Origin of the sequence: Pseudomonas gessardii (assembly GCF_001983165.1) — a bacterium.
GTDB classification, from domain to species: domain Bacteria; phylum Pseudomonadota; class Gammaproteobacteria; order Pseudomonadales; family Pseudomonadaceae; genus Aquipseudomonas; species Aquipseudomonas gessardii.
On the sequence record NZ_MNPU01000022.1, the window covers coordinates 1 to 57,671 of the forward strand.

Annotated in this window: 47 protein-coding genes, 1 other RNA gene and 1 pseudogene (1 of these 49 running past the window's edge); 16 read left to right on the forward strand and 33 right to left on the reverse strand. The window is 62.0% G+C overall.

Features of this window, described 5'->3' with window-relative positions:
- Both ssp4 and BLL38_RS16265 read left to right on the forward strand, forming a co-directional pair.
- The coding region (gene ssp4, locus BLL38_RS16260) for an Ssp4 family T6SS effector (RefSeq protein WP_341274194.1) at positions 1–1,115 on the forward strand (1,115 nt) is incomplete at its 5' end.
- Complete coding sequence (locus BLL38_RS16265; protein ID WP_242627615.1) at positions 1,105–1,566, forward strand: hypothetical protein; 462 nt, start codon at positions 1,105–1,107, stop codon at positions 1,564–1,566. The genes ssp4 and BLL38_RS16265, both read left to right, overlap by 11 nt.
- On the opposite strand, the gene BLL38_RS16270 is transcribed toward BLL38_RS16265, so the two are convergent.
- From BLL38_RS16270 to BLL38_RS16285, 4 genes are read right to left on the reverse strand one after another with little or no spacing between them, the layout of a single operon-like run.
- Entirely contained in the window at positions 1,563–2,423 is an 861-nt protein-coding gene (locus BLL38_RS16270; RefSeq protein WP_076963480.1) for an efflux RND transporter periplasmic adaptor subunit, read from the reverse strand. The genes BLL38_RS16265 and BLL38_RS16270 overlap by 4 nt on opposite strands.
- A gap of 10 nt (positions 2,424–2,433) precedes the next feature.
- Positions 2,434–2,634 (reverse strand): DUF1656 domain-containing protein, encoded by a 201-nt coding sequence (locus tag BLL38_RS16275; protein WP_076963481.1) that lies wholly within the window; start codon positions 2,632–2,634, stop codon positions 2,434–2,436.
- Positions 2,624–4,807, reverse strand: a complete 2,184-nt coding sequence (locus BLL38_RS16280; RefSeq protein ID WP_076963482.1) for an FUSC family protein — start codon at positions 4,805–4,807, stop codon at positions 2,624–2,626. Before BLL38_RS16280 ends, BLL38_RS16275 begins: the two co-directional genes overlap by 11 nt.
- Before the next feature lie 11 nt (positions 4,808–4,818).
- Positions 4,819–6,330, reverse strand: coding sequence for an efflux transporter outer membrane subunit (locus tag BLL38_RS16285; RefSeq protein ID WP_076963483.1), 1,512 nt, complete (start codon positions 6,328–6,330; stop codon positions 4,819–4,821).
- 181 nt (positions 6,331–6,511) lie between these two features.
- On the opposite strand from BLL38_RS16285, the gene BLL38_RS16290 reads away from it, so the two are divergent.
- From BLL38_RS16290 to BLL38_RS16310, 5 genes are all read left to right on the forward strand, one after another.
- Complete coding sequence (locus tag BLL38_RS16290) at positions 6,512–7,480, forward strand: LysR family transcriptional regulator (RefSeq protein WP_076963484.1); 969 nt, start codon at positions 6,512–6,514, stop codon at positions 7,478–7,480.
- Positions 7,481–7,624: 144 nt separating this feature from the next.
- Positions 7,625–8,599, forward strand: coding sequence for a 2-hydroxyacid dehydrogenase (locus tag BLL38_RS16295; RefSeq protein WP_076963485.1), 975 nt, complete (start codon positions 7,625–7,627; stop codon positions 8,597–8,599).
- A 96-nt stretch (positions 8,600–8,695) separates the two neighbouring features.
- Entirely contained in the window at positions 8,696–9,598 is a 903-nt protein-coding gene (locus tag BLL38_RS16300; RefSeq protein ID WP_076963486.1) for a chemotaxis protein CheV, read from the forward strand.
- Positions 9,599–9,604: 6 nt separating this feature from the next.
- Entirely contained in the window at positions 9,605–10,087 is a 483-nt protein-coding gene (locus BLL38_RS16305; protein ID WP_076963487.1) for a GNAT family N-acetyltransferase, read from the forward strand.
- Between the two features lie 108 nt (positions 10,088–10,195).
- Positions 10,196–10,939 (forward strand): YkgJ family cysteine cluster protein, encoded by a 744-nt coding sequence (locus BLL38_RS16310; protein ID WP_076963488.1) that lies wholly within the window; start codon positions 10,196–10,198, stop codon positions 10,937–10,939.
- Here the strand turns inward: BLL38_RS16310 and BLL38_RS16315 are convergent.
- The 4 genes and pseudogenes from BLL38_RS16315 to BLL38_RS16325 all read right to left on the reverse strand — a co-directional run bounded on the left by BLL38_RS16315 (position 10,936) and on the right by BLL38_RS16325 (position 14,201).
- On the reverse strand, positions 10,936–12,075 hold the full coding sequence (locus BLL38_RS16315) for a methyl-accepting chemotaxis protein (RefSeq protein WP_415640228.1): 1,140 nt from the start codon (positions 12,073–12,075) through the stop codon (positions 10,936–10,938). The two genes, BLL38_RS16310 and BLL38_RS16315, sit on opposite strands and share 4 nt — an antisense overlap.
- A 153-nt stretch (positions 12,076–12,228) precedes the next feature.
- Positions 12,229–12,510, reverse strand: a pseudogene (locus BLL38_RS31930) (PAS domain-containing protein); the annotation flags it as partial.
- A 96-nt stretch (positions 12,511–12,606) separates the two neighbouring features.
- Positions 12,607–13,821: a transporter substrate-binding domain-containing protein gene (locus BLL38_RS16320; RefSeq protein WP_076963490.1), complete on the reverse strand. Its 1,215-nt coding sequence runs from the start codon at positions 13,819–13,821 to the stop codon at positions 12,607–12,609.
- Between the two features lie 146 nt (positions 13,822–13,967).
- Positions 13,968–14,201: a hypothetical protein gene (locus BLL38_RS16325; protein WP_076963491.1), complete on the reverse strand. Its 234-nt coding sequence runs from the start codon at positions 14,199–14,201 to the stop codon at positions 13,968–13,970.
- A 215-nt stretch (positions 14,202–14,416) separates the two neighbouring features.
- Between BLL38_RS16325 and BLL38_RS16330 the strand changes: the two genes are divergently transcribed.
- The 5 genes from BLL38_RS16330 (at position 14,417) to BLL38_RS16350 (ending at position 22,371) form a co-directional block, all read left to right on the forward strand.
- Positions 14,417–15,580 (forward strand): efflux RND transporter periplasmic adaptor subunit, encoded by a 1,164-nt coding sequence (locus BLL38_RS16330; protein WP_076963492.1) that lies wholly within the window; start codon positions 14,417–14,419, stop codon positions 15,578–15,580.
- Entirely contained in the window at positions 15,577–18,669 is a 3,093-nt protein-coding gene (locus BLL38_RS16335; protein ID WP_076963493.1) for a multidrug efflux RND transporter permease subunit, read from the forward strand. Before BLL38_RS16330 ends, BLL38_RS16335 begins: the two co-directional genes overlap by 4 nt.
- Positions 18,670–18,678: 9 nt before the next feature.
- A complete protein-coding gene (locus BLL38_RS16340; protein WP_076963494.1) occupies positions 18,679–19,356 on the forward strand; it encodes a heavy metal response regulator transcription factor in 678 nt (225 codons plus the stop codon).
- On the forward strand, positions 19,346–20,710 hold the full coding sequence (locus tag BLL38_RS16345) for a heavy metal sensor histidine kinase (protein WP_076963495.1): 1,365 nt from the start codon (positions 19,346–19,348) through the stop codon (positions 20,708–20,710). Before BLL38_RS16340 ends, BLL38_RS16345 begins: the two co-directional genes overlap by 11 nt.
- Before the next feature lie 338 nt (positions 20,711–21,048).
- Complete coding sequence (locus BLL38_RS16350; RefSeq protein WP_076963496.1) at positions 21,049–22,371, forward strand: OprD family porin; 1,323 nt, start codon at positions 21,049–21,051, stop codon at positions 22,369–22,371.
- 225 nt (positions 22,372–22,596) lie between these two features.
- Here the strand turns inward: BLL38_RS16350 and lpxC are convergent, their stop codons facing one another.
- From lpxC to rsmI, 18 genes are all read right to left on the reverse strand, one after another.
- Positions 22,597–23,508: a UDP-3-O-acyl-N-acetylglucosamine deacetylase gene (gene lpxC / locus BLL38_RS16355; protein ID WP_029297841.1), complete on the reverse strand. Its 912-nt coding sequence runs from the start codon at positions 23,506–23,508 to the stop codon at positions 22,597–22,599.
- A gap of 112 nt (positions 23,509–23,620) precedes the next feature.
- On the reverse strand, positions 23,621–24,811 hold the full coding sequence (gene ftsZ / locus BLL38_RS16360; protein ID WP_057444456.1) for a cell division protein FtsZ: 1,191 nt from the start codon (positions 24,809–24,811) through the stop codon (positions 23,621–23,623).
- Between the two features lie 64 nt (positions 24,812–24,875).
- Entirely contained in the window at positions 24,876–26,135 is a 1,260-nt protein-coding gene (gene ftsA, locus BLL38_RS16365) for a cell division protein FtsA (RefSeq protein WP_029297837.1), read from the reverse strand.
- Positions 26,136–26,150: 15 nt separating this feature from the next.
- Positions 26,151–27,017 carry a cell division protein FtsQ/DivIB gene (locus BLL38_RS16370; RefSeq protein ID WP_076963497.1) on the reverse strand — a complete coding sequence of 289 codons (867 nt, stop codon included), beginning with the start codon at positions 27,015–27,017 and terminating at the stop codon, positions 26,151–26,153.
- 4 nt (positions 27,018–27,021) lie between these two features.
- On the reverse strand, positions 27,022–27,981 hold the full coding sequence (locus BLL38_RS16375) for a D-alanine--D-alanine ligase (RefSeq protein ID WP_076963498.1): 960 nt from the start codon (positions 27,979–27,981) through the stop codon (positions 27,022–27,024).
- A complete protein-coding gene (gene murC, locus BLL38_RS16380) occupies positions 27,978–29,429 on the reverse strand; it encodes a UDP-N-acetylmuramate--L-alanine ligase (protein ID WP_076963499.1) in 1,452 nt (483 codons plus the stop codon). Before murC ends, BLL38_RS16375 begins: the two co-directional genes overlap by 4 nt.
- Positions 29,422–30,492 carry an undecaprenyldiphospho-muramoylpentapeptide beta-N-acetylglucosaminyltransferase gene (murG, locus tag BLL38_RS16385; RefSeq protein ID WP_076963500.1) on the reverse strand — a complete coding sequence of 357 codons (1,071 nt, stop codon included), beginning with the start codon at positions 30,490–30,492 and terminating at the stop codon, positions 29,422–29,424. Before murG ends, murC begins: the two co-directional genes overlap by 8 nt.
- Positions 30,482–31,705, reverse strand: a complete 1,224-nt coding sequence (gene ftsW, locus BLL38_RS16390) for a putative lipid II flippase FtsW (protein ID WP_057958504.1) — start codon at positions 31,703–31,705, stop codon at positions 30,482–30,484. Before ftsW ends, murG begins: the two co-directional genes overlap by 11 nt.
- Positions 31,702–33,048, reverse strand: a complete 1,347-nt coding sequence (gene murD, locus BLL38_RS16395; RefSeq protein WP_076963501.1) for a UDP-N-acetylmuramoyl-L-alanine--D-glutamate ligase — start codon at positions 33,046–33,048, stop codon at positions 31,702–31,704. The genes ftsW and murD overlap by 4 nt, the downstream gene beginning before the upstream one ends.
- Before the next feature lie 6 nt (positions 33,049–33,054).
- Complete coding sequence (gene mraY / locus BLL38_RS16400; RefSeq protein ID WP_076963502.1) at positions 33,055–34,137, reverse strand: phospho-N-acetylmuramoyl-pentapeptide-transferase; 1,083 nt, start codon at positions 34,135–34,137, stop codon at positions 33,055–33,057.
- Positions 34,137–35,507, reverse strand: coding sequence for a UDP-N-acetylmuramoyl-tripeptide--D-alanyl-D-alanine ligase (locus BLL38_RS16405; protein ID WP_076963503.1), 1,371 nt, complete (start codon positions 35,505–35,507; stop codon positions 34,137–34,139). The genes mraY and BLL38_RS16405 overlap by 1 nt, the downstream gene beginning before the upstream one ends.
- Entirely contained in the window at positions 35,500–36,963 is a 1,464-nt protein-coding gene (locus BLL38_RS16410; protein WP_076963504.1) for a UDP-N-acetylmuramoyl-L-alanyl-D-glutamate--2,6-diaminopimelate ligase, read from the reverse strand. Before BLL38_RS16410 ends, BLL38_RS16405 begins: the two co-directional genes overlap by 8 nt.
- Entirely contained in the window at positions 36,963–38,705 is a 1,743-nt protein-coding gene (locus BLL38_RS16415) for a peptidoglycan D,D-transpeptidase FtsI family protein (protein ID WP_162843722.1), read from the reverse strand. The genes BLL38_RS16410 and BLL38_RS16415 overlap by 1 nt, the downstream gene beginning before the upstream one ends.
- Positions 38,705–38,998: a cell division protein FtsL gene (gene ftsL, locus BLL38_RS16420; RefSeq protein WP_076963506.1), complete on the reverse strand. Its 294-nt coding sequence runs from the start codon at positions 38,996–38,998 to the stop codon at positions 38,705–38,707. The genes BLL38_RS16415 and ftsL overlap by 1 nt, the downstream gene beginning before the upstream one ends.
- Positions 38,995–39,942, reverse strand: a complete 948-nt coding sequence (gene rsmH / locus BLL38_RS16425; RefSeq protein WP_076963507.1) for a 16S rRNA (cytosine(1402)-N(4))-methyltransferase RsmH — start codon at positions 39,940–39,942, stop codon at positions 38,995–38,997. Before rsmH ends, ftsL begins: the two co-directional genes overlap by 4 nt.
- Positions 39,939–40,394: a division/cell wall cluster transcriptional repressor MraZ gene (gene mraZ, locus BLL38_RS16430; protein ID WP_003171868.1), complete on the reverse strand. Its 456-nt coding sequence runs from the start codon at positions 40,392–40,394 to the stop codon at positions 39,939–39,941. Before mraZ ends, rsmH begins: the two co-directional genes overlap by 4 nt.
- A gap of 354 nt (positions 40,395–40,748) precedes the next feature.
- Positions 40,749–41,102: RNase P RNA component class A (gene rnpB, locus BLL38_RS16435), an RNA gene on the reverse strand.
- Between the two features lie 95 nt (positions 41,103–41,197).
- On the reverse strand, positions 41,198–42,070 hold the full coding sequence (rsmI, locus tag BLL38_RS16440; protein ID WP_076963508.1) for a 16S rRNA (cytidine(1402)-2'-O)-methyltransferase: 873 nt from the start codon (positions 42,068–42,070) through the stop codon (positions 41,198–41,200).
- Positions 42,071–42,289: 219 nt separating this feature from the next.
- Here rsmI and BLL38_RS16445 point away from each other — a divergent pair, with 219 nt between their 5' ends.
- From BLL38_RS16445 to BLL38_RS16460, 4 genes are all read left to right on the forward strand, one after another.
- Positions 42,290–44,101, forward strand: coding sequence for a penicillin-binding protein activator (locus tag BLL38_RS16445; protein ID WP_076963509.1), 1,812 nt, complete (start codon positions 42,290–42,292; stop codon positions 44,099–44,101).
- Positions 44,101–44,472, forward strand: coding sequence for a YraN family protein (locus BLL38_RS16450; RefSeq protein WP_076963510.1), 372 nt, complete (start codon positions 44,101–44,103; stop codon positions 44,470–44,472). Before BLL38_RS16445 ends, BLL38_RS16450 begins: the two co-directional genes overlap by 1 nt.
- A 104-nt stretch (positions 44,473–44,576) precedes the next feature.
- Positions 44,577–45,170 (forward strand): phosphoheptose isomerase, encoded by a 594-nt coding sequence (locus tag BLL38_RS16455; RefSeq protein ID WP_003171862.1) that lies wholly within the window; start codon positions 44,577–44,579, stop codon positions 45,168–45,170.
- Positions 45,167–45,748, forward strand: a complete 582-nt coding sequence (locus tag BLL38_RS16460; protein ID WP_076963511.1) for a BON domain-containing protein — start codon at positions 45,167–45,169, stop codon at positions 45,746–45,748. The genes BLL38_RS16455 and BLL38_RS16460 overlap by 4 nt, the downstream gene beginning before the upstream one ends.
- Positions 45,749–45,816: 68 nt before the next feature.
- Here BLL38_RS16460 and BLL38_RS16465 read toward each other — a convergent pair whose 3' ends face one another.
- The 7 genes from BLL38_RS16465 to BLL38_RS16495 form a co-directional block, all read right to left on the reverse strand.
- On the reverse strand, positions 45,817–46,578 hold the full coding sequence (locus BLL38_RS16465; protein ID WP_076963512.1) for a YiaD family glycine zipper/OmpA-like lipoprotein: 762 nt from the start codon (positions 46,576–46,578) through the stop codon (positions 45,817–45,819).
- A 166-nt stretch (positions 46,579–46,744) separates the two neighbouring features.
- A complete protein-coding gene (locus BLL38_RS16470; protein ID WP_076963513.1) occupies positions 46,745–47,389 on the reverse strand; it encodes an MBL fold metallo-hydrolase in 645 nt (214 codons plus the stop codon).
- Between the two features lie 12 nt (positions 47,390–47,401).
- Positions 47,402–49,591: an OsmC domain/YcaO domain-containing protein gene (locus BLL38_RS16475; RefSeq protein ID WP_076963514.1), complete on the reverse strand. Its 2,190-nt coding sequence runs from the start codon at positions 49,589–49,591 to the stop codon at positions 47,402–47,404.
- A 72-nt stretch (positions 49,592–49,663) separates the two neighbouring features.
- Positions 49,664–52,402 carry a winged helix-turn-helix domain-containing protein gene (locus BLL38_RS16480; protein WP_076963515.1) on the reverse strand — a complete coding sequence of 913 codons (2,739 nt, stop codon included), beginning with the start codon at positions 52,400–52,402 and terminating at the stop codon, positions 49,664–49,666.
- A 274-nt stretch (positions 52,403–52,676) separates the two neighbouring features.
- On the reverse strand, positions 52,677–54,041 hold the full coding sequence (locus BLL38_RS16485) for a DUF1329 domain-containing protein (protein ID WP_076963516.1): 1,365 nt from the start codon (positions 54,039–54,041) through the stop codon (positions 52,677–52,679).
- A 42-nt stretch (positions 54,042–54,083) separates the two neighbouring features.
- The gene (locus tag BLL38_RS16490; protein ID WP_076963517.1) at positions 54,084–55,955 is read right to left on the reverse strand and encodes a DUF1302 domain-containing protein; all 1,872 of its coding nucleotides are present in this window, start codon (positions 55,953–55,955) and stop codon (positions 54,084–54,086) included.
- 335 nt (positions 55,956–56,290) lie between these two features.
- Positions 56,291–57,671: the 3' portion of a fatty acid--CoA ligase gene (locus tag BLL38_RS16495; RefSeq protein WP_076963518.1), read on the reverse strand. Its footprint extends 302 nt past the window's final position; only the last 1,381 of its 1,683 coding nucleotides appear in the window; its start codon lies beyond the right edge, outside the window; the stop codon is at positions 56,291–56,293.

Below are 57,671 nucleotides of genomic sequence, written 5' to 3' on the forward strand. Positions count from 1 at the left end.
GAACGCCTGCCTCAGGCCAATTGCATCGAAGGCTACGAAGCGCTGCTGCCGTGGAACTGCAAACCCACAACGCCACTTTAAAACGCAAAACCCCACCAGCGGGAGGTGGGGTTTATGGAGCGCTTACACATCATTCGCCGGGCTCAGTCTTCAGGCTCTTTCCCCTCTGCCCAGGGGAAGGTGAATGGATGCTCACGGATGTTCTCAACAGCGGCGTGCCCGGCGCCCACACCGCAACCCGCCAGCGACTGACCAGCCTGCTGGATTTGCCAAAACTCTATCGAACCATTGACGCCAACCCCGCCATCGTCGGGGCTGGGGTGGTGCATATCAGCAGTGATTATCAGGTGACGGTACTGCGCGAGTTTGTGCCGTTGTGCAGTATCACGCCCAAGCGGGTGATTTTGCGGGAAGTAACCGGACCAATAATGACTGCCGATGAATATGCGCACTTGGCTGTGAACTCGTCTCGTGAATCACAGCTGTGGCAGGAGGCATCGGGGATGGCATTTTCCTGTGTAGGCGCTGTGATTGGAGTCGTTGTTGCAAAATTAGGTATTGCAGCAGCGCCCTTCAGTGCAGGAGCAAGCCTTGCACTAACCTCCATCGCGTATACAGGTACTGCTGCCAGCGGCGCACAGTGCTTGAATGGTGTATGGCGGACCCGCAACGAGTTGGATAACCCAGCCAAAAATGATCAATACGACAAGCTAAGTTGGTACCAGACAATGACCGTTGCCTTGGACGGTATTTCATTAGTAGGCGCAGGCACCACTATGTTTGCCAGCGTCAAGACAGTGACGACAATCAAGGGGGCAACCGGCCGCAACATGACGGATATTTTGCGGCGTATGAGCCGTCAAGAACGAGCAAAATTGACCGATGAAGTCCTACGACTGAAGAACCCTCGCCACCCCCGCGAGATAATCCGTCTGAAGCAGTTAGCCGGGCAATTACCCAAACGCTACAGCAATCCCCAGTTACGTCTGGACATACTCACCCAAATTACCGATCAGGTTGGAGCAGCCTTGGCAGTAACAGGTAGTGCGACATCTGGAAACATCAATCACATAGTCATAGGGCTATATGAGGAGTTCGACAACAATGACTTATAGCGTCGACCCGTTACGTGAACATCTAATCTGGCGCCGTTACGCCTATCGTTTTCTACCATCATTTGGCGGCGCCATGCTGCTTAGTCTATTCAGCATTGGAAGTAACACAGCGACAAGCCTTTCTTATTTCGCACAAATCTCACACCTCTCGGATGAAATTGCTTTCGCGGCCGGAATAACCCTGTACTTATTTTTTCACGTCGGGCAAGTAATGTTATCCGAGGGGATTCGTTACGCCCCTCGAATACTAATACCCACGGCGGTTTTAAATATATTGCTCGCGGCAGGTTATTTGAGCAGCCATCCAGCTACGCTATTTAATTTAATGACTCTGTTCACCTCTCTGCTTTATCTCCTGGTGCTCAACTCGAAAAACCACCGCCGCTACACCAGCATGCTAAGGGTCAAACGTCGGCGTAAAACCACGGCAAAAATGCCAACCGCTCTTTAGTCTTGCGCCGGGTTGACGATCACGGTGCACGTAATCCCCGCCGCCAATAACACCCCCGGCGGCACTTCATCAATATGAATGCGCACCGGCACCCGCTGGGCCAGGCGTACCCAGTTAAACGTCGGGTTCACGTCGGCGATCAGTTCGCGGCTCTCGGGGTTGTCGCGGTCGTAGATGCCGCGGGAGATGCTTTCCACATGGCCCTTGAGGGTCTCGCCGCTCATCAGTTGCATGTCGGCTTTATCACCGACTTTCACATGGGGCAGCTTGGTTTCTTCAAAGAAGCCGTAGACCCAGAACGAGTGCCTATCGACTACCGCCATCTTCGCCTCGCCAATACGCGCATAGTCACCGCGATGCACGTTGAGGTTGGTGACATAGCCGTCGACGGCGGACACGACTTGCGTGCGTTTCAAATTCAGCTCGGCCGCCTCCAGTTGCGCCAGGGCGTGTTGGTAGTCGGCCAGGGCCGAGTCGGCGATGTTGCTGGCGTCGTCGCGGTTCTCTTTGGAGATCACCAGGGCATCAAGGTCGGCGCGGCGGTGGGCGTTGACCTTGCGCATCTCCCAGGTGGCCTTGCGTGAGGCGACCACAGACTGCGCCTGCTTGACCGCAATGCGGTAGTGCTCGGGGTCGATCTGCATCAACAGGTCGCCCTTTTTCACCCGTTGGTTGTCACGCACCGGCACGTCCACCACTTCGCCGGTGACGTCGGCGGCCACGTTGATGATATCGGCGCGCACCCGGCCATCGCGGGTCCATGGGGTCTGCATGTAATGGACCCACAAGGTGCGGCCAATCCAGATCGCCAGGGCCAGAACCAGCAGGGTTGCGAGCAGGCTGAAAAACTTTTTCATCGGGGCATTCTCAACGGTAGACGGTCAGCGCCATGGCGCCGAAAAGACAGGTGAACAGGCTCAGGCGCAGCAGCGCCGGGTGCCAGAAAAAACGGTACAGGTCATAACCCGCCAGGCAGCGATCCAGGGCCCAGGCCAGTGCGGCGGCGATAAAAAACATCAGGGTCATGGTTGGCATGTAGATGCCGTGGAACGCGATTTCACGAGGCATGGGCGACTCCGGAAGGCTTGAAGGCAGCCAGGGGCGATTGCGGGTCCAGCAGGGAGGTGCGGATAAAGTGCAGGTAGCTTTTCACCCGGCGCAGGGCCGAGGTGTCGAAGTGCGGGGCGAAGGGTTCGTCGGTGGCCTGCACGCGGCTGATGGCGTGATCGACCGCCACCAGCGCGCGCTCCAGGTTGCTCTGGCTCGGCTGCAAGAACAGCCGCACCAGCGAGCGCCCCATCACCCGGATCGCCTGGCGCCAGGGCTGGGATTGGGCATAGGCCGGGTGCACCGGCAGGATCGCCTGTTCCTTGCGCAATTCGATGATCGCGTGGCCGACCTCCAGCACCACGAACATCCAGCGCAACAGGTTGCGTTGCACCTGCGGCTGGCCGGCCGCCAGGCCATAGGCCTGGTGCAGCAGGTCGCGGGTGCGGCTTTCAAACCCCGAGGCCAGGCCCTTGAGCTTGCCACTGATGGCATACACCACTTGCTCGCGCAGGTCGCGCTCCAGACGGCGCCATAGCCACGGGCTGTTGGGCGGCAGGATGATCGCTCCCGCTGCGGCACACACCAGCATGCCGATGATCATGGCGATGTAGTCGTTGATAAAGGTGTAGGGGTTGTAGATCGTCAGGTTATCCGGCACCGAACCGGTGCTGAAGAAAATCAACAGGCCCAGGCCGACCCCGGCGTATTGCGGGCGCGATGAGAGGAACGCGCCAAGCACGATCACCGGGGCGAGCATCACGCAGAGCAAGGGGAAACCGTCGATCCAGGGAAACACGAAGAACATTTCCACAAACCCCACCAGCGCGCCGATCAAAGTCCCGCAGGCCATCTGGAAGGCCATGCGCTTGGGGTTTGGCGTGGCGGCCGACAAGCCGACAGTGGCCGCCGCGATCAGGGTCATGGTCGCGCCGCTGGGCCAGGCCGTGGCCACCCAGTAACTGCCCAGTACCAGCAGAATGAATGAGGCGCGAATCCCCGACGCGGCGCAGGCCAGCCAGTTGGTTTTCGGCGTGTAGGACTCGTCCCAGTGCTCCCGTGCGTGACTGTGCTCGGCCAGGGAGGCGTGGGTCTGTGCGTAGTTGTGCAGGTCATCGACAAAGCGGTACAGCAGCTCATAAGCGGTGTGAAAATCCAACTGCTCGGCATCGCTGGGGCCGCTCTCCTGGAACAACGCCCGCAGGCTGCGGACCTTGGCGGGCAGGCTCTCCTTATAGGCCGCCAGTTGGCTCACCAGGCGCGCGGCATCGGGGCTGGTCAGGGCGCGCCCGCTGAAGCCATCGAGCAACTCGGCCAAGTCCTGCAGGCCGGGCTTGATCGCGGCCACCACGTGGTCGGCGGCATCGCTGCGCAGGCGTTCGAGCAACTGGTGCAGGGCGTTGAAGCGCGTGGTGATGCCCATGAACTCGCTGTTCAAGCGGCTGAGCCGGCCATTGCGCCGACGCATATGCGGGTCTTCAAAGACGGTGACGCTGCGCAGCCCCTCCAGGCCCACGGCTTCGGCGATAAAGCGCACGTTGCTGCTTTCAAACCCTTCACGCTGGCTACGACCACGCAGGCCATCGGTCACGAACAGGGCAAAGGTGCCGAAGCGCTGGTACAAGGCGTTGCGCATGGCCGCACTGCTGGTTTGCGGCAGGATCGCGGCGCTGACCAGGGTCGCACACAGAATCCCCAGGGAGATTTCCAGCACCCGCCACACCGCCGCCATAAACGCGCCGTCCGGGTGGGCCAGCGCCGGCAGACCGACCATCGCCGCCGTATAACCGGCCAGTACAAAACCATAGGCGCGAAAGTTACGGTTGCGCGTGGCGCCGGCCGTGCACACCCCCACCCAGATCGCCAGCGCGCCCAGGAACAGCTCGGTGTTTTGCGCAAACAGGGCGATCAGCAACACCATCACCGCCGACCCCGCCAAGGTGCCGAGGAAGCGGTAGAAACTCTTGGCGAACACCTGGCCGCTTTGCGGTTGCATCACGATAAACACGGTGATCATCGCGGTACGCGGTTGTGGCAATTCCAGGCGCATGGCCAGCCACAGGGTGAGAAAGGCGGCGATCAGTACTTTGAAGATATACACCCAGGTCACGCCATCACTGCGCGCCCAGTCGAAAAAGCCACGGCGCCATTCCAGGGAATGCAGCCAACGCAGCGGTGCAGGCAAGGGAGTCATGGGCAACCTGATCAGTGATCGAACACGGCCAAGGCCGCCGGGGTCTTGCTCGGGAGTGTCTTATCGGGTGCCGGCGCATCGTTGCCCGCGCCCAGGCCGCCGCCCAGGGCGGTGACCAGTTCGGCATGGGCGCTCAGGCGCGCAGCCTGGACCTGTTGCTCGACCTGTTGCTGGCGAAACAGCAGGGTTTGCGCATTAAGCACGTTGAGGTAATCGGTCAGGCCGCGCTGGTAGGCGATCATTGCGATGTCATAGGTTTTCTGCGCCGAGGCCACCGACTCGGCAGCGAAGGTCTGCTGCTTGGCCATGGATTCGCGGCGGATCAGTTGGTCGCTGATGCCTTTGAGCGCATTGACCAGGGTCTGGTTGTAGCGGGCCACGGCAATGTCGTAGCCGGCGCTGGCCTCGCCCAATTGCGCGCGCAGGCGGCCACCGTCGAAGATCGGCAGGGTGATCGCCGGGCCGACGCTGTAGTTGAGCTTCTTGCCGGTAAGAAACTCCAACATGCCGCCGCCGGTGGCGACGTAGCCGAGGCTGCCCACCAGGTCGACGTTGGGGTAGAAACCGGCGTGGGCCACGTCAATCCCCCGGGCCTGGGCCGCGATCTGCCAACGGCTGGCGACCACGTCCGGGCGCTGGCCAAGCAATTGCGCGGGCAGTGCCGAGGGCAATTTCAGCGGTGCGCCAAGGGCCAGGGTCGGCCGCTGCAAGCTTGCGCCCGCCCCCGGGCCCTTGCCGGCCAGGGCGGCCAGTTGGTTGCGGGTCAGGGCGATTGCTTCGTCGAGGGCGTCCAGTTGCCGATGGGTTTCGGGCAATGGGGTCTGGGCCTGGCTGACTTCAAAGTGCGTGCCGATGCCACCGTCCAGGCGTTTTTGCGCCAGGTCGAGGATCTGCTGTTGCTGGGCCAGGGTGGCGGCGACGATATCGCGCTGGGCGTAATGCAACGACAGCTGGATATAGGCGCGCACCACGTTGTTCTGCAGTTCCAGCTGGGCCTGGCGCGCCTGGGCGACACTCATATGCGCCAGGTCCACGGCGCGCTCGCTGGCATTGCGCTCGCGGCCCCACAGGTCGAGGGCGTAGCTCAGGCCCAGGGCGGCGTTGTTGTCCCAGGTGGTGGAATTGTCCAATTTACCAGGGCCGTAGAACTGATCGCTGGGCCAGTTGTGGCGCTTGAGGCTGGCGTCGCCGTTGATCTGCACGGCCTCGGCCGACTCGGCCAACCCGGCCATGGCCCGCGCTTCACGCACCCGGGCGGCGGCTTCGGCCATGCTTGGGCTGCCGTATACGGCGAGGTCGATCCAACGATTGAGCTGCGGGTCGCCATAGGCCTGCCACCACTGGGTGGTCGGCCAGTGGGCATCCCGGGTCGCGCTCTGGATGGCCTCGTCGGTGGCCAGGGTGTTGGCGGCGAGGCGCTTGCCTTGGGGGGCAATCCCTCCGGTTCCGATGCAGCCGCTGATTGCTAACGATAAAGCCCAAACACTGAGAGTCTTCAGCTCTCTGCTGATGCGACGCGGCACTGCTGCGAATTCCTGAGGTGGTGTGGCGGGGACGGTGCGGCAATTCTAGGGGGCGCGGGGAATGGCGATAAGGTGGGATTCCTGTGAATCTTTGTTACCGTTCAGGCGATAATCCATTGGTAGGGATCACTGGTAGTCGTAACTTTCTGTCACAATTTGTCATCTCCCTTGAGAGCACCCCATGGACACTTTGCAAAATATGCGCGCCTTCAGTTGTGTCGCCGAAGCCGGCAGCTTCACCGCCGCCGCGGGACAACTGGACACCACCACGGCCAACGTCTCGCGCGCGGTCTCCAATCTGGAGGCCCATCTGCAAACCCGCTTGCTCAACCGCACCACCCGCCGCATCGCCCTGACCGAGGCCGGCAAGCGCTATTTATTGCGCTGCGAGCAGATCCTCGCCTATGTCGAGGAGGCCGAGGCCGAAGCCAGCGACGCCCATGCGCGCCCCGCCGGGCAGCTCAAAGTGCACACCATGACCGGCATCGGCCAGCATTTCGTGATCGATGCGATTGCCCGCTACCGCCGCACCCACCCCGACGTGACCTTCGACCTGACCCTGGCCAACCGCGTACCCGACCTGCTGGACGAGGGCTACGACGTGTCCATCGTGCTCGCCAGCGAGTTGCCGGACTCGGGGTTTGTCTCCCAGCGCCTGGGGATCACCTACAGCATCGTCTGTGCCTCGCCGGCCTACGTTAAAGCCAACGGCTGCGCGCAGCGGCCCAGTGACCTGCTCAACCATGCCTGCCTGCGCCTGGTCAGCCCGGTGATCCAGCTGGACAAATGGGCCTTCAACGGCCCGGATGGCCAGGAAAGCGTGAGCATCAACAGCTCGCCGTTCCTGGTGAACTCCGCCGACGCGATGAAGACCGCGATCATCAGCGGCATGGGCGTCGGCCTGCTGCCGGTGTACGCGGCCATCGAAGGCCTGCGCAACGGCACCCTGGTGCGGATGATGCCGACGTACCGCTCCCAGGAGCTGAACCTGTATGCCATCTACCCATCGCGCCAGTACCTGGATGCGAAGATCAAGACTTGGGTGGAGTACCTGCGCGGCTCGCTGCCGGAGATCCTCGCGGCGCACCAGGCGGAGCTGGTGGCGTATGAGTTAAGTGGCAGTTTGGGTGCGGTGCGCCTTACAACCTGATTTGGAACACGGCCCCCAAATATAGAAAGTCCCCTGTGGGAGCGGGCTTGCCCGCTCCCACATTGGTGATGCGGTGTCCTGACAAGTGTGGGCAGGAATGTTAGCGTGCTTGGCATTCTTCCCCGTCGATGAGCCTCACTTGCGATGAAAAAGACTGTCCTCGCCTTCAGCCGTATCACCCCCGAAATGATCGAACGCCTGCAACAGGACTTCGAGGTCATCGTGCCCAACCCCAGGCAGGGCGATATCAACGCGCAGTTCAATGAAGCCCTGCCCCACGCCCACGGCCTGATCGGCGTTGGCCGCAAGCTCGGGCGCGCGCAGCTCGACGGTGCGGGCAAGCTTGAGGTCGTGTCCAGCGTCTCGGTAGGCTACGACAACTACGACGTGGACTACTTCAACGAACGCGGGATCATGCTCACCAACACCCCCGACGTGCTGACCGAAAGCACCGCCGACCTGGCCTTTGCCCTGCTGATGAGCAGCGCCCGCCGCGTGGCCGAGCTGGACGCCTGGACCAAGGCCGGGCAGTGGAAAGCCAGCGTCGGCGCGCCGTTGTTTGGTTGTGATGTGCACGGCAAGACCCTGGGTATCGTCGGCCTGGGCAATATCGGCGCGGCCATCGCCCGCCGTGGGCGCCTGGGCTTCAATATGCCGATTATCTACAGCGGCAACAGCCGCAAGACCGCACTGGAACAGGAGCTGGGCGCGCAGTTGCGCAGCCTGGACCAACTGCTGGCCGAGGCGGATTTTGTGTGCCTGGTGGTGCCCTTGAGCGAAAAGACCAGGCACCTGATCAGCCATCGTGAGCTAGGCTTGATGAAATCCAGCGCGATCCTGGTGAATATTTCCCGGGGCCCGGTGGTGGACGAGCCGGCACTGATCGAGGCCCTGCAAACCCAGCGTATTCGCGGTGCCGGGCTGGATGTGTATGAGCGCGAGCCCCTGGCCGAGTCGCCGCTGTTCCAACTGAGCAATGCGGTGACCTTGCCCCATATCGGCTCGGCCACCCATGAAACCCGTGAAGCCATGGCCAACCGCGCCCTGGACAACCTGCGCAGCGCCCTGTTGGGCCAGCGCCCGCAGGATCTGGTGAACCCGCAGGTGTGGAAGGGTTGACCTGTTAGTGTGTGTGGCTTGCCAGCCCCTACAGTTTTTGGCGTGAACGTCGATAACCCGCTATAGATTGTTATCCCTGATCCACAGAAGGTTTTTATGTCCACCACCAAAGCCCGCGCAGATTCACTCTCGCTTCTGCTCTTTACCTTGCGCAGCGGCAAGCTGATGGCCATCAACCTGCTGAAAGTCAGCGAAATCATTCCCTGCCCGCCACTGACCAAGCTGCCGGAGTCCCACCCGCACGTCAAAGGCATCGCCACCCTGCGCGGCACGGCCTTGTCGGTGATCGACCTCAGCCGGGCGCTGGGCGAGATGCCCCTGCAAGACCCCGACGGCGGCTGCCTGATCGTCACCGATGTCAGCCGCTCCAAACAGGGCCTGCATGTGCAGGCGGTGAGCCGGATCGTGCATTGCCTGACCACCGATATCCGCCCGCCGCCCTTTGGCTCCGGCGGCAATCGCTCGTTTATCACCGGCGTGACCCAGGTGGACGGGGTGCTGGTGCAGGTGCTGGACATCGAAAAAGTCATCCACGCCATCGCCCCCGCGCAGATCGAAGTGGCACCGACCGACTTGACCATGGCAGAAGCCGAAGTGCTCGGCCATGCGCGCATCCTGGTGGTGGACGACAGCCAGGTGGCCCTGCAGCAATCGGTACACACCCTGCGCAACCTTGGCCTGACCTGCCACACCGCACGCAGCGCCAAGGAAGCCATCGATGTGCTGCTGGAGCTGCAAGGCACCGCCGGGCAGATCAATGTGGTGGTGTCTGACATCGAAATGTCGGAAATGGACGGTTACGCTCTCACCCGTACCCTGCGCGAAACCCCGGATTTCCAGGACCTCTACGTGCTGTTGCACACCTCCCTGGACAGCGCGATGAACAGCGAAAAAGCCCGCCTGGCCGGTGCCAACTCGGTCTTGACCAAGTTCTCGTCGCCCGAGCTGACCAAATGCCTGGTGATCGCGGCCCAGACCGTGGCGCAACAAGGCCGGTAATAAATAGTGACCGCGTATTACCAACTGCTACGCCGCGACCTCACCCGCAGCCTGCCCGCGCCGCAGTGGCCGGCTGACACCCGCCTGGACCATTACCGCGACGAACTGGCCCCGGCGATTCATGCCGTGTTGCGCATGACCCAGGAACAGGGCGGTGGCCGGGTAGCCAACCTGGACACCTGGCGACAACAGTTCATCAGCGATGCCGAATTCGACCCCAGGCTGTGCCTGGTGGCCAGTAACGGCGATGGTATTCTCGGCGTGGCCCAGTGCTGGACCAGCGCCTTTATCAAGCACCTCAGTGTCCACCCCTGCGCCCAGGGCCAGGGGCTGGGGCGCGCCTTGTTGCTGCACAGCTTCCAGGTGTTCAAGCAGCGCGGCGAGCCCTATGTGGACCTCAAGGTGCTGGAGGGCAACCTGCGCGCACGCCAGCTGTATGAGAGTGCCGGCATGGTGTTTGTGCTACGCGACGCGGTCAGCGAAGACTGAGCGGTGCTGGCGCATAATTTGCTTCCAGAGTTCCTGAACGGCAGATAGAGGTCAAAACCCGTCACCGTTCAAGAGAGCCCTCTGACCTGGCCTGGTAGCAGATCCTCCATGAATACTCAGTTTTCCTGCGTTGGTTGCGGCAAATGCTGCACCGACCATCATGTCCCCCTGACCCTCGACGAGGCCCGCCAGTGGGCGGCGGACGGCGGTAATGTCATCGTGCTGGTGGAGGGGTTCCTGGGCAACGGCCTGGGCCTGCCACTGCAACAACGCGAGCATGCCGAACGACGTTCGGTGGTGGTACCCAGCGGCACGACCCAGGCATTTGTGGCAATCACCTTTGCCGCCTACAACGCCGGGCCCTGCCGGAATCTTGACGAAGACAACCGCTGCGGCATCTACGAGCGGCGGCCGCTGGTCTGTCGCATCTACCCGATGGAGATCAACCCGCATATCCCGCTGAACCCGGCCGCCAAGGACTGCCCGCCGCAATCCTGGGAACAGGGCCCGGCGCTGATCGTCGGCGGCGAGCTGGTGGACCGGGAACTGGCCGAGTTGATCCGCCGCTCGCGCCAGGCCGACCGTGACGATGTGCAGACCAAAGAGGCGGTGTGCGCCCTGCTGGGGATTCGCACCACGGCGCTCAAGGGCGATGGCTTTACCGCGTACCTGCCGGACATGGGCGCCTTTGCCCGGGCCATTGCGCTGGCGGTGGAGCAACCGGCCGTGGCCAATGAGTGGGTGTTTCATGTGTCCGGGATGGATATCGCCGAACAGTTGCTCGAGGCCGGGGCGCAGATAGCCACCGAGGTGCCGGCCAACTATGCGTTTATCTCCCTGCGCGCCGCCTAACGGCGCTTGCCCCAGAACTCTTCCGCCAGCCGCCGCAGGTCTTCTGCCAGTGCCGCCACGTCGCCCGAACTGAGCTGGCTCTGCTGGCCGGCGCTGACGGTGGCCTCGCCGGCATCGCGAATGCCGACGATATTGCGATTGATGTCCTCGCTCACCGCGCTCTGCTCCTCCACCGCCGTGGCGATCTGCACACTCATGGCGGTGATCTGGTTGACCCGCTGGCTGATGCCATCCAGGGCCGACGCGGCGCGCTGGGCATGCTCAACACTGGCTTCGACATGCTGGCTGCTTTGCTCCATGACCATCACCGCATCGCGGGCGCCGCCCTGCAGGGTGCTGATCATGCGCTGGATTTCATTGGTCGATTGCTGGGTACGTTGCGCCAGGCCGCGCACTTCGTCAGCCACCACCGCAAAACCACGCCCCTGCTCGCCCGCCCGCGCCGCCTCGATGGCCGCGTTGAGGGCCAGCAGGTTAGTCTGCTCGGCAATCGCCCGGATCACCTCCAGCACGCTGGAAATATCCCCGCTGTGGCTTTCCAATTGATGGATCACGCTGGTGGCCCTGGCCAGTTCCTGGGACAGGCGCAGCACCGCATCACGGCTTTCGTCCACCCGTTGATGGCCTTCGCGGGTCTCGCTGCCGGCCTGGTCCGCCGCCTTCGAGGCTTGTTGGGCATGGCTGGCGACTTGCGCCACGCTGGCCGCCATCTCCTGGATGGCGGTGGCCACTTGGTCGGTCTGACTCTGCTGGCCCAGGGTGCTGGCGTGGCTGCTGTCCAGTTGCTGGACCAGGGCCGCCGCGTGCCCGGATAAACGCTGCGACGCATCGCCAATCCGGCCGACCACCGCGCCCACCTGGGCTTCGAGCATCTGCATGGCGAATTCGATTTGCCCCAGTTCATCCGCACGCCCGGTATAGATCGCCTGGCTGACGGGGTTGTCGGCAATCTGCCGCGCCCGCTCGCTCAATTGCCTCAGGGGGCGCAACAGCAGATTGATGCCCAATACGCCCGCCGCACCCACCGCCGCCAGGCCCAGCACTTGCAACGCCCACGAATAACTGGCCAACCCGGCCCCCACGCCCCAGGTCAGGGCGCCTGTGGCGCCGGTGACCAGCGACAGCTTCAAGGGCATCTCCAGCACTGGCCGCACGCGCCGAGTCCCCGCGCGCAGGCGGGCATAAGCGCGCTCTGCCGCCAACACCCGCCGTGCATCGGGCTTGGTGCGCACCGACTGGTATTCCACCGCCACGCCATCACGGGTAACCGGCGAGGCATAGGCGCTGACCCAATAGTGATCGCCGTTTTTGCAGCGGTTCTTCACCATGCCCATCCACGAGTGGCCGCTTTTGAGGGTCTGCCACATATGGGCAAAGGCCGCCGACGGCATGTCTGGATGGCGTAGCAGATTATGTGGCGCGCCCAGCAGTTCCTCGCGGCTGTAGCCGCTGACGTCGATAAAATCCTGGTTGGCGTAGGTAATCGAACTGCCTAAATCAGTGGTCGAGAGGATGTTGGCGTCTTGGGCAATGTCCACACTTCGACCCGTGACCGGGAGATTGATCTTCATGAAAAGCGCGCTCGGGGTTGTTGAGGGAGTCGGCAGGGGCACCGACTCTAAGCGCACCGGTTGAGCAAATACTGATCCAGCTCATGTTCCACGCATTTAGTTGCCCACGCCCCGCCGCATCGCAGGCCCAAGGGGCTCCTCGGTCAGGGCCACGCACTCCATCGCCACCCGCGCCCCGTGTGGCAGCCTACGGATGGCCAGTACGCTGCGGGCCGGCAACCGGCTACGGGCGAAGTAGCCCAGGTACACCTGGTTGACCAGGGCCAGGTCATCCAGGTCGACCAGCATCAAGGTGCACTTGACCACCCGGTCCAGCGACGACTGATGGCGTTCCAACAGGTCGTGCAGGGTGGTCATCACCTGTGTCATCTGCGCGCCCGTGCCCCCTTTCACCAGGTTGCGGTTCACGTCCACGCCCAAAATAGTCGAGATATACAGCATGCTCCCCACCCGCACGGCCTCGGAAAAGGGCAGCTCCAGCTCACTGGGATAAAATTGCGGCCCGTGCGTGTCTTGCACAGTGGCGGCCTCGGGTTCTTCCTGCTGATAGCTCTGGAGAATGCGCTGGTGCTCGCCACTCTGCTTGAGCTGCTCCAGTGCCCGGTTAAGGTCACGGCGCAACTCGGGGTCGGACTTGCGCACGCCAATGGCCACGGCGGTGCCCAGTTGTTGGCCGGTGACCGGCGGGCCGACGAAATCGAAAGATTGCCCCTGCTCGGTGTCGAGCAGTTCCTGGCGGATTTCTGCGGTGCCTTGCAGCGTTGCATCGATATCACCGGCCACCAGGCTGCGGATCAACTGGTCGTTGAGCCAGAAACTCTTGATGATCACACCGGCCGGCGCCCATTGCGCCAGGGCGAAGGCTTCGCGATTGCTGCCGGTCAACACCCCCACGCGCTTGCCCTTGAGGGCACGTACCGTGGGCATCAGCCCGGAATACCGGCGTGCCACCAAGTGAGTGGTCAGGGGGTACAGATCATCGCTGAAGTCGATCAACTGCCGGCGTTGTGGGGTAGACGCCATACCCATGATTGCATCGAAACGCCGGCTTTCAAGGGCGCCGATGCTATGGGTGAACACTTGATCGACCCAGGTGCAGCGAACATCGAGTTGCGCACACAAGGCATTGCCCAGCTCGATGTTCAAGCCAACCAATTGCCCTTGGGCATTGCGGCTTTCATAGGGCGGAAACAACGGGGAGATCGCAAAGCGGATCTCGCTGCGCGGCGCAGCACCTGCCGCCGCCCCTACCAGAAGGCTGCCCGACAGCAGCGACCCAATGGATAAAACGAAGATCTTTGCCCAAGCCATGAAGACATCCCTTTCTTGAAAGACCCACTCCTTCACCCCATGCGGCTGCCAACCAGGCGCGGCGCAGGGGGTATCGAGCAGCTTTCAAGAAAAGGTCATGGGCCGACAAGGCGAAAAGTCAGCAATGGCTGTAGGCACAACTGCCGTCAGCGTTTACCCATCGAACGGCGGGTGCCGGGCGGCGCCATGCCGGGGGTCTTGGTGTGGCCGTTCTTGGCGCCGTTTTTGTACCACGGCTGATTGCTGTCCTTTGCCCCGGCCAATTCACCCGGCTTGAAGGGGAACTTGAAGGCCGGGATCGCCGGCTTGGCTTCACTGTCGAGGCAGTCTGGATCAGCGAGTTCGGCGCTTTCAACAGGCGGTTGGGTCGGGCAATTCATGGAAGCTCCGGGGCGTGCAAAAAATGACGCGGGCCCGACTTGCGGGCCACACTGGCGCGCAGTATACCTGCGCGCCCTGGTTCTTTAACCACTGCCGGTACGAATGGTCGACCTTTGCTGACCGCGCTGTCAGTTAACGGTCACTTTGCTGACCGGGTTTGCAGGCTATAAAGAGCCTCCACTCTTCCCATTCCCTGTCTGGACGCCGCAAGCCCATGCCCATGCATCGCAAAACCACCTGGATTGTGCTCGCCGTCGTGACCCTGGCGGTCGTGGCCTGGGTAGCGACCCGACCGGCCAAGACCAAGCTGGCGGCCTCCAGCGCAGTCCCGGTGCGGGTGGTCAGTGTCGCGCAGCAGGATATCCCGCGGTTTGTCAGCGGCATCGGCTCGGTGCTGTCGCTGCACAGTGTGGTCATTCGCCCACAGGTCGACGGCATCCTCACCAAACTGCTGGTCAAGGAAGGACAATTGGTAAAAGCCGGCGACCTGCTGGCGAGCATCGATGACCGGGCGATCCGCGCCAGCCTCGACCAGGCCAAGGCTCAGTTGGGCGAAAGCCAGGCGCAGTTGCAGGTGGCGCAGGTCAATCTCAAGCGCTACAAGGAACTGAGCATCGACGACGGCGTGTCGAAGCAGACTTACGACCAGCAGCAAGCCCTGGTCAACCAGCTCAAGGCCACGGCCCTGGGCAACCAGGCGGCGATTGATGCGGCCCAGGTACAGCTTTCCTACACACAGATTCGCTCCCCCGTCAGCGGCCGGGTGGGGATTCGTAATGTGGATGAGGGCAACTTCCTGCGCACCACGGATGCCCAGGGCCTGTTCTCGGTGACGCAGATCGATCCCATCGCCGTGGAATTCTCCCTGCCGCAACAGATGCTGCCGACCCTGCAGGGCCTGATCGCCGCGCCACACCCGGCCAGTGTCGATGCGTTTCTCGGCGCCGACACCGATAGCCCGGCGGCGCTCTTGCTCGGCGAAGGCCGCCTGAGCCTGATCGATAACCAGATCAGCGCCAGCACCGGCACCATCCGCGCCAAGGCGGTGTTCAGCAATGCCGCGCAAACGCTGTGGCCGGGGCAACTGGTCACGGTGAAGATCCAGACCGCCCTCGACAAGGCCGCCTTGGTGGTGCCACCCACCGTGGTCCAGCGCGGTATGGACTCGCACTTCGTGTACCGCCTCAGTGGCGACAAGGTGGACGTGGTGCCCGTGCACGTGGCTTACCAGAACAGCGACCTGACGATTGTCACCGGCGTGCAGCCCGGTGATGTGCTGGTCAGCGACGGCCAGTCACGCCTCAAGGCCGGCGCCCGGGTGGAGGTGCTCAAGGAGCCGCCCCGGATCCAGACGGCCCAAGCGCAGGCCCAGCCATGAAGGGCGGCTCGGTATCGGCCTGGTGCGTCGACCACCCGGTCGCCACCCTGCTGCTGACTTTTGCCCTGGTGCTGCTAGGGTTGATCGCCTTCCCGCGCCTGCCCGTCGCGCCCTTGCCGGAGGCCGAGTTCCCGACGATCCAGGTCACCGCCCAACTGCCCGGCGCCAGCCCCGACACCATGGCGTCCTCGGTGGCCACGCCCCTGGAAGTGCAATTCAGCGCCATCCCCGGCATGACCCAGATGACGTCCAGCAGTGCCTTGGGCTCCACCCTGCTGACCCTGCAATTTACCCTCGAAAAAAGCATCGACACCGCCGCCCAGGAAGTACAGGCGGCGATCAACACGGCCGCCGGCAAGTTGCCCAGCGATATGCCCAACCTGCCGACCTGGCGCAAGGTCAACCCGGCGGACAGCCCGGTGCTGATCCTCAGTCTCAGCTCCAACAATATGCCCGGCACCGAACTGAGCGACTACGTGGAAACCCTGCTGGCCCGGCAGATCAGCCAGATCGACGGCGTCGGCCAGATCAGCATCACCGGCCAGCAGCGCCCGGCGATTCGCGTGCAGGCCTCGCCGGACAAACTCGCCGCCATCGGCCTGACCCTGGCCGATATCCGCCTGGTGTTGCAGCAATCGAGCCTGAACCTGGCCAAGGGCGCGCTGTATGGGCGCGACAGCGTGTCGACGCTGTCGACCAACGACCAACTGTTCCACCCCGAGCAATACGGTGAGTTGATCGTCTCCTACAAGGACGGCGCGCCGGTGCAACTGCGCGATGTGGCGCGAGTGGTCAATGGCTCGGAGAACGCCTACGTGCAGGCCTGGTCCGGTGATAGGCCGGGGGTCAACCTGGTGATCTTCCGCCAGCCGGGGGCCAATATCGTCGACACCGTGGACCGCATCCTGGCCGAACTGCCGCGCTTGCAGGCGATGCTGCCGGCGTCGGTGGAGGTCAGCCCGCTGTCGGACCGCACCAAGACCATTCGCGCCTCGCTGCATGAAGTGGAAATCACCCTGTTGATCGCCGTGCTACTGGTGGTGGCGGTGATGGCGCTGTTCCTGCGCCAGTGGTCGGCAACCCTGATTGTCTCCAGTGTGCTGGGGGTGTCGCTGGTGGCCACTTTTGCCTTGATGTACGTGATGGGTTTCAGCTTGAACAACCTGACCCTGGTGGCCATCGTGATCGCCGTGGGGTTTGTGGTGGACGATGCGATTGTGGTGGTGGAGAACATCCATCGTCACCTTGAGGCGGGCCTGGACAAGCGCGAAGCGGCGATCAAGGGCGCCGGCGAGATTGGGTTTACCGTGGTCTCCATCAGCTTCTCGCTGGTGGCCGCGTTTATCCCGCTGCTGTTTATGGGCGGCGTGGTCGGGCGCCTGTTCAAGGAATTTGCCCTGACCGCGACCTCGACCATCCTGATTTCGGTGGTGGTGTCCCTGACCCTGGCGCCGATGCTGGCCGGGCAGTTTATGCGCGCCCCCACCCACCGTCCCCATGACAAGCCGGGCTTTGGCGAACGCCTGCTGGCCGGTTACGCGAGGAACCTGCGCCGGGCCCTGGCCCATCCGCGCACGATGCTTGCTCTCTTCACCGTGACCCTGGGCCTGGCCGTGGCCGGCTACGTGTTTATCCCCAAGGGGTTTTTCCCGGTGCAGGACACCGGTTTTATCCTCGGCACCAGCGAGGCGGCGGCCGATGTGTCCTACCCGGACATGGTGGCCAAGCACCAGGCCCTGGCCGAGATCATCAAGGCCGACCCTGCGGTGGAAAACTTCTCCCACGCCGTGGGCGTGACCGGCAGCAACCAGACCATTGCCAACGGCCGCGTCTGGATTGCCTTGAAGGATCGGGGCGATCGCGATGTGTCCGCCAGCCAGTTTATCGACCGGATCCGCGCCAAACTGGCCCAAGTGCCGGGGATCGTGCTGTACCTGCGCGCCGGCCAGGACATCAACCTCAGCTCCGGGCCCAGCCGCAGCCAGTACCAATACGTGCTCAAGAGCAACGACGGCGCGACCCTGAACACCTGGACCCAACGCCTCACCGAAAAACTGCACGCCAACCCGGCCTTCCGCGATCTGTCCAATGACCTGCAACTGGGCGGCAGCATTACCCACATCAGTATCGACCGCCAGGCCGCCGCGCGTTTTGGCCTGACCGCCACCGATGTCGACCAGGCGCTGTACGATGCGTTCGGCCAACGCCAGGTCAATGAATTCCAGACCGAGACCAACCAATACCAGGTGGTGCTGGAACTGGACAGCCAGCAACGGGGCAAGGCCGAGAGCCTGAACTACTTCTACCTGCGCTCACCCCTGAGCGGCGAGATGGTGCCGTTGTCGGCGCTGGCCAAGGTCGATCCGCCAACCGTCGGGCCGTTGTCGATCAGCCATGACGGCATGTTCCCGGCGGCCAACCTGTCGTTCAACCTGGCGCCGGGCGTGGCCCTGGGGGACGCGGTGATCATGCTCGACCAGGCCAAGAACGAGATCGGCATGCCGAGCACCCTTATCGGCAACTTCCAGGGTGCGGCCCAGGCGTTCCAGAGCTCATTGGCCAGCCAGCCGTGGCTGATCCTCGCGGCGCTGGTGGCGGTCTATATCATCCTCGGCGTGCTGTATGAGAGTTTCGTGCACCCGCTGACCATCATCTCGACCCTGCCCTCCGCCGGCCTGGGTGCGTTGATCATGCTGTGGCTGCTGGGCCAGGACTTTTCCATCATGGCCTTGATCGGCCTGGTGTTGTTGATCGGCATCGTCAAGAAAAACGGCATCCTGATGATCGACTTTGCCCTGGAGGCCCAGCGCGTGCGCGGGCTGGCGCCTAGCGATGCGATTTACGAAGCCTGTATCACGCGTTTTCGGCCGATCATCATGACCACCCTCGCCGCGCTGCTGGGCGCGGTGCCGCTGATGCTCGGCGCAGGCCCCGGCGCGGAGCTGCGCCAGCCCCTGGGGATCGCGGTGGTCGGCGGGTTGCTGGTGAGCCAGGCACTGACGCTGTTCACCACGCCGGTCATATACTTGTACCTTGAGAAACTTTTCCACAGACCCACACCGGCCCTTGGGCTTACGACCACACAGTGAGGCGGGGTCATGCGCGTCCTGATTATTGAAGACGAAGAAAAAACCGCCGACTACCTGCATCGCGGGCTGACGGAGCAAGGCTACACCGTGGACGTGGCCCGCGACGGCATCGAGGGCCTGCACCTGGGCCTGGAAAGCGACTACGCGGTGATCGTGCTCGATGTGATGCTGCCCAGCCTCGACGGTTTTGGCGTGCTGCGCGCGCTGCGGGCGCGCAAGCAGACCCCGGTGATCATGCTCACCGCCCGCGAGCGCGTGGAAGACCGCATCCGCGGCCTGCGCGAAGGCGCCGACGATTACCTGGGCAAGCCGTTTTCCTTCCTCGAACTGGTGGCGCGCCTGCAAGCCCTGACCCGCCGCAGTGGCGGGCATGAGCCGGTGCAGGTGACCATCGCCGACCTGTGGATCGACCTGATCAGCCGCAAGGCCAGCCGCGCCGGCCTGCGCCTGGACCTGACCGCCAAGGAGTTCTCGCTGCTCAGCGTCCTGGCGCGGCGCCAGGGCGAGATCCTGTCCAAGACGGCGATTGCGGAAATGGTCTGGGACATCAACTTCGACAGCGACGCCAATGTGGTCGAAGTGGCGATCAAGCGCCTGCGGGCCAAGCTCGACGGGCCCTTCGAGCATAAGCTGCTGCACACCATCCGTGGCATGGGCTATGTGCTGGAGAACCGCAGTGTCGAGTAACTCGATTGCCCTGCGCCTGAGCGGCATGTTCACCCTGGTGGCGCTGGTGATTTTCCTGCTGATCGGCGGCGCGTTGTACCAGCAAGTGGACCGTGGCCTGGGCTTGTTGCCGGGGGCCGAGCTGGATGCGCGCTACAGTGTGCTGGAGTCGTCGATCAAGCGTTTCGGCACACCGGATCACTGGGTGAAGATGACCAGCAAACTCAAGCTGCTGGGGGAAGAGGACACGCGGATTCGTTTCTGGGTGGTGAGCAGTGACCCGACCTACGAGTACGGCAACCCGGACGCCCGCCTGCGCAAATTCGCCGCCGGGCCCACGGGCATGCGCGACTTGTACCTGCCAGGGCATGCCTACCCGTTCAAGGTGCTGGTCAGCCAGTTTCCGGCCAAGGACCAGCGCCCGCCGCTGCGCTTTATGATCGCTATCGACACCGCCAACTTCCGCACCACCCAGCACCATCTGCTGATGGCCTTGATCAGCCTGGCGTTTGTCGGCGTGGTGCTGGCTTCGCTGCTGGGCTTCTGGGTCGCGCGTATCGGCCTCAAGCCGCTGATCAAACTCTCGGATGAAGCGCAAAAACTGGCACCGCCGAAACTGTCCGGGCGCTTGCAACTGTCGCCACTGCCGCCGGAACTCAAGCAGTTCGTCAATGCCTTCAACTCGACCCTGGAGCGCGTGGAAACCGCCTACTCACGCCTGGAATCCTTCAATGCCGACGTGGCCCACGAACTGCGCTCGCCGCTGACCAACCTGATCGGCCAGACCCAGGTCGCCCTGACCCGTGGCCGCTCGGCCGAGCATTACTTCGAGGTGCTGCAATCGAACCTGGAAGACTTGGAGCGCCTGCGCTCGATCATCAATGACATGCTGTTCCTGGCCAGCGCCGACCAGGGCAGCAAGGCCACCAAGCTGATCGAAAGCTCCCTGGCCGATGAGGTGGCGACCACCCTCGACTACCTGGACTTTATCCTCGAAGACGCCCAGGTGCAGGTGACGGTGAGCGGCGATGCCCAGGTACGGATCGAAAAGGCCCATTTGCGCCGGGCCCTGATCAACCTGCTGAACAATGCCGTGCAGCACACCTCGCCGGGGCAGGTGATCGCGGTGCGGATTGAAGCGCAGGCGCAGCAGGTGCTGATTGGCGTGACCAACCCAGGGGAGATGATCGCCAGCGAGCACCTGCCCCGCTTGTTCGAGCGCTTCTACCGCGTGGACGCCTCACGCAGTAACAGCGGGGCCAATCATGGGCTGGGCCTGGCCATCGTCAAGGCGATCGCGCTGATGCATGGCGGGGATGTGTTTGTGCGCAGTGAGCACGGAGGCAATACCTTTGGTATCACCCTGCCGATCTAAATGTTAAAACCGCCATACCATCAAAATGTGGGCTTGCTCCCACACAAGCCCATCCCCATAGGTGGATCCTCGTTGTCTTGACTGTTGCGATTTGGGCAATAGTTATTATCTTGTTACACTCTGTACCGTACCGCTCGCCTGCGCCACTATGTCGCATCGACGAGCGAGACGGCAAAGACAGCCGACCCGCCCTGCCATTTCCCTCGACTTATTGCCAGGGCTCTATACTGGGAATCTGTCTTAAAGCCGCTGACTTCAGCGGCTTTTTTTTGCCGTAAAAAAAGGCCAGGAACGCCCCACAACATTGGCCATTTAGACTGACCCAAAGGAGCTCCCCGGTGAAAACCGCGCTGACACTCACCCCGCTATTCCTCGCGATTGCAGCAACTATCCCCCCGCTCGCCCATGCAGCAGACGCCCCAGCCGCTGACGGTTTTGTCGAAGGCTCCAGCCTCACGATCAACACCCGCAACTACTACATGAACCGCGACCGTCGTGACACCCACACCGACGACAGCAAAGAGTGGGGCCAGGGTTTGCTCGGGATCTTCGAGTCCGGCTACACCCAGGGCACTGTGGGTTTTGGCCTGGACGCCCATGCCATGCTCGGCCTGAAACTGGACGGCGGCGGCGGCACCGACGGCTCCAGCATCCTGCCGTACGGCAGCGGCAACGGCAAAGCGCCGGGCTCGTTTTCCACCGGTGGCGGCACCCTGAAAATGCGCGCCCTGGATACCGAACTCAAAGCCGGCGACCTGTTCCTCAACAACCCGGTGATTGCCGGTGGCATGACCCGCATGCTGCCCGAGACCTTCCGTGGTGTCAGCCTGACCAACCACAGCCTTGACGGCTGGATGCTCGAAGGCGGCCAGGCCAGTTTTGCCAAGCTCTACAACCAGAGTGGCCACGGGCGCATCGGCACCAGTTATGGCGTGCTGCCCAAGGGCCAGGACAGTCAGCATATGACCTGGGCCGGCGTAGCCTGGAGCGGCCTGCCAGGGCTGACCAGCAACCTGTACGCCGCCGAACTCAAGGACGTGTGGAACCAGTACTACTACGACCTGGACTACACCTACGCACTCAACGACCTGGTCAGCCTCAACCCCGGCCTGCACTTCTACCATACCCAGGACACCGGCCATGCCCTGCTGGGGGATATCGACAACAACACCTACAGCCTGCATTTCACCGTGGGCGTGGGCAATCACAGCGTCACCGCCGCATACCAGCGGGTCAACGGCAACACCCCGTTCGACTACATCGTCCAGGGCGACAGCGTGTACCTGGACAACTCCCAGCAATACTCGGACTTCAACGGCCCCAACGAGCGCTCGTGGAAACTCAAGTACGCCTATGACTTCGCCGGCCTTGGCGTGCCCGGCCTGACCTCGGCGGTGTCCTATATCAGCGGCAAGACCGACCTGACCAAGGTCGATCCCAACAGCCGGGGCTATTCGGCCTGGTACAGCGCCGATGGCAAGAACGCCAAGCACTGGGAACGGGATATCGACCTCAAGTACGTGATACAGGGCGGCAAGGCCAAGGACCTGTCCGTACGCCTGCAATGGGCGACCAACCGTGGCAGCAATGGCTACTCGGCAGTGGACCGCGATGTGGATGAGTACCGGGTGATCGTCGACTACCCGATCAATGTGTTCTGACGGCCCATTATCTTTTTTGCCAGCGCGGGCCGCTTGCCCTTGAAATGGGAGCGCGCCCGCCGCTCGACCGAACCCTGGGCCCTGTTGATGATTGGCACCGATCACTGCAAGGCCTTCACCGACCGCCATGGCCACCAGGGCGGCGGCGAAGCATGGCCAGAACGCAGAAATAAAAAAAGGCCACCCGAAGGCAGCCTTTAAAAACTAAAGAAAGAGAGTGGTTACTTACACCGCCGCAACGGGACGCATGTAAGAGATCGGTGCAGTGCTGGCATCTTCAAAGGTCACGACTTCCCAAGCATCTTTCTGCTCAATCAACTTGCGCAGGAGCTGGTTGTTCAGTGCATGGCCCGACTTGAAGCCTTTGAACTCACCTATCAGGCTATTGCCCAGCAGGTAGAGGTCACCAATTGCATCGAGGATCTTGTGCTTCACGAATTCGTCTTCATAGCGAAGGCCGTCTTCGTTCAGTACACCATCCGCGTCGACCACGATGGCGTTTTCCACGCTGCCGCCGAGTGCGAGGTTGTGCTTGCGCAGGTACTCGATGTCACTCATGAAACCAAAGGTACGGGCGCGGCTGACTTCTTTTACGAACGAAGTGCTGGAAAAATCCACGCTTGCACTTTGGGTGCGGTCACGGAATACCGGGTGATCGAAATCGATCTCAAAGCTCACTTTAAAGCCTTCAAACGGAACGAAGGTGGCGCGCTTGTCGCCGTCTTCTACTGTCACTTCCCGCAGAATGCGAATGAACTTCTTGGCTGCGTCCTGTTCTTCCAGGCCGGCAGATTGAATCAGGAATACGAAAGGTCCAGCGCTACCATCCATGATCGGGACTTCAGACGCGGAGAGCTCGACGTAGGCGTTATCGATGCCCAGGCCAGCCATGGCCGAGAGCAAGTGCTCCACCGTGTCCACTTTGACGTCACCGTTGACCAATGTGGTCGACATGGTGGTTTCGCCAACGTTTTCCGCGCGAGCAGGAATCTGCACCACAGGGTCCAGGTCGGCACGAACAAACACGATGCCGGTGTCGACAGGTGCGGGCTTGAGGGTCAGGTATACCTTCTCCCCGGAGTGCAGACCTACACCTGTGGCACGGATAATATTCTTCAGGGTGCGTTGTTTAATCATGGCTTGGACCGCTTCAGCGCAAATTGCGAACTGGTATCAACAAAGGCTGGCGATAATAACAGACCAGACCTTTGCTGAACACCAATCACCTTCATAGCCCTGATACATTCCATTAATCGGCCTGACGACGCAGGAAAGCCGGGATGTCCAGGTAGTCCAGATCATCTTGCGGATTCGGGCTACGGGACGCCGCAGCACCGGCCTGGGCCTGGTTGCGCATCACGGTCGGACGATCCAGGTCACGGTAGTTCACCGACGGCAGTTCCTGGCGAGCAGGTGCTGGAGCGGCGGCCGAGGCCTGGCTGGTGTGCACGGTATTGTCGATGACCTTCACAGGCTTCTCGATTTTTGCGCCCAGACCCGTGGCAACCACGGTCACATGCAGTTCGTCGCGCATGTCCGGGTCGATAACGGTACCGACCTTGACCATCGCGTGCTCGGAAGCGAAGGCTTCGATGATGCTACCCACGTCGGAGTACTCACCCAGGGACAGGTCGGGACCGGCGGTGATGTTCACCAGGATGCCGCGTGCACCTTGCAGGTTCACGTCTTCGAGCAACGGGTTGCGGATGGCCGCTTCGGTCGCTTCGCGTGCACGGTTAGGACCGCTGGCGCAGCCAGTGCCCATCATCGCCATGCCCATTTCGCTCATGACCGTACGCACGTCGGCAAAGTCGACGTTGATCATGCCCGGACGCTTGATGATGTCGGAGATACCGCGAACGGCACCGGCCAGTACGTCATCGGCCTTGGCGAAAGCCGACAGCAGGCTGGCGTCTTTACCGAGGATGGTCAGCAGTTTCTCGTTGGGGATGGTGATCAACGAGTCCACGCTTTCAGACAGCAGACGGATGCCTTCGTCGGCGATCTGCATGCGCTTGCGGCCCTCGAACGGGAACGGACGGGTCACGACCGCGACCGTCAGGATCCCCATTTCCTTGGCCACTTCGGCAATGATTGGCGCCGCACCGGTACCGGTACCGCCGCCCATGCCGGTGGTGATAAACACCATGTTGGTGCCTTGCAGCACTTCGGCAATACGCTCGCGGTCTTCCAGGGCGGCTTGACGGCCGACTTCTGGATTGGCGCCAGCGCCCAGGCCCTTGGTCACGGCTGTGCCCAATTGCAGGATGGTCCGCGCGCCGATGCTTTTGAGCGCCTGGGCATCAGTGTTGGCGCAGATGAATTCAACGCCTTCAATGTTGCTCTTGACCATATGATTGACAGCGTTGCCGCCGCCACCGCCAACACCGATTACTTTAATAACCGGGCTTGCGGGGATGTTGTCTACGAGTTCGAACATTTTCCCTCTCCTTCATTTCTCTAGTTTTTTCGCCTACTACTTGAAACGGTGTTGCGGTAAATCGTTAGAAATTGCCTTTCACCCAGGCTTGCAGGCGCTCCAGCAACGGCGCTTTGGGCTCGTCACTGCTATAGCTTTCGCGGCTGCCAATGCCCGACAGGGAAATGCCGTCGGTCTGCTTTTGCAGGCCATACAACAGCAAGCCCACACCGGTGGAATAAATCGGGTTGCGCACCACGTCGCCCAGGCCCTTGACGCCATGGGGCACGCCCAGGCGGACCGGCATGTGGAAGATTTCCTCGGCCAGTTCAACCGCGCCTTCCATCTTCGAGGTGCCACCGGTCAGCACGATGCCGGCCGGGATCAAATCTTCGTAGCCGCTGCGGCGTAGTTCAGCCTGGATCAGGGTGAACAGTTCGTCGTAGCGCGGCTCGACCACTTCGGCCAGGGCCTGGCGCGACAGTTCGCGCGGTGGGCGGTCGCCCACGCTCGGCACCTTGATGGTTTCACCGGCACCGGCCAGCTTGGCCAGGGCGCAGGCGTAGCGGATCTTGATTTCTTCGGCGTACTGGGTCGGTGTGCGCAGCGCCATAGCGATGTCGTTGGTCACCTGGTCGCCGGCAATCGGGATCACCGCAGTGTGACGAATCGCACCTTCGGTAAAAATCGCGATATCGGTGGTGCCGCCGCCGATGTCCACCAGGCACACGCCCAGCTCTTTTTCGTCGTCGGTCAGGACCGAATACGCGGAAGCAAGCTGCTCAAGAATGATGTCGTCGATTTCCAGGCCGCAGCGGCGCACGCATTTTTCAATGTTCTGTGCGGCATTCACGGCGCAGGTCACCACGTGGACCTTGGCTTCCAGACGTACGCCCGACATGCCCAGGGGCTCACGCACGCCTTCCTGGTTATCGATCACGTAGTCCTGCGGCAGGGTGTGCAACACACGCTGGTCAGCCGGGATCGCCACGGCCTGGGCGGCGTCGAGGACGCGCTCCAGGTCGGCCGAGCTGACTTCACGGTCGCGGATCGCCACGATGCCGTGGGAGTTCAGGCTGCGGATGTGATTGCCCGCCACACCGACGAACGCCGAGTGAATCCGGCAGCCGGCCATCAGTTGCGCCTCTTCGATGGCGCGCTGGATCGATTGCACGGTGGACTCGATATTGACCACCACGCCCTTCTTCAGGCCCCGGGACGGATGCGTGCCGATTCCGACGATTTCCAGCGTGCCGTCGTCCGCGACCTCGCCTACCAGCGCCACCACTTTGGAGGTGCCGATATCGAGACCGACGATCATTTTGCCGCTTTGCACGTTTGCCATGGGTCCTGCCTCTTCTTAATTCTTCGCGACAGCGGGCTGCGCTGTCGTGGGCGCAGCCGGTTCGCGCCAGCTAACGGCCAGGCCGTTGGCGTAACGCAGGTCGATGCTCGCAATGTTCGTAATCTGTTCTTTCAGGGTTTTGTCGTAGATGGCGATAAAGCGGCGCATCTTTTCCACCAGGTGGTCGCGTCCCAGCAACAACTCGATGCCCGGGCCGGAACTGCCTGCCCCGGTGGTCAAAAACCAGCTGCCCCGCTCGCGCAATTCCAGGCGCGCAATGGAGAAGCCCAGTGGCCGCAGCATCTGGCTCAACGCCTGGTACTGCTGCATCACTTGTTGCTGTGCCCGTTGCGGCCCGAACAACTGCGGCAAATGCTCGTAATTGGCCAGCTCACGCGGGTTGAACGCCTGGCCCTGGTTATTCAACAGCGCTTCGTCGCCCCAGCGGGCCACGGGCAGTTGCTCTTCCAGGCGGATCGTCACTTGATCCGGCCACACGCGCCGTACTTCGGCGTGGGCAATCCACGGCATCTGCTCCAGCTCGGCACGCATGCCTGCCAGGTCGATGGTGAAGAAGCTCGCCGCGACAAAAGGCGCGATCCGCTGCTGCACCGCTTGCTGGCTGATGTAGCTCAAGTCGCCCTGCACGCTGATCTTGCTGATCGGGCGGTCGGCATACGGCAACAGGCGCTGCGCACCTTCATAGGTGCCAAAGCCCAACGCCACCAACAACACCGGCCAGAACAGGGCCTTGAGAAAACCAAAGTTGGCTTTCGGCAGGCGCGCCGACATCGGCTCTTTAGCCACCATTCGACTGGCACCCCGCGGCACCGGCTTGCGGCCGGGAGCGGGTGGCTGATGACGAAGCGATGCGCCTTGCATGGTCTTAACCTCGTGCCTCTATATAGCTAGCCGCCAGAATCGCCAGCACCAACTGCTGGAAGTCCAGGCCGGCTGCGCGTGCAGCCATGGGCACCAGGCTGTGGTCGGTCATGCCCGGTGCGGTGTTGACTTCCAGGAACCAGAAGTTCCCCTGGTCATCCTGCATCACGTCTGCCCGCGCCCAACCGGCGATACCCAACGCCTCACAGGCTTGCGCCGTGAGGTCCATCAATTCCTGCTCTTTGGTTGCATCGAGGCCGCATGGGATCCGGTACTGGGTATCGGAAGCCAGGTACTTGGCGTCGTAGTCATAAAAGGTGTGAGGCGTGCCCAATGCGATGGGCGGCAATACCTGGCCACGCAGGGTGGCGATGGTGTACTCGGGACCCTGGATCCACTGTTCCACCAACACTTGCGAATCGTAGGTACTGGCCGCTTTCCATGCGTCGATCAATTCGGCGGCCGAGTTCACTTTGGCCATGCCGATACTGGAGCCTTCATGGGCTGGTTTGACGATCAAAGGCAGGCCCAGTTCCTTGGCCGCCGAAATACAATCGTCTTCACTGCACAACACGCGGTGACGCGGCGTCGGAATGCCCAGGCTGTGCCACACCTGCTTGGTGCGCAACTTGTCCATGGCCAGGGCCGAGGCGAGGATGCCACTGCCGGTGTAGGGAATGCCGGCGCACTCCAGCAGGCCTTGCATGCTGCCGTCTTCACCGCCACGGCCATGAAGAATGATAAAGGCGCGGTCGATCTTCTCGGCCTGCAGGCGGGCGAGGAAGTCATCGCCCACGTCGATGCCAAAAGCGTTCACCCCGGCGCTTTGCAGCGCCTGGAGCACGGCATTGCCGGACTTGAGCGACACTTCACGCTCAGCGCTCTTGCCGCCGAACAGCACGGCTACGCGGCCGAAGTCGGCAGGCGCGATGGTGGAGAACAGGGAGTCGTAGTTCGTAGTCATTTCGACTTCCCCTGTACAGCGGCGGCAGCAAACAGCGGGCTCGCCAGCAATTTAGGGGCAAGGCCGCCGATATCACCGGCACCCTGGCACAGCAGGATGTCGCCGGCACGCAGCAGCGGCTTGACGATCGGCGCCAGGTCCACACCCCGCTCGATATAGATCGGGTCCAGTTGCCCGCGCTGGCGGATGCTGTTGCACAGCTTGCGGCTGTCGGCGCCGGGGATCGGTTCTTCACCGGCCGGGTAGACTTCCATCAGCAGCAACACGTTGGCATCGGCCAATACATTGACAAAATCGTCGTACAAATCGCGGGTGCGGCTGTAGCGGTGCGGCTGGTAGACCATCACCAGGCGACGCTCCGGCCAGCCACCGCGCACAGCCTTGATCACGGCCGCGACTTCGGTCGGGTGGTGACCGTAGTCGTCCACCAGCATCACGTCGCCGCCGTCTACCGGCAACTGGCCGTAGACCTGGAAGCGCCGGCCCACGCCGGCAAAACCCGACAGGCCTTCGACGATGGCTTCATCGCTGACGCCCTCATCGGTGGCGATGCAGATGGTCGCCAGGGAATTGAGCACATTGTGGTTGCCCGGCATGTTCACCGACACATCCAAGGGTTCACGATCCGGGCGCAGCACGGTAAAGAAGGTCTGCATGCCTTGCTGACGGACATTGATCGCACGTACGTCGGCGTCTTCGCTGAAGCCGTAGGTCACGGTAGGACGCTTGACCAGCGGCAGGATTTCCCGCACCACCGGATCGTCCAGGCACACCACGGCCAAACCGTAGAACGGCAGGTTATGCAGGAACTCGACGAAGGTTTTCTTCAACTTGTTGAAGTCACCGTCGTAGGTCGCCATATGGTCGGCGTCGATGTTGGTGACCACGGCCACCAGCGGCTGCAGGTGCAGGAAGCTGGCATCGCTCTCATCGGCTTCGGCGATCAGATAGCGGCTGGTCCCCAGTTGTGCATTGGTACCTGCTGCATTCAGCCGGCCACCGATCACGAAGGTCGGGTCCAGGCCGCCGGCGGCGAACACCGAGGCGATCAGGCTGGTGGTGGTGGTCTTGCCGTGGGTGCCGGCGACCGCGATACCGTGGCGGTAACGCATCAGCTCGGCCAGCATCTCGGCGCGGGGCACCACGGGAATGCGCCGCTCAAGGGCAGTGGCCACTTCCGGGTTGGTGGTGTTCACGGCACTGGAAACCACCAGTACATCGGCCTGCGCGGCGTTCTCGGCACGGTGGCCGATAAAGATCTGCGCGCCAAACGACTCCAGGCGCTCGGTGACCGGCGAGGTCTTGAGGTCGGAACCGGAGACCTGGTAACCCAGGTTCAGCAACACCTCGGCGATCCCGCACATGCCCACGCCGCCGATACCGACGAAGTGGATGCGCCGGATGCGGCGCATTTCTGGTTGTGGCATGGCTTTTTGATTCTCAACCATGGGCCACCTCCAGGCAGATATCAACCACGCTGCGGGTGGCGTCGGGTTTGGCCAGGCGGCTTGCGGTACTCGCCATGCTGTTCAGTCGTTCGGGTTGCATCAAAACCTCAGTCAGGCGTGCGGCCAGGTCGGCGGCGCCAGTCGTTCTTTGCGGCAGCAGGAAGGCAGCGCCCTCCCCGGCCAAATATTCGGCGTTGCGGGTCTGGTGATCGTCGATGGCATGGGGCAAGGGCACCAGCAAGGACGGCAGACCGGCGGCAGCCAGTTCACTGACGGTCAACGCACCTGCGCGACAGACCACCAGGTCGGCCCAGCCATAGGCATGGGCCATGTCTTTGATAAAGGGCTCGACCGTCGCCTCGACCCCGGCCTCGCGGTAGCGGGCGGCAGTCACTTCATCGTGGTTCTTACCAGCCTGGTGGAAGATCTCGGGACGCAGGTCCACAGGCAGTTGCGCCAGCGCTTCTGGCAGCAATTTGTTCAACGGCTCGGCGCCCAGGCTTCCACCCAGGATCAGCAGGTGCGCCTTGCGCCCGGTCAGGGCCTGGCGGGCAATGTCCATAAACAGTTCGGTACGCACCGGGTTACCGGTGGTGCGGCGCTTGTCCATGGCTGCAAACGTATTCGGGAATGCCTCGCAGACCCGCGCCGCCAATGGCGCCAACAGGCGGTTAGCAGTACCGGCCACAGCGTTTTGCTCGTGGACGATCACCGGCACACCGGCCAACCGCGCGGCCACACCGCCGGGACCGGTGACATAGCCACCAAAGCCCAGCACACACACCGGCTTCAACTCACGGATCACCTTGCGTGCCTGCCATACCGCCTTGAGCAACACCAACGGTGCCTTGAGCAACGACAACTTGCTCTTGCCGCGCAGGCCGCTGACGTTGATCAGGTGCAGGGGCAAACCGGCCGCCGGGACCAATTCATTTTCGATGCCACGGGGCGTCCCCAGCCAATGCACGGTGTAGCCGCGGGCCTGGAACTCACGGGCACAGGCCAGCGCCGGGAACACGTGGCCGCCGGTGCCACCAGCCATGATCAGCACGTTAGCGCCCATGGGTCGGCTCCTCGGCAAAATCGCTCTCGCTAAATTCCATCTCTTCGCTGCCCAAATGGGTTCGACTCTCCCACTCGATACGCAGCAACAAGCCCAGACAGGCACAGCAGATCACCAACGAACTGCCGCCATAGCTGAGGAACGGCAGGGTCAAGCCCTTGGTCGGCAGCAGGCCGACGTTCACGCCAATGTTGATCAGGAACTGGCCGATCCACAGGAAGGCCAGGCCGTACGCCACATAGGCGGCAAAAAACTGTTTGGCTTTCTCGGCCCACAGGCCGATGTACATGGCCCGCACGCAGACGAACACGAACAACCCGACGGTGGCCAGGGAGCCAACCACGCCCAGTTCTTCGGCGAGTACCGAGAACACGAAGTCGGTATGGGCTTCCGGCAGGTAGAACTGCTTCTGCACGCTGTTGCCCAGGCCCACGCCCAGCCACTCGCCGCGACCGAAGGCAATCAGCGCCTGGGTCAACTGGTAGCCGGAGCCGAACTGGTCGGACCACGGGTCGGTAAAGGTGATCAGGCGTGCCATCCGGTAGGGTTGCGCCTGCACCAGGATGGTCACGGCCGCCACCGCCAGGCCAACCATCAGGGCAAAGCGGAACAAGCCAACGCCACCCAAGAACAGCATCGCGGCCGCAGCGCCCATCATCACCACGGTGGCGCCGAAGTCCGGCTCCATCAGCAACAGGCCAGCCATGGGCAGCAGCACGATGAACGGCTTGAAGAAGCCCATCCAGCTTTCCCGCACTTCTTTCTGGCGACGCACCAGGTAACCGGCCAGGTAAATCACCACGAACACCTTGGCGATTTCCGAAGGTTGTACGTTGAACGCGCCGAAGCCGATCCAGCGCATCGAACCGTTCACCTCGCGGCCAATGCCGGGGACGATCACCATCACCAGCAGGCCGAAGGCACCGAGCAGCATCAGCCAACCCAGGCGCTGCCAGGTGGCGATAGGGATCATCATGGTGACGATGCACGCACCGAGGCCAATCACCAGGTAAATCAGGTGGCGGATCATGTGGTACAGGGTGTTGCCCGACTGCACGGCGGCCACTTCCGAGGACGCCGAGGTGATCATCACCAGGCCCAGGCCCAGTAGCGCCAGGCAACCGGCAAGCATCGGGAAGTCGAGGTCGATCCCGCGCCCGGTAATGATCGGCGATGGGTACGGCTTGATGATGTTCTTCAGGTCCAGACTCATGCCAAGCCCTCCACGGCACGGGCGAACAACTGGCCGCGTTCTTCGTAGTTCTTGAACATGTCGAAACTGGCGCACGCCGGCGACAGCAGCACCGCATCACCGGGCTGGGCCAGGGCGCGGCACTGAGCGATGGCATCGTCCAGGGAAGTGGCGCGCACTTGCGGCACCGCGTCGCCCAGGGCGGCGGCGATCAAGTCGCTGTCACGACCCATCAGCACCACGGCACGGCAATGAGCAGCCACCGGGCCCTTGAGGTCCTTGAAGTCGGCACCCTTGCCATCGCCACCGGCGATCAGCAGCAGTTTGCCGTCGATATCGGCACCCAGGCCTTCGATGGCGGCCAGCGCGGCGCCGACATTGGTGGCCTTGGAATCGTTGTAGTAGCTCACGCCATCCAGGTCGCGCACCCACTGGCAGCGGTGTTCGAGGCCGGCGAAGGTGCGCAGGCTCGACAGCATCGCGTCGAACGGCAAGCCGACCGCATGCCCCAACGCCAACGCCGCCAGGGCATTGGACTGGTTGTGGGCGCCACGGATTTTCAGTTCACGCACCGGCATCAGGTTCTGGAATTCGAAGGCCAGGTATTTCTCGCCATTCTCTTCACGGATACCAAAGGCCTTGAAATCGGGTTTGCTCAGGCCGAAGGTCCAGCATGGCAGGCCCTCGCCCATCAACGGACGGCTCAGGGCATCCTGGCGGTTGACCACTACCTGGCGCGCACCACGGAAGATCCGGTGCTTGGCCAGGTGATAAGCCGGCAGGCCACTGTAGCGGTCCATATGGTCTTCGCTGACGTTCAACACGGTGGCCACTTCGGCGCCGAGCTGATCGGTGGTCTCCAACTGGAAGCTCGACAGTTCCATGACGTACAGCTCGATATCGTCGCTGAGCAAATCCAGGGCCGGCGTACCGAGGTTACCGCCCACCGCCACGCGCTTGCCGGCCGCAGCCGCCATTTCGCCGACCAGGGTGGTGACGGTGCTCTTGGCGTTGGAGCCGCTGATCGCCACGATGGGCGCCTTGGCGTTACGCGCAAACAGCTCGATATCGCCGGACAACTTCACGCCACGCGCCGCTGCCGCTTGCAGGGCCGGGGTCGCCAGGGCCAGGCCGGGGCTCACGTAGAGCTCGTCGGCACGGCACAGAAATTCCACATCCAACTCGCCACAACGCACTTCCACGTGCGGGTAGTCACGGCGCAGCGTGACCAGCTCCGGTGGATTTTCCCGCGTATCGGCCACGGCAAACGACGTGCCCCGGTTCGCCAGGAAGCGAACCAGGGACATGCCGCTCTTGCCGAGGCCGACAACGATGCGGAAGTGGTCTGAAGCGATCAGGGACACTCGTTTCTACCTCAGTTTCAGGGTGGCAAGGCCAACCAGCACAAGAATCACGGTGATGATCCAGAAACGGACGATCACCCGTGGCTCCGGCCAGCCCTTGAGTTCAAAGTGGTGATGAATCGGCGCCATGCGAAACACGCGGCGGCCGGTCAACTTGAAGGACGCCACCTGGATCACCACCGACAGGGTTTCCATCACGAACACACCGCCCATGATGAACAGGACGATTTCCTGGCGCACGATCACGGCAATGGTGCCCAGGGCCGCACCCAGCGCCAGGGCGCCGACGTCGCCCATAAACACCTGGGCCGGATAGGTGTTGAACCACAAAAAGCCCAGCCCGGCACCGATCAGCGCGCCGCAGAACACAATCAATTCACCCGCGCCCGGGACATAAGGGATCAGCAGGTATTCGGCGAATTTCACGTTACCCGACAGGTAGCAGAAGATGCCCAGGGCGCCGCCCACCATCACCGTCGGCATGATCGCCAGGCCGTCGAGGCCATCGGTCAGGTTGACCGCGTTGCTGGAGCCGACGATCACAAAGTAGGTCAGCACCACGAAGCCAATGCCCAACGGGATGCTGACATCCTTGAGCATCGGGAAAATCAGGGTGGTTTCCACCGCGCTTGGCGCCGTCATATAAAGGAAGATCGCCGCGCCCAGGCCGAACACCGATTGCCAGAAGTACTTCCAGCGGCTTGGCAGGCCCTTGGAGTTCTTCTCGATCACCTTGCGGTAGTCATCGACCCAGCCGATGGCGCCGAACAGCAGGGTCACCAGCAACACCACCCACACATAGCGGTTGGCCAGGTCGGCCCAGAGCAAGGTGCTGATGCCGATGGACGACAGGATCAACGCGCCGCCCATGGTTGGAGTGCCAGACTTGGACAGGTGCGACTGCGGGCCGTCATTGCGCACGGACTGGCCGATCTGCAGGTTTTGCAGAGTACGGATCATCCATGGCCCGAGGAACAGCGACAAACACAGCGCGGTCAGCACACCCAGAATCCCGCGCAGGGTCAGGTACTGAAAGACCGCGAAGCCTTTGTGGAACTGTTGCAGATACTCAGCCAGCAGCAGCAGCATTAATGTTTCTCCGTACTTGAGCCACACAAGGCCGCGACGACGTTTTCCATCACCGCGCTGCGCGATCCCTTGATCAAAATGGTTGTGTGTTTGTCGTGTTCGGCCGCGCCCAGCGCCTGGATCAATTCGGCCTGGCTCGCGAAATGCCGCGCGCCTGCACCGAACGCAGCGACGGCATGGGCCATGTTCGGGCCGACGGCGTAGAGGGCGTCGACTTTGCCACTGGCGTAGGCACCCACTTCGCGGTGGGACTGTTCGGCCCAGTCGCCCAGTTCGGCGATATCGCCCAGTACCAGGACCTTGCGTCCGGCGAAGCCTTTGAGCAGGTCAATGGCCGCGCAGACCGAGGACTGGTTGGCGTTGTAAGTGTCATCAATCACGCGCATGCCGTTGCTCGCCAGTTGTGCCACGGTGCGGCCCTTGACCGGCTGCACGGCGCCAAGGCCGGTGGCAATGCCGAACAGCGACACGCCCAGAGCGTAGGCGGCAGCCGCAGCAGCCAGGGCGTTGGCAACGTTATGGTTGCCCAGCAGGTTCAGTTGCACGTGCTCGTCACCCTGCGGGCTGTGCAGGGTGAAGGCCGGGCAGCCACGGGCGTCGAGCGTGATGTTCGAGGCATGGAAGTCGGCTGCGGCGTTGTGCACGGCAAAGCTCAAGACCTTGCGCCCGGCGGCACGTCCACGCCAGGTTTCAAAGGCCTTGTCATCGAGGTTCAGGACTGCGGTCCCGGAAGCGTCCAGGCCTTCAAGGATTTCACCCTTGGCCTGGACGATCTTCTCGGGGCCGCCAAACTCGCCAACGTGGGCGGTCCCGGCGTTGTTGATAATGGCGACGTGCGGCCGGGTCATGGCCACGGTGTAGGCAATCTCGCCAATGCGCGACGCGCCCAGCTCGATCACGGCGGCGGTATGTTCCGGGGCCAGTTCCAGCAAGGTCAGCGGTGCGCCAAAATCATTGTTGAGGTTGCCACGGGTGGCCAGCACCGGCCCGCGCGTACGCAGAATACCGGCGAGCAGTTCCTTGACCGTGGTCTTGCCGCTGGAACCGGTGATCGCCGCCACCGGGTTGGTAAATGCAGCACGGTTCAGCGCGCCCAATTGGCCAAGGGCCAGGCGGGTGTCGGCCACCAGCAACTGCGGCAGGGTCGAGTCAGTGACTTCACGCTGCACCAGGGCGCCGACCGCGCCTTTGGCAGCCACCTCATTCAAGTAGTCATGCCCGTCGAAACGCGGGCCGGCCAGGGCGACAAACAGTTGCCCCGACTTGATGTTGCGACTGTCGATACTGACACCGTCGAAGCTGCAATCGCTCGACAACACACGGGCCGACAAAGCCTGGGTCAGTGCGCTGAACGTCATGGCCTTAAGCATGGGCCACCTCCCACGCGGTCAAGGCGCGATCAGCCTCGACCAGATCGGAGAAGGCATGGCGCTCGCCGTTGATTTCCTGGTAGTCCTCATGGCCTTTGCCGGCCAGGACTACCACATCGTCAGCGCTGGCGCTGGCAATCAATTGGGCAATGGCCGCGCCACGACCGGCCACAAACGTCACGTGGGCGGCGTCTTTGAAGCCGGCGCGGATATCCTCGAAAATCTGGCTCGGCGCTTCGCTGCGAGGGTTGTCATCGGTGACCAGCACGCCGTCGGCCAGGCGCTCGACGATCTCGGCCATCAGCGGGCGTTTGCCGCGATCGCGGTCGCCGCCACAGCCGAACAGGCACAGCAACTTGCCCTTGGCATGAGGGCGCAGGGCTTCAAGGACTTTTTCCAGGGCATCCGGGGTGTGGGCGTAGTCGACCACCACCAGTGGCTGCGTCCCGCCCCCCAAGCGCTGCATGCGCCCGGCTGGGCCTTCGAGCTTGGGCAATACACGCAGGATCTCATCCAGGGCGTAATCCAGGCCCAGCAAGGCGCCGATGGCCGCGAGGACGTTGCTCAGGTTGAAGCGACCGAGCAAGGTGCTGCGCAAATGGTGCTCGCCCTGGGGCGTGACCAGCGTAGCGAGTACGCCTTCGTCATTGAACTGGGCTTCGCGGCAATACAGGTAGGCGCTGGCGTCTTCCAGGCTGTAGCTGATCAGGCGCGCTTCGCTTTTTTCGGCGGCCAGTTGGCGACCGAATGCGTCATCGAGGTTCACCACGCGGCACTTCAGGTCAGTCCAGCCGAACAGCTTGGCCTTGGCGGCGGCGTACGCCTGCATGCTGCCGTGGTAATCCAGGTGGTCGCGGGACAGGTTGGTCATCACCGCCACGTCGAACGCCAGGGCACTCACCCGGCCCTGGTCCAGGCCGTGGGACGACACTTCCATGGCCACCGCCTTGGCCCCGGCCTTTTTCAGGTCGGCCAGGGTCGCCTGTACGGCAATCGGGTTCGGCGTGGTGTGCAGGCCGCTTTGCAGCGCGCCATAGAAACCGGTGCCCAGGGTGCCAACGATGCCGCAGTGCTGCCCCAAAAGGTCCAGCGCCTGGGCCACCAGCTGGGTAACGCTGGTCTTGCCGTTGGTGCCGGTGACGCCAATCAGGTTGAGCTGGCGGCTCGGGTCGCCATAAAAACGCCCGGCGATATCCGACAGCTGCGCTGCCAGGCCCTTGACCGGAATCAACGGCACATCGGTCATCGGTAATACAGTGGCGCCTTCGACTTCATAGGCCACGGCCGCCGCACCGCGTTGCAAGGCGTCGGCAATATGGGCCCGGCCATCGAGCTTACCGCCCGGCACGGCCAGGAACAGGTCGCCGGCGCGTACGCTACGGCTGTCCAGGCTCAGTTCGCGAATCAACAGATCGCGGCCAGCGTGGGCGAAAATCTTGTTCAGGCTAAGAGACATCAGCCGCGCCCTCCATTGGCTTTTACAGCAGCAGCCGGTGGTCCGGCGTTGGCTTGTTGAGTCGGCGGCAGGTTATCCGGCGTAATGTTCATCAAACGCAGGGTGCCGGACATGACTTTGCTGAAGACCGGCGCCGAGACCAGGCCACCGAAGTAGCCGGCCTTGCTCGGTTCGTCGATGACCACCACGATGGCGTATCGCGGGTCGCTCATGGGACCGAAGCCGGCGAACAGCGAGCGGTAGGAGTTTTCCGCGTAGCCCTTGGTGCCCACCGAGGTCTTGCGCGCGGTACCAGACTTGCCGGCCACGTGATAGGCCGGCACCTGGGCACGGAACACGCCGCGTGGCGCCTCGATCACTTGTTGCAGCATGGTCTGCATGGTCTTGGCGACGTTTTCCGGGATGACCTGTTCGGATTTCGGCGCTTCGTCCACGTGGATCAGGCTCAACGGCGTCATACGGCCATTGTTGGCCAGCACGGAAAAGGCGTGGGCCAGCTGGATCGCGGTCACCGACAGGCCATAGCCGTAGGACAGGGTCGCGGTCTCGGCCTTGCGCCATTCACGGTAGTTGGGCAGGTTGCCGACGCGCTCGCCCGGGAAGTCCAGGCCCGTGGGCTGGCCCAGGCCGATCTTCTGCGCCAGGTGGTAGATGGTCTCGCCGCCGATATCAAAGGCGACTTTACTCATGCCCACGTTACTGGAGTTGATCAGGATGCCGGTCAGGTCCAGCACCGGGCCTTCGCTACGGGAGACGTCGCGAATGGTGTATTTGCCCAGTTGCAGGGTGCCGGGATAGACCTCGACCTTGTCGGTGGGCTTCCAGCGCCCGGATTCCAGGGCCGCACTCATGGAGATGGCTTTCATGGTCGAACCCGGCTCGAACACGTCGATCATCGCGCGGTTGCGCATCATCGCCGGTTGCAGGTTGCGACGGTTGTTCGGGTTGTAGGTCGGCTGGTTGACCATGGCGAGGATCTCGCCGGTCTTCACGTCCATGATCACCAGGCTGCCGGCCTTGGCGCCGTTCTCAATGATGGCGTTACGCAGCTCGCGGTTGGCCAGGTATTGCAGGCGCAGGTCAATCGACAACGCCAAGGGCTTACCGGCCTTGGCGTTTTTGGTGACCTGGACATCCTTGATCAGTCTGCCGCGCCGATCCTTGATGACCTGCCGCTTGCCGGGAACCCCGGCCAGCCACTCGTCGTAGGCCAGTTCCACCCCTTCGCGGCCATGATCGTCAATGTCGGTGAAGCCCACCATATGGGCAGTGGTCTCGCCGGCCGGGTAGAAACGCCGAAATTCCTCGATGCCGTAGACACCGGGGATTTTCAGGTCGAGCACGCCCTGGCCCTGTTCAGGGGTGAGGCCGCGAACCAGATAGATGAATTCTTTATTGGCCTGGGCTTCAAGACGGTCCTTGAGGGCCTTGGGGTCCTGGCCGAGGGCGTGGGCCAGCTCGGTCCATTTGTCCTTGGCCACTTGCAGTTCCTTGGCATTGGCCCACAGGGTGGTGACCGGAGTACTGACAGCCAGGGGCTCGCCGTTACGGTCGGTGATCAGCCCGCGGTGCGCAGGAATCGGGATATGCCGCAGGCTGCGGGCATCGCCCTGGCCGATCAGGAAGTCGCGATCCACCACTTGCAGGTCGATGATGCGCCAGGCAATCGCGCCCACCATCAACGCGAGCAAGCCCAGCACGACGCGGAAGCGCCACGGGTAGAGTGCGCCTTCGAGTTTCATCATGGCGCCACCATGCGGACTTCCGCGGCGCCAGGAATGTGCATCTTCAGCTGTTCGGCGGCCAGCACTTCGATGCGGCTGTGGGCCGTCCAGGTGCTTTGTTCCAGGATCAACCGGCCCCATTCCGCCTGGGCCTTGTCGCGCACGCTCAATTCGCCGTACAGGCTATTGAGCAACTGGCGATTCCAGTGGGCGCTGTAGGACACCGCAATTGCGGACACCAGCACGCCGACGTACAGCAGCATCATAAAGAAGCTGCCGCCCGGCAGGGGCTTGGCGAAAAGCCTGCTCACCGCAGCTTCTCCGCAACGCGCATGACGGCGCTGCGCGCACGTGGGTTGGCCTTGAGTTCGGCTTCGGATGCGAACTGCGCTTTGCCATGGACTTTGATTTTCGGCACAAAGGCTTCAAACCGTACCGGCAGGTTGCGCGGCAGGTTATCGGTTTCGCCCTTGACCAGACGCCGCATAAACAGTTTGACGATACGGTCTTCCAGGGAGTGGAAGCTGATCACCACCAGGCGACCACCCACTTCCAGGGACTCCAGGGCCGCCTCAAGGCCAGCCTCCAGGTCACCCAATTCGTTGTTGACGTGAATACGCAAGCCCTGGAATGCGCGGGTTGCCGGGTTCTTGCCCTTCTCCCACGCCGGGTTGGCGACTTTCAGCACTTCAGCCAGGTCGGCGGTGCGCTCGAACGGCTGGATCTCCCGGCGTTCGACCACGGCACGCGCCATGCGGCCGGCGAAGCGCTCTTCGCCGTATTCCTTGAACACACGGGTGATTTCTTCGTGGGGCGCGGTAGCGATGAACTGCGCGGCGCTGATGCCACGGCTCGGGTCCATGCGCATGTCCAGCGGGCCATCGTTCATGAAACTGAAGCCGCGCTCCGGGTCGTCCAGCTGCGGCGAGGACACGCCCAGGTCCAGCAGAACCCCGGCCACCTTGCCCGCCATGCCCCGCTCGGCGACTTCCGCGCCCAGCTCGGCGAAGCTGCGCTGCACAACGACAAAGCGGCCGTCTTCGGCCGCTAGCGCTTGCCCGGTGGCAATCGCCTGGGGATCCTTGTCGAACCCAAGGAGTTTGCCCTGCGGGCCGAGCCGGCTGAGGATCAACCGGCTGTGCCCACCGCGCCCGAACGTGCCATCCAGATAGCAGCCATCAGGGCGCACGGCGAGAGCCTCGACGGCTTCGTCAAGCAGCACGGTGATGTGGTTAAAGCCGCTATCAATAGTCACAGGATCAAATCACGCAGTTCATCAGGCATGGCGCCCGGTTGTTGAATAGCAGCCAGGTCAGCTGCAGACACAGCATCCCAGGCATCTTCGTCCCACAATTGGAACTTGTTCAGTTGGCCTACCAGCATCGCGCGCTTATCGAGCTTGGCGTATTCGCGCAGACGCGGTGGAACCAGGAAACGACCACTGCCATCGAGTTCGAGATCGACGGCATTACCAATCAGCAAACGTTGCAGGCGACGGTTTTCTTCACGCAACGAAGGCAGAGCGCGCAACTTGGTTTCAATCAACTCCCACTCATCGAGGGGGTAAACACACAAACAAGGGTCAACGGCATCAATCGTGATGATTAATTGCCCGGAACTTCGCGAAATGAGCTCGTCACGATACCGGCTCGGCATGGCGAGACGGCCTTTTGCATCGAGACTGATAGCGTTAGCTCCGCGAAACACAGGTGCGTTTCTCCAAATTTTAGCGTTTTACGTTCAAAAAACCCACTTTGTGCCACTTTCCGCCACTTGCGCACACTATAGGAATGCGCCCACCACACCGTCAAGGCGCGGATTAAAGGAAAAGCCTTACAGAACGGAGATTTAGGAGCGTAAAAGGAGGAGAAACGGGAGTTCGGCGATGTTTTTGACTCAACAACCCCAAATAGCTCAAAGAGCTAGAGCTGGAACTTAAAGTAATTTATTAAGAGTAAGATTTTTTCGGTATTACGAAGACGCATCTGCCAATGATTTGGCAGGGAGGGATTCTTGCGTTACTACCTGGTTTCTGCCCGAGACTCGTGCAAAAGGAAAAAGGTGGAGAGTCGATCTATAAGCCGGGTTCTGTCTTGAACAGTCATTCGTCTACGATGGCCATCACTGGACATCTTTAGCAACCTACCCGGTTCCAGCGCGGGCCACGCCTTGGAACCCTATTTGGTCTTGCTCCAAGTGGGGTTTACCTAGCCACGAACTGTTGCCAGTCGCGCGGTGCGCTCTTACCGCACCTTTTCACCCTTACCGGCACCGAAGTGCTTAGGCGGTTATTTTCTGTGGCACTTTCCGTAGGCTCACGCCCCCCAGGCATTACCTGGCACTTCGCCCTATGGAGCCCGGACTTTCCTCCCCCCCCTAATTTTCATAGAGGGCAGCGACTGTCCAATCGACTCTCCGCCGCGAAGGTTAACGGCACGGCGGCCTTAGAACAAGTATTAAAAGACAGCATTGCCATCATGTTCCGACGCCGTGCGCGTTAAACCCTGGAACTATTCGCTCTTTTGCTTATCAAGCGCGGCCTGATACAACACGTTCTTGCGCACCCCGGTGATTTCTGCGGCCAGGGCCGCGGCGCGCTTGAGTGGCATTTCCTTGAGCAGCAGGTCCAGCACACGCATCGCTTCGCTGCCCACGGCATCTTCACTTTCCGGCGCCGTCCAGCCCGCAACCAGCACCACGCACTCACCGCGCTGCTGATTGCTGTCACCCTCGACAAACGCCCGCAGCTCTTGCAGCGGCAGGCCCTTGAGGGTTTCAAAGGTCTTGGTCAGCTCCCGCGCCAGCAAGGCCAGGCGCTCACCACCAAAGACCAGCTCCATGTCCTGCAGGCACTCGAGGATACGGTGCGGCGCTTCATAGAAGATCAGGGTGCGCGGCTCTTCCTTCAACAGTTCCAGGCGCGCCCGGCGCCCCACGGCCTTGGCCGGCAGGAAACCCTCGAAGATAAAGCGGTCGGACGGCAAGCCCGCCGCCGACAAGGCCGCAATCAACGCGCACGCCCCGGGAACCGGGACTACATTGATACCCGCGGCACGTGCCTGACGGACCAGGTGGTAGCCCGGATCGGAGATCAACGGCGTACCGGCATCGGAAATCAACGCCACGTCATCGCCTGCGAGCAGGCGGGTAATAAAGCGGCTGCCCTCGTCACGCTCATTGTGCTCATGGCAGGCCGCCAAGGGCGTGGCGATACCGAAGTGCTGCATCAGGCGCAGCGAGTGCCGGGTGTCTTCCGCCGCAATCAACTTGGCTTCGCGCAACACTTTCAGCGCCCGCGCGCTGATGTCGTCCAGGTTGCCAATGGGCGTCGCCACCACAAAAAGCGAGCCAGCAGTGGAATTCAAAGGACCTGGAGCAGTCAAAGCGCACACCTCGATGATTGGCAAAAGCCATATTGTAGCGCGTAGACGTCAAGAAAATGCGCCAACGGGGTCGCGTCCAGACGGTCTGTTTGCGGTGGTTACTGACACCCTGCAACATTTAAACGATCTAAATAGACGGTTTCACGCCAGTAACATCGCGCCCCGGCCAGTGCTTGGGTACAATTCCACGCTAATTTGATCGGTATCAGGAACACTTACATGATCGCTTGCCTGCGGCTGTTCTCTGCCCTCTGCCTTGCTGCCCTGTTGGCGGCTTGCGCCAGCTCGCCCTCCTCCAGCCTTGGCGAACTCCCACGGACCCCGGATGCCACCATCGAACAGTTGCTCGAACAGGCGACTTCGGCCAAGACCCCGGAACACGCTGCACTGCTGCGCCTGAGCGCGGCAGACATGGCTTTCCAGCAGAACAATCCAGCACGCTCCGCGCAGATCCTCGCGCAAGTGCCACTGGACAGCCTCAAGCCAGCCGCCCAGATCTTTGCCAGCACCCTCACGGCAGAACTGGCCATGGGCCGCAACCAGCCCAAGGCAGCGTTGGCGGCGCTGAGCCACCCAAGCCTGCAAAACCTCAAGGAATTGCCGCCGGAGCAGCAGATCCGCACCGGCACCGTGCATGCTCGCGCCTATGAAGCCGACGGCCAGACCCTGGCCGCCGCCCGCGAACGCGTGGCCATGGCCCCGTTGCTCACCGGCGATGCCGCCGCGAGCAACCACGAAGCCATCTGGAGCCTGATTGCCGCCGTGCCTGGCGAGCAGCTGCAGGCCAGCGGCAACCCGGTGCTCGACGGCTGGATCACCCTGGCCCAGGCCATCAAGAACGCCGGCACCCTGGAGCAGCAGCAAGCTGCCATTGATACCTGGCGTGCGCAGAACCCTGCACACCCGGCGGCGGTGCAACTGCCGACGCCGCTAACCAGGCTCAAGGAGCTGGCCAGCCAGCCCCTGAATAAAATCGCCCTGCTGTTGCCGCAACAAGGCCCGCTGGCCAGCGTGGCCAAGGCCCTGCGCGAAGGCTTCATGGCCGCGCACTACCAGGCGCAACAGGCCGGGCAGAAGCCACCGGTCATCGAGGTCTATGACAGCTCACGCGTCAGCTCCCTCGATGAGTTCTACAAGAAGGCCCAGGCTGACGGCGTGCAACTGGTGATCGGCCCGCTGGAAAAGCCGCTGGTCAAGCAACTCAGCGCCCGCCCGCAATTGCCCATCACCACCCTGGCGCTGAACTACAGCGAGGGCGACCAAGCCCCGGCGCAACTGTTCCAGTTCGGCCTGGCGGCCGAAGACGAAGCCCGCGAAGTATCGCGTCGCGCCCGCGCTGACGGCCTGCACCGCGCCGCCGCCATGGTGCCCAAAGGCGAATGGGGCGAGCGCGTGCTCAAGGCCTTCCGCCAGGACTGGGAAGCCAACGGCGGCACCCTGATCGGCGTCGAATATGTCGACCAGCCTGTGGCCCTGGCCCAGCAGATCGCCGATCTGTTCAAGCTGCGCCAGAGCGAAGGTCGCGCCAAGAGCCTGCAAAGCACGGTTGGCGCGGATGTCGCGGCACAGCCCTCGCGTCGCCAGGATATCGAGTTCATCTTCCTCGCCGTGACGCCGCAACAGGCCCAGCAGATCAAGCCGACGCTGAACTTCCAGTACGCGGGCGATGTGCCGGTGTATGCCACTTCCCACGTGTTCAGTGCCAGTGGCGACAAAAACCAGTACAACGACATGAACGGCATTATGTTCTGTGAAACGCCGTGGCTGCTCAACACCACCGACCCGCTGCGCAACCAGGTCACCGCACAATGGCCACAAGCCAATGGCAGCCTGGGCCGCCTCTATGCGATGGGCGTAGACGCCTACCGCCTGGCACCACGCCTGGGTCAACTCAAGGCGCTGCCCGATACCCGTATCGATGGCCTTTCCGGCAACCTGGGCATGAGCCCAAGCCAGCGGATCGAACGCCAGATGCCGTGGGCCAAGTTTGTCAGCGGCCAGATCGAACGCCTGCCCGATACCCCGCGCTGATGCCCCCACGCTCCAGCGCACAAAGCGGCAAGGATGCCGAACAACAAGCACTTGAACACTTGCAGCAACAGGGTCTGCGCCTGCTGGCGCAGAACTGGTTATGTAAACGCGGCGAGCTTGATCTGGTCATGCTTGACGGCGATACAGTAGTATTTGTCGAAGTCCGCTACAGAAAATACGCACAATGGGGTGGTGCGCTCGCCAGTATCGACGCGCGTAAACGCCAAAAGCTGATACTCGCCGCGCAGTTTTTCCTGCTCAGTGAACAGCGCTGGGCTGACGCACCCTGCCGTTTCGATGTGGTTGCCATACAAAGCACGCCCCACGGAACCGCTGATCTGCACTGGCTGCGCAATGCCTTCGACGGCTGAGCACCACCTGGGCAGGTCGGACATCTTCACCGCACACTTTTGCTCTTTGCTTTGCGGGCTGCACATTCGTGTGCCATACAGCCGCGCTACTTAAGGTCACACAGATGGACATGCAATCCCGAATTCGCCAGCTTTTCCAGGCCAGTATCGATACCAAGCAACAGGCGATGGACGTACTTGCACCGCACATCGAGCAAGCCAGCCAGGTCATGGTCAACGCCCTGCTCAACGAAGGCAAAATGCTTTCGTGCGGCAACGGCGGCTCGGCCGGCGATGCCCAGCACTTTTCCTCCGAGCTGCTCAACCGCTTTGAGCGCGAGCGGCCGAGCCTGCCGGCTATCGCCTTGACCACCGATTCGTCGACGATCACCTCGATCGCCAACGACTACAGCTACAACGAAATCTTTTCCAAACAAATCCGTGCCCTGGGCCAACCGGGCGATGTGCTGCTGGCGATTTCCACCAGCGGCAACTCGGCGAACATTATTCAAGCGATCCAGGCCGCACATGATCGCGAAATGATTGTCGTAGCCTTGACCGGGCGCGACGGTGGCGGCATGGCCTCGCTGCTGCTGCCCGAAGACGTGGAGATCCGCGTCCCGGCCAATGTCACCGCACGTATTCAGGAAGTCCATCTGCTGACGATCCACTGCCTGTGCGATCTGATCGACAGCCAACTGTTCGGGAGTGAAGAATGACCGTTAACCGCCTCAGCCTTTTGGCCATCACGCTGTGCCTCGCTATCAGCGGCTGCACCTCGGCCATCACTGCGACCCGCGACACACCGATCCAGGACGACCGCGGCACACGTACCTTTGGTAGCAAGATCGATGACTCGCTGATCGAGACCAAGGTCGGCGTCAACGTGGCCAAGGCCGCCCCCGACCTGGGCAACGGCGCATCGCGTATCGTCGTGACCAGTTTCAACGGCATCGTGCTGCTTGCCGGGCAAACCCCGCGCGCCGAGCTCAAGACCCAGGCCGAACAAGCCGCTTCGACTGTGCAACGGGTCAAGAAAGTCCACAACGAATTGCAGGTCGCGCAGCCCATCACCCTGCTGGCAATCAGCAATGACGCCGTGCTGACCACCAAGATCAAGGCACAGATGCTCACCGACAGCGCAATTCCCGGCTCGCGGATCAAGGTCGTGACTGACAACGGCATCGTCTACCTGATGGGCCTGTTGACCCAACAGGAAGCCACCCGTGCGACCAACCTGGTACAGGGTGTGTCCGGGGTACAGAAAATCGTGAAGCTGTTCGAGTACATCGACTGATGTAATCACCAGCCACAAAAAAGGGCGCCGTGCATTGACTGCACGGCGCCCTTTTTTGTGGCTGGCGGTTACTGGTACTGCTGGTACGGATTGCCCTGGAACTGGTTGTTCTGCTGCTGTTGCTGCGCAGGCTGGCCATACTGTTGGCCCGGGATCGGACCGAGGTTGACCTCCACGCGGCGGTTCTGCGCACGACCGTTGACGTCGGCGTTGCTGGCAATCGGGTTATCCGGGCCGGCTCCACGGGTGGTCAGGTTGGTCGGGCTCACACCTTGGGACGTCAGGTAGTTGGCCACGCTTTGCGCACGCCGCTGGGACAGGTCCATGTTGAGCTGGCGGCTGCCGGTGCTGTCGGTATAACCCACAATCTGGATGGTGTTCTGGTTGAACTGCTTGAGCGACCCCGCCAGGTTGTTCAAGGGGGTGTAGAAGCTGCTGGCGATCGCATCGGAGTTAGTCGCAAACGTGATGTTACCCGGCATGATCAGCTTGATCTGGTCACCCTGGCGCTGCACCTCGACGCCGGTATTGGCCATGCTTTCACGCAGTTTCTTTTCCTGCTGGTCAGCGTAATAGCCATAACCCGCAGCACCGATACCGGCCACGGCGGCACCGATCAGCGCCCCCTTGCCACGGTTATCGTGGTCAATGGCGGCCCCCGCCAACGCGCCAGCCAGCGCGCCGAGGCCGCCGTACTTGGCGGTTTTGCTCATACCTTGTGAACCGCTGCCTGCCTGTCCCTGGCTGCCATCGTAAGGGTTAGGGGAAGCACAGCCCGACAACAGGGCTACCGCAGTGGCAACAACAAGCAGACGACGCGAAGTGAACATGAAGGAAGCTCCTACTTTTGCATTCTGTGATGCAGAGGACATTGGCAATGGACCTGTGCCGAGTTTGGAACACGACAAACGGCAAAAATTCCGTGACCGGCCCCTGCCCTGTAACAAAAGATGGAGGCCGGCACACTTACCTAAACCCTAGCAGAGCCTCGCCAGATCAGGCCCTGACAAACGGATTTTCGCGCATTTCATCCCCCAGGCGCGTATCCGGGCCGTGCCCTGTCACCACGGTCGCGTCTTCGTCCAGGGTATACAGGCGCTGCTGGATCGAGCGCACGATGGTCGCCTGGTCGCCGCCCCACAAATCCGTACGCCCTACCCCGCGCCGGAACAAGGTATCCCCGGCGATCAGCAGCTTGGCATCGGCAAACCAGAAACTCATGGAGCCCGGTGTATGCCCGGGCGTGTGCAAAGCCACGCCGCAGCCACAGGCCAACTCTTCATCATCGGCCAACCAGCGATCCGGCGACGGCACCGGAGTGTAGGGCACGCCGAACATCTGGCACTGCATTTCCAGGTTATCCCACAGGAATTGATCGTCCTTGTGCAGGTGCAGTGTGGCGCCGGTCTTCTCTTTTAATTGGCCAGAGGCCAGGAAATGATCGAGGTGCGCATGGGTGTGGATGATGCTCACCACCTTCAGGCCCAGCGCGTCGAGCCGCGCCAGGATCAGCTCATGGTTGCCACCCGGATCGACCACGATAGCCTTCTTGCTGATCGGATCACCGATGATCGTGCAGTTGCACTGCAACGGGCCGACGGGAAAAGTTTCACGGATCAGTCCAGGGGTTGCGATTTGCATAAGGAATCCCTTCTAGCTGTTGGCGCGTGCGGCGTGCAGTTTTTTGTAGCTGTCGATCAACCGCAGGTGCCGGTCCAGGCCTTCGAGTTTCATGCTGGTTGGGGTCAGGCCATAAAAGCGCACGCTGCCCTCCACCGAACCAATGGCGGCATCCATGCGCTCGTTGCCAAACATCCGACGGAAATTGGCCTCGTAGTCTTCCAGTTCCAGGTCCTCGTCCAACTGCATCTCCAGCACCGCATTCACCGCCTGGTAGAACAGCCCGCGTTCGACGGTGTTGTCGTTGTATTGCAGGAACATCTCCACCGCCTCTTTCGCCTCTTCAAACTGCTGCAAGGCCAGATAGATCAGCAGCTTCAGCTCCAGGATCGTCAGTTGGCCCCAAGCGGTGTTGTCGTCGAACTCGATGCCGATCAGGGTGGTGATATCGGTGTAGTCATCCAGCTCGCTTTCCACCAGGCGCTCGACCAGCGCTTGCAGGCCGTCTTCATCCAGGCTGTGCAGGTTCAGGATATCGGCGCGGAAGAACAACGCCTTGTTGGTGTTATCCCAGATCAGGTCGTCCACCGGATAGATTTCCGAATAGTCCGGCACCAGGATCCGGCAGGCCTTGGCGCCGATATGCTCGTACACCGCCATGTAGACCTGCTTGCCCATGCCTTCGAGAATGCCGAACAGGGTCGCGGCCTCTTCGGCGTTGGAGTCTTCGCCCTGGCCGGAGAAATCCCACTCCACGAACGCGTAATCGGACTTGGCACTGAAGAAGCGCCACGACACCACGCCGCTGGAGTCGATGAAGTGTTCGACAAAGTTATTCGGCTCGGTCACCGCATGACCTTCAAAGGTCGGCTGCGGCAAGTCATTCAGGCCTTCAAAACTGCGGCCCTGGAGCAACTCGGTCAGGCTACGCTCCAGCGCCACTTCCAGGCTTGGGTGGGCACCGAACGAGGCAAACACGCCCCCGGTACGTGGGTTCATCAGGGTCACGCACATCACCGGGAACTCGCCGCCCAGGGATGCATCCTTGACCAACACCGGGAAGCCCTGCTCTTCCAGGGCCTGGATACCGGCAAGGATGCCTGGGTATTTGGCCAGTACGTCGGCCGGTACATCCGGCAAGGCGAATTCGCCTTCGATGATTTCGCGTTTCACCGCGCGCTCGAAGATCTCCGACAGGCACTGCACCTGGGCTTCAGCCAGAGTATTGCCGGCACTCATGCCGTTGCTCAGGTACAGGTTTTCGATCAGGTTGGAGGGGAAATACACCACCTCGCCATCCGACTGGCGCACAAACGGCAGCGAGACGATGCCACGCTCTTCATTGCCGGAGTTGGTGTCGATCAGGTGTGAGCCACGCAATTCGCCATCGCGGTTGTAGATTTTCAGGCAGTACTCGTCGAGGATTTCCACCGGCAGCGCATCTTTGCGGCCCGGCTTGAACCAGCGCTCGTCCGGGTAATGCACAAACGCCGCATTGGCGATGTCTTCGCCCCAGAACTGGTCGTTGTAGAAGAAGTTGCAGTTTAGGCGCTCGATAAATTCGCCCAGGGCCGAGGCCAGCGCGCCTTCCTTGGTCGCGCCCTTGCCGTTGGTAAAGCACATCGGCGAATGGGCATCGCGGATATGCAGCGACCAGACATTGGGCACGATATTGCGCCACGAGGCGATTTCAATCTTCATGCCCAGGCCCGCGAGAATGGCCGACATGTTGGCGATGGTCTGCTCCAGCGGCAGGTCCTTGCCCGCGATATAGGTGCCCGCGTCTGAAGCCGCAGCCGGCATCAGCAACGCCTGGGCGTCGGCGTCGAGGTTTTCTACCTCTTCGATGACAAACTCAGGCCCGGCCTGTACCACTTTCTTTACCGTACAACGGTCGATGGAACGCAGGATGCCCTGGCGATCCTTGTCGCAAATATCCGCAGGCAACTCGACCTGGATCTTGAAGATCTGGTTGTAGCGGTTTTCCGGGTCGACAATATTGTTCTGCGACAGGCGGATATTGTCCGTGGGGATATTGCGCGTGCTGCAATACAACTTCACAAAGTAAGCCGCACACAACGCCGACGAAGCCAGGAAGTAGTCGAACGGACCGGGGGCCGAGCCATCGCCCTTGTAGCGAATCGGCTGGTCGGCCACCACGGTGAAGTCATCGAACTTGGCTTCGAGCCGGAGATTGTCGAGAAAATTGACCTTGATTTCCATGCGGGATTACCAGAATAGCGGAGCAAACGAATTGGCCGCCATTATCCGGCTTTTGCGGCGCAAGTCTCCCCCTTACCCCAACAACCCCATCTCCTGCGCCCGCGCGACCGCCTGGGTACGGCGCTCGACCCCCAGTTTGCTGTTGATATGACTGGCGTGGGTCTTGACGGTGTGCAGCGAGATAAACAGTTGGTTGCTGATCTCCTGGTTGGAACAGCCCTGGGCGATCAACTGCAATACCGCCAGTTCCCGGGCGCTCAGGGTTTCGCCAGTATGGGTGGTTTCGGCCGGTTCACGCGGGGCAACCGCCGGCAGCAGGGCCCACAGGCTTTGTCGCAACATGTCATTCGGCGCCTGGCCCAGTTGCTCGCGCAGCCAGTCGGGATAACGTTCCAACAGGCGCTGGAAGGGTTGCAAGGCGCCGCCGCTGGCCATTTGCAGGGCGCGGGCAAAAACCGGCCGGGCGGACGCTGCCTGGCCGTCGTCCAGTAACAACAGCACGTGCTGGTTCAGGGCCATCACCGCGATCATCTGCTGGCCTTTGCTTTCGGCTTGCCGCGCCACGCCATCGAGGCGACGCAAGGCGCTGTCGGATTGGCCGCGAATGGCATCCAGGGCCGCCTGTTGCAGCTCGATATGTTGCGGCAGGTGTGGATGAAACTCCGGGGCGGCGGCGGCCTGCTCGCCGTTATAGGTCTGCCCCAGGCGCGCCAGCCAGGCATCGGCCAGGTCGGTACGGCCCTGGGCCAGCCACAGCTCGCATTTGATCAGGGTGATCATGGCCAGGTAGTAGATCGGCGGCACGTCCCAGATATGCATCAACCGCTCGGCTTCGGCCAGCTCGGCAAAGGCCTTGGGGAAATCGCCACGGCGCCCCTCAAGGTTGGCGATGACACAGTGGCCGATCAACACACTGATATCCCGGCAGGCGCGGGCTTCGGCCAGCCCTGTGCGCAGACGCAGCAGGCCGGCTTCCGGCTGGCAACGCATCAGCAGCAGGAAGCCTTCATACAACGACAGGCGGGCACGCACCGCATACAGGCGCTGGGACGCCAGGCCCTGCAAGCGTTGCAGGCCCTCGCGCACCTCGTCCAGGGAGCGCAGGATTTCCCCGCGGGCCTGCAGCACCCGCGCCCGGTCGTAATGGGCCAGGGCCTCGAACAACGGGTTGCCGACGCGTTGCGCCAGTTCCAGGGATTCGCGGTTCAAGCCCCGCGCACGCCACAGGTCGGCGTCGACGATGGCCAGGTTCGACAAGGTCGACAGGCACATCAAGCGCTGGCCGTAACGCTTGTGCGGCAGGCTTTCCAGGGCTTCTGTGCAATACAGCTGGGTCAGCTCGCGATTGCCGCGCCCCCGGGCGATGATGCCGCTGAGGGCCAGCCACTGGGCCAGCATCGACTTCTGCGCCGTGGCCGACGGTGCCGGCAGGAAGCGGCTGAGATGGCTGGACAACTCTTGCGCCGCATCCAGTTGGCAGGCCAGCCCCAGCGCCCAGCTATAGAGCACGATCAAGCGCGGCGTGCTGATCAACAGGCTGTCGGGCAAGTCCATCTTCCAGCGCAGGAGCATGCCGACGTTCTGCTCGGCCAGCAGCTGTTCTTCAGACAGGTTCTGCACCAGGTTCGCCGCCACATCCAGGTGCCCCGCGCGCAGGGCCTGCTCCACGGCTTCATCGAGCAAGCCCTGGGCATTGAACCAGCGACAGGCGCGCAAATGCAGGCTGGCGGCCGGCAATATCGCATTCGGTGAGCGGCGGGTGCGCAGCAAGTCGGAAAACAGGTGGTGATAGCGATACCAATGGCCCTGCTCGTCCAACGGCACCAGGAATACCTGGTGGGCTTGCAGGTAACGCAGGATTTCCGCGCTGTCATGGGCCTCGCGCACCGCATCGCACAGCTCGCTGCAAAAGCGCTCCTGGGAGGCGGTGTCGTAGAGGAACCCCTGGACTTCCGGCGGCAGGCAATCGATCACCTCTTCCAGCAGATAGTCACGGATCAACCCTTCCCCGCCATGCAGGCCCTGGGGCAGGTCGGCCTCGCTGCCGGCTTCAGAGGCAGCCAGCAACCAGAAGCGCAAGCCGGCCACCCAACCTTCGCTACGGCGAATCAGGTTATCCAAGGCCTCACCGCGCAGCGAGCTGCTATGGCGGTCGAGCAAGGCCAGGGATTCGTCGTTGGTCAGGCGCAGGTCCTGTTCATGCAACTCCAGCAAATGCCGGGACAAACGCAAGCGCGCCAAATGCCAGTCGGGGCGCTGGCGGCTGGTGACCAGCACCAACAGGCCATCGGGTAAATGGTTGAGGAAAAACTGCAGGCAACGATCCAGCACCGGGCCCTGGGCCAGGTGGTAGTCATCCAGTACCAACAATAACGGGGTGCGTGTGGACAGGTGGACGGTCAATTCGTCGAGCAAGCCATCGAGCCATTCTTCAAAGGCAAACGGTTGATGGCGCTGGCGCATTTTCAACAAACCCAGGGCTTGGGCACCGACCTGCGGGAAATACTGCTGTAAACCTTCCAGCAGGCGCTCAAGGAAGCGCCCCGGATCACTGTCCCGCGAACTGAGGCCCAGCCACAGGCTTTGCCAGTGAGCCGGCAAGCTTTGGCAGAACTCCACCGCCAACGAACTCTTGCCAAACCCGGCCGGGGCGCTGACCAGCAATAGACGCCCGTCCAGGCCCGCGCTCAAGCGCTCGCACAAACGCGGGCGCAGCACATAGCCATCGGGCAGCGGGGGTCGGTAGAAGCGCCCTTCCAGCGTGGGGATTACCGCACTGGCAGGCCCTTGGATTGGGGACAGATCAGTCATCGCCGGGCTCTTGTAATAGGCTGTGGTCGGCATTGCAGATGTCCGCAGACTAGCGTTAAAAGCTGCCGCTTTGTAGATCTTTGCAACATTTGTCTGAAAAAGACTACAACAAGAAATAACCAACTATTTTCCGACTGCCCCAAAACAAATGTGGGAGCGGGCTTGCTCGCGATGGCGGTGTTTCAGTCTGAGTTGCATTAACTGACCCACAGCCATCGCGGGCAAGCCCGCTCCCACACAAGCCCTCTCCAAGCCCGGACTTGCTTACCGCCAGTTAGCGAACACCATCCTGACGCAGGGCCGCCGGGGTGAAGTCGTTGGTGGTGGCGGTGAAGCCGAAGTCATAGGCTTGCTTCTCTTCGTTCTTCATGCCCAGGGCCAGGTAGCGGCCGGACTGCAGGTCGTAGAGGGTTTCGAGGGCGTACCACGGCACTTGCTTGTCGTAGTAGTTCTCGCCATGGGCTTCGGCCACGCGCCACAGTTGGCCACGACCGTCGTAATGGTCGATCACGGCGGCCTGCCAGGTGTCTTCGTCGATGTAGAAGTCACGCTTGGCGTAGATATGGCGCTGGCCTTCCTTCAAGGTCGCGACCACATGCCACACGCGGCGCAGTTCATAGCGCGCCAGGTCCTGGTTGATGTGGCCGGCCTTGATGATATCGGCGTACTTGAGCTTCGGATCGTCGAGCTTGTAGCTGTTGGAGGCGATGTAGATTTCCTTCTTGCCTTCCAGCTTCCAGTCGTAGCGATCCGGGGCGCCGTTGTACATGTCGAGGTTGTCGGAAGTGCGCAGGCCATCGGCGGCAGTACCCGGCCCGTCGTAGGACACTTGCGGCGCACGGCGCACACGGCGCTGGCCGGCGTTATAGACCCACGCGGCGCGTGGTTCCTTCACCTGGTCGAGGGTTTCGTGTACCAGCAACACACCACCGGCCAGGCGCGCCGGGGCCGTCACCTTCTGCTTGAAGTAGAACAGGATGTTACCCGGGTTTTTCGGGTCGTAGTCCTTCATCTTGTCGCGGAACACGAACTGGTCCTGGAAGTACACCAGGCTGTACGAACCGTTGGCCTGCGGCGTGGCCTGGGTCACCAGGCGCGTCACGCTGCCGCCGCGATAGCGGGTGATGTGGTTCCAGATCACCTCGACCCCGCTTTTCGGGATCGGGAACGGAATCGCGGTCTCGAAGTTTTCCAGGCCGTTACCACCGCCTACCAGGTTGGTGCTGGTGGCGTTCTTCTTGATGGAGGCGAACACTTCTGCCGGCACGGTGGCGCCGCGATGGGTGGCGTACACCGGCATCTTGAAGGTTTCGGGGTAGCGCTTGAACATCGCGTACTGCCCCGGTGCCAGCTTGTCTTTGTACTGCTCGACGTTCTGCGCGGTGATGGTGAACTGCGGTTGCTCGCTGGCATACGGGTTGGCCAGGAAGCCCTTGGCGTCCACGGCGCCGGCGTTGGTGGGCATCGCCTTCCAGGCCGGGATGGTGCCGGCGGCGTTGCCGGCCATTTCCGCGCCCATCGGGGTCAACGTGGTGCCCAGCTTGGCGGCTTCATCCGCCGAGACGGCCGCCATGACGCTGCTGGCCATGATCGACAGTCCCAGCACACCCACGTGCAACAGACTTTTGGTTATTTTCATGTTCTGGTCTTCCTGAAAATACTGACTGCTTAAAGAGTGTGCTTAGAAGTTCACGCCGGCGCTCAAGGCGACGAAATCGCGGTCATCCACCGTGCTGAAGTCGCCACCAAAGAAGTTGGTGTAGTTCAGGCTGACGGTATAGGTGTTCTGGTATTCAGCATCCACCCCCAGGCTGACGGCCTTGCGGCCCTCTTCAAAGTTGCCGCCAGGGCCTGGCGAGTAACCTTTGACGTCATGGGACCAGGCCACGCTTGGCTTGAGGTTGACGCCAGCGAAGACGTCCGGGTATTCCCAGATGGCACGGGCGCGGTAACCCCAGGAAGTGGCGGTGGTATAGCCGTCCTGGTTGCAGTTGGTGTTCAAGCCGGCAGTGCTGCCGCCCAGCCCGGCACCTGCGGATGTCGAAGCATTCAGACGGTTACAGAAACCGCCGGGCAAGCTGCCTGGACCAAACACCGGGTCACGCCCATAACGCGCCTCGGACTTACTCTCCAGCCCACCGACATGCGTCACACCGATCTCACCCACGGTCGTCAGGCGGCTTGCCCCCATGACCTGGTCGAAGAAGTGCGTAAAGGTCGTTTGGAACTGGCTGACTTCCTTGCGGCGATAGCCATGCAAGTCCTGGCCAGGCTGCCCCTTGAGTACCGAGGCATTGTTATACCCATTAACCCCAGTCACCCCGGCAAACAGGATATCCGTGGTGTTGAGTTGTACCGGCGCATTCGGACGGTAGCTCAACTCACCACTCCACGCCGTACCCGTAGGCAAGGTGGTGGAGAAACTCAAACCGTAGAGGCGGATGTCTTCCGGGTATTCAACAAAATAGTTGGAGTTACCCGCGACGATAACCGGCGCCAGGCCGGCCAACGGGGCTGGCAGGTTATTGGCAATGTTGAACACACGCTGGGAGGCGCCCTGGCCACTGAAAATCGGCGCACGGCTGTGATAGTTCATGAAGTACGCGCCGAACTCGGTATCCAGCGGTTCAAAGTTGTAGTGGAACGCAAAACCGAACTGCCCACTGTCACGTGCATCGCGGTCAGGTCCACGGGCGACCTTCACACCCTCTTCGTTCATGTCGACCCCTTGGGACGTCAGGAACGGGATGGCTGTTGCCGGAAATTGCGAACGCTTGTTCAGCACCCGCAGGTTGTCGCTGCAACCATCGGAAATAACATCCGGCTGCGAGAAGAAAGTCCCACAGTTATCGGTAACCGTCTGGTCCCACTCCAACTGATAGAAGGCTTCTGCCGACAGGTTGTCAGTCAACGATTGGGACACGTAGAACATATTGACCGGGATCAGGCCTTCCTTGATCTCGGCCCCCGGACGACGGAACGCCGACACGTCGATCGGGTTGACCGAGTTGATGCCGCCACCGATGAAGGTACTTTCACCCCAGCTCACGACCTGCTTACCAAAGCGCACCGAACCCGGCGCATCGGCAATGGAGTAGTTGTGGTAGACGAACGCATCGAGAATCTGCCCGCCCGAGGACTTGGCGCCTTCTTTGCGGTTGTTGTCGCTGATGTCCTTGAACTCGCGGCTTTCGTCCTTGAGTTCAAAGTCGTACCAGTATTTGCCACGTACGAATACGCCGGTATCGCCGTACTTCAGTTCCAGGTCATGGATGCCCTTGAAGATCTTCGAGAACGTCTCCCCACGCTTGAAGTTCAAGTGACCGTCATCGGAGGTCTGCGACAGCCCCCTGCCGCCGTTGTTGGCGCCGATCAGGTCCTTGTTGGGCTTGGACGTGCCCCAACTGGCCCCCACCGACAGGGACGAGTCGAAGCTGCCTTCGATTTCACCGATGTTGAAACTGACGCCGAATGCGGGCCCGGCGAGGGTCGAGGCAAGACTGACCGCCAGGGGTAATCTCGCCCGGCGCCAGAACTGGTTTACTGAGGTCATCGACGCTACTCCATGTGCATTTTATTGTTATGGCAGTGAGCCTTTTCAAACACGCTTGTAACAGCCGGAATACAACGATTCCAATGCCAGACAGCTGCCGGACCACCCAGGCCCGCAGCGCCGCATCCTTGAAAAACGCTGGGAGGGACTATAGCCAGCGGGGGGTATCGCTTGATCCCTCTAAAGTGTGATTTGCATCACCAACCCGTCTGCAACAGCCCTTTCGCCATGTCAGCGAGGGCTGACGCGAAAGAGGATGGCTGAAATTCACCAAATGACAAGGCGAAGGCTTGTAATAGAGCATTGCCGTGCCCGGACGGGCACGGCACGAGGGGTCAGAGCGTGGAGAGGAAGGTGCTGTTATTGGCCTGCCATTCGATGATGTCGATACGGATACGTTTCTTGTCCAGCTTGCCGACGCTGGTCTTGGGAATTTCCGTAACAATGGCAATCTGACTTGGAATCGCCCACTTGCTCAAGTGGCCCTGCTCGACATACGGCTTGAGGTGTTCCTTGAGTTCGCGGGCGCCAATCCCGTGGCCTTCACGGACCACCAACAGCGCAAACGGGCGCTCGCCCCACTGCGGGTCGGCAATCCCGACCACCGCTACTTCGCGTACCGCCGGGTGACGGCTGACCAGGTCTTCGAGGGCCAGGGACGAAACCCACTCACCGCCGGTCTTGATCACGTCCTTGATACGGTCGCGAATATCGATCACGCCGAAGGCATCGAGGGTGGCCACGTCGCCGGTGTGCATCCAGCCGCCTTCCCAGAGCTCGGCGCCCTTTTGCGGTTCCTTGAAATAACCTTCGCTGAGCCACGGCGCACGCAGCACCAACTCGCCCTGGGACTCGCCATCGGCCGGGAGGAAATTGCCTTCACCGTCGACGATCGCAGCCTCCACCAACGGCCCGGGCACACCGGCCTTGATCCGATAGGTGGTGCGCTCGTCTTCGCTGCCGGCCATCAGTTCGTCATTGAGGTGGGCACAGGACACCAACGGGCCGGTCTCGGACATGCCGTAGGCCGCCGTCAGCTGGATACCACGGGCCTTGGCCGCCTCATACAGCGAGCGGTTGAGGGCGCTGCCGCCGATGACGATCTTCCAGCCGGCAAAATCCACGCCCTGGGCGGCCTTGGCATTGAGCAGCATCTGCAGGATGGTCGGCACGCAGTGGGAGAACGTGACCTTCTCCTTGCGCCATAGCTCCACCAGGTATTCCGGGTCGTAGCGCCCGGGGTAGACCTGCTTCAGGCCCAGCATGGTCGCCACATACGGCAGGCCCCAGGCGTGCACGTGGAACATCGGCGTGATGGGCATGTACACATCGTTGGTGCCCAGCAGGCGCACGCTGTCGACGCTGCCCATGATGGTCGCCACGCCGATGGTGTGCAGCACCAGTTGGCGGTGGGTGAAATACACCCCCTTGGGGTTACCGGTGGTGCCAGTGGTGTAGAAGGTGGTGGCCACCGAATGCTCGTCGAAATCCTCGAAGGTGTACTGCGTACTGGCGGCCGCCAGCAGGGTTTCGTACTCGCCTACCAGGTTGGGCAGGTCGGCGGTTTTTTCTGCGCCATCGGTCAACAGCAGGGTCTTGTCGACGGTGGTCAACTGCCCGGCAATCGCTTGGTACAGGCCGACGAACTCGCTGTTGACCAGCACAAAGCGGTCCTCGGCGTGGTTCATCGTGTAGAGGATCTGCTCTGGCGACAGG

Excerpts from the sequence above, each read along its gene's own strand:
- BLL38_RS16485 (WP_076963516.1), bottom strand. The coding sequence starts at position 54,041 with ATGAAAATAACCAAAAGTCTGTTGCACGTGGGTGTGCTGGGACTGTCG.
- BLL38_RS16490 (WP_076963517.1), bottom strand. The coding sequence starts at position 55,955 with ATGACCTCAGTAAACCAGTTCTGGCGCCGGGCGAGATTACCCCTGGCG.
- BLL38_RS16455 (WP_003171862.1), top strand. The coding sequence starts at position 44,577 with ATGGACATGCAATCCCGAATTCGCCAGCTTTTCCAGGCCAGTATCGAT.
- BLL38_RS16270 (WP_076963480.1), bottom strand. The coding sequence starts at position 2,423 with ATGAAAAAGTTTTTCAGCCTGCTCGCAACCCTGCTGGTTCTGGCCCTG.
- ftsZ (WP_057444456.1), bottom strand. The coding sequence starts at position 24,811 with ATGTTCGAACTCGTAGACAACATCCCCGCAAGCCCGGTTATTAAAGTA.
- BLL38_RS16340 (WP_076963494.1), top strand. The coding sequence starts at position 18,679 with ATGCGCGTCCTGATTATTGAAGACGAAGAAAAAACCGCCGACTACCTG.
- mraY (WP_076963502.1), bottom strand. The coding sequence starts at position 34,137 with ATGCTGCTGCTGCTGGCTGAGTATCTGCAACAGTTCCACAAAGGCTTC.
- BLL38_RS16275 (WP_076963481.1), bottom strand. The coding sequence starts at position 2,634 with ATGCCTCGTGAAATCGCGTTCCACGGCATCTACATGCCAACCATGACC.
- BLL38_RS16475 (WP_076963514.1), bottom strand. The coding sequence starts at position 49,591 with ATGGAAATCAAGGTCAATTTTCTCGACAATCTCCGGCTCGAAGCCAAG.
- BLL38_RS16470 (WP_076963513.1), bottom strand. The coding sequence starts at position 47,389 with ATGCAAATCGCAACCCCTGGACTGATCCGTGAAACTTTTCCCGTCGGC.
- BLL38_RS16410 (WP_076963504.1), bottom strand. The coding sequence starts at position 36,963 with ATGTCTCTTAGCCTGAACAAGATTTTCGCCCACGCTGGCCGCGATCTG.
- BLL38_RS16265 (WP_242627615.1), top strand. The coding sequence starts at position 1,105 with ATGACTTATAGCGTCGACCCGTTACGTGAACATCTAATCTGGCGCCGT.
- BLL38_RS16465 (WP_076963512.1), bottom strand. The coding sequence starts at position 46,578 with ATGTTCACTTCGCGTCGTCTGCTTGTTGTTGCCACTGCGGTAGCCCTG.
- BLL38_RS16480 (WP_076963515.1), bottom strand. The coding sequence starts at position 52,402 with ATGACTGATCTGTCCCCAATCCAAGGGCCTGCCAGTGCGGTAATCCCC.
- BLL38_RS16370 (WP_076963497.1), bottom strand. The coding sequence starts at position 27,017 with ATGCAAGGCGCATCGCTTCGTCATCAGCCACCCGCTCCCGGCCGCAAG.
- BLL38_RS16450 (WP_076963510.1), top strand. The coding sequence starts at position 44,101 with ATGCCCCCACGCTCCAGCGCACAAAGCGGCAAGGATGCCGAACAACAA.
- ftsW (WP_057958504.1), bottom strand. The coding sequence starts at position 31,705 with ATGAGTCTGGACCTGAAGAACATCATCAAGCCGTACCCATCGCCGATC.
- murG (WP_076963500.1), bottom strand. The coding sequence starts at position 30,492 with ATGGGCGCTAACGTGCTGATCATGGCTGGTGGCACCGGCGGCCACGTG.
- BLL38_RS16300 (WP_076963486.1), top strand. The coding sequence starts at position 8,696 with ATGTCCACCACCAAAGCCCGCGCAGATTCACTCTCGCTTCTGCTCTTT.
- BLL38_RS16280 (WP_076963482.1), bottom strand. The coding sequence starts at position 4,807 with ATGACTCCCTTGCCTGCACCGCTGCGTTGGCTGCATTCCCTGGAATGG.
- BLL38_RS16460 (WP_076963511.1), top strand. The coding sequence starts at position 45,167 with ATGACCGTTAACCGCCTCAGCCTTTTGGCCATCACGCTGTGCCTCGCT.
- BLL38_RS16290 (WP_076963484.1), top strand. The coding sequence starts at position 6,512 with ATGGACACTTTGCAAAATATGCGCGCCTTCAGTTGTGTCGCCGAAGCC.
- lpxC (WP_029297841.1), bottom strand. The coding sequence starts at position 23,508 with ATGATTAAACAACGCACCCTGAAGAATATTATCCGTGCCACAGGTGTA.
- BLL38_RS16325 (WP_076963491.1), bottom strand. The coding sequence starts at position 14,201 with ATGAATTGCCCGACCCAACCGCCTGTTGAAAGCGCCGAACTCGCTGAT.
- BLL38_RS16415 (WP_162843722.1), bottom strand. The coding sequence starts at position 38,705 with ATGAAACTCGAAGGCGCACTCTACCCGTGGCGCTTCCGCGTCGTGCTG.
- BLL38_RS16375 (WP_076963498.1), bottom strand. The coding sequence starts at position 27,981 with ATGACTACGAACTACGACTCCCTGTTCTCCACCATCGCGCCTGCCGAC.
- BLL38_RS16315 (WP_415640228.1), bottom strand. The coding sequence starts at position 12,075 with ATGCCCTTGAAGCTGTCGCTGGTCACCGGCGCCACAGGCGCCCTGACC.
- BLL38_RS16330 (WP_076963492.1), top strand. The coding sequence starts at position 14,417 with ATGCCCATGCATCGCAAAACCACCTGGATTGTGCTCGCCGTCGTGACC.
- BLL38_RS16335 (WP_076963493.1), top strand. The coding sequence starts at position 15,577 with ATGAAGGGCGGCTCGGTATCGGCCTGGTGCGTCGACCACCCGGTCGCC.
- BLL38_RS16310 (WP_076963488.1), top strand. The coding sequence starts at position 10,196 with ATGAATACTCAGTTTTCCTGCGTTGGTTGCGGCAAATGCTGCACCGAC.
- BLL38_RS16445 (WP_076963509.1), top strand. The coding sequence starts at position 42,290 with ATGATCGCTTGCCTGCGGCTGTTCTCTGCCCTCTGCCTTGCTGCCCTG.
- ftsA (WP_029297837.1), bottom strand. The coding sequence starts at position 26,135 with ATGGCAAACGTGCAAAGCGGCAAAATGATCGTCGGTCTCGATATCGGC.
- murC (WP_076963499.1), bottom strand. The coding sequence starts at position 29,429 with ATGGTTGAGAATCAAAAAGCCATGCCACAACCAGAAATGCGCCGCATC.
- BLL38_RS16405 (WP_076963503.1), bottom strand. The coding sequence starts at position 35,507 with ATGCTTAAGGCCATGACGTTCAGCGCACTGACCCAGGCTTTGTCGGCC.
- BLL38_RS16295 (WP_076963485.1), top strand. The coding sequence starts at position 7,625 with ATGAAAAAGACTGTCCTCGCCTTCAGCCGTATCACCCCCGAAATGATC.
- BLL38_RS16320 (WP_076963490.1), bottom strand. The coding sequence starts at position 13,821 with ATGGCTTGGGCAAAGATCTTCGTTTTATCCATTGGGTCGCTGCTGTCG.